The 50,124-nt window shown below is 54.9% G+C and carries 45 protein-coding genes and 2 pseudogenes; 19 read left to right on the plus strand and 28 right to left on the minus strand.

Annotated elements, in window-relative coordinates:
* The 4 genes from ERD80_RS08820 to ERD80_RS08835 all read right to left on the minus strand — a co-directional run.
* Positions 1–777: MFS transporter (locus ERD80_RS08820; protein WP_136546588.1), on the minus strand; the 777-nt coding region annotated here is incomplete at its 3' end.
* Between the two features lie 43 nt (positions 778–820).
* Positions 821–1,582: an SDR family NAD(P)-dependent oxidoreductase gene (locus tag ERD80_RS08825; protein ID WP_136546590.1), complete on the minus strand. Its 762-nt coding sequence runs from the start codon at positions 1,580–1,582 to the stop codon at positions 821–823.
* Positions 1,583–1,639: 57 nt separating this feature from the next.
* Complete coding sequence (locus ERD80_RS08830) at positions 1,640–2,455, minus strand: SDR family oxidoreductase (RefSeq protein ID WP_136546592.1); 816 nt, start codon at positions 2,453–2,455, stop codon at positions 1,640–1,642.
* A 151-nt stretch (positions 2,456–2,606) separates the two neighbouring features.
* The gene (locus tag ERD80_RS08835; protein ID WP_136546594.1) at positions 2,607–3,545 is read right to left on the minus strand and encodes a GlxA family transcriptional regulator; all 939 of its coding nucleotides are present in this window, start codon (positions 3,543–3,545) and stop codon (positions 2,607–2,609) included.
* Positions 3,546–3,796: 251 nt separating this feature from the next.
* Here ERD80_RS08835 and ERD80_RS08840 point away from each other — a divergent pair, with 251 nt between their 5' ends.
* A complete protein-coding gene (locus ERD80_RS08840) occupies positions 3,797–4,204 on the plus strand; it encodes a Rid family hydrolase (RefSeq protein ID WP_136546596.1) in 408 nt (135 codons plus the stop codon).
* Between the two features lie 55 nt (positions 4,205–4,259).
* On the opposite strand, the gene ERD80_RS08845 is transcribed toward ERD80_RS08840, so the two are convergent.
* From ERD80_RS08845 to ERD80_RS08870, 6 genes are all read right to left on the minus strand, one after another.
* On the minus strand, positions 4,260–5,900 hold the full coding sequence (locus ERD80_RS08845) for an FGGY-family carbohydrate kinase (protein ID WP_058776185.1): 1,641 nt from the start codon (positions 5,898–5,900) through the stop codon (positions 4,260–4,262).
* A 28-nt stretch (positions 5,901–5,928) separates the two neighbouring features.
* On the minus strand, positions 5,929–6,882 hold the full coding sequence (locus ERD80_RS08850) for an ABC transporter permease (protein WP_058781969.1): 954 nt from the start codon (positions 6,880–6,882) through the stop codon (positions 5,929–5,931).
* Position 6,883: 1 nt separating this feature from the next.
* Positions 6,884–7,873 (minus strand): ABC transporter permease, encoded by a 990-nt coding sequence (locus ERD80_RS08855; protein WP_136546598.1) that lies wholly within the window; start codon positions 7,871–7,873, stop codon positions 6,884–6,886.
* On the minus strand, positions 7,866–9,386 hold the full coding sequence (locus tag ERD80_RS08860) for a sugar ABC transporter ATP-binding protein (RefSeq protein WP_088517486.1): 1,521 nt from the start codon (positions 9,384–9,386) through the stop codon (positions 7,866–7,868). The genes ERD80_RS08855 and ERD80_RS08860 overlap by 8 nt, the downstream gene beginning before the upstream one ends.
* Positions 9,387–9,639: 253 nt before the next feature.
* Positions 9,640–10,626 carry an autoinducer 2 ABC transporter substrate-binding protein gene (locus ERD80_RS08865; RefSeq protein ID WP_136546600.1) on the minus strand — a complete coding sequence of 329 codons (987 nt, stop codon included), beginning with the start codon at positions 10,624–10,626 and terminating at the stop codon, positions 9,640–9,642.
* Positions 10,627–11,099: 473 nt separating this feature from the next.
* Positions 11,100–12,434 (minus strand): PLP-dependent aminotransferase family protein, encoded by a 1,335-nt coding sequence (locus ERD80_RS08870; protein WP_136546603.1) that lies wholly within the window; start codon positions 12,432–12,434, stop codon positions 11,100–11,102.
* Positions 12,435–12,540: 106 nt separating this feature from the next.
* On the opposite strand from ERD80_RS08870, the gene ERD80_RS08875 reads away from it, so the two are divergent.
* The 7 genes from ERD80_RS08875 (at position 12,541) to ERD80_RS08905 (ending at position 17,139) form a co-directional block, all read left to right on the plus strand.
* On the plus strand, positions 12,541–13,431 hold the full coding sequence (locus ERD80_RS08875) for a DMT family transporter (RefSeq protein WP_248295845.1): 891 nt from the start codon (positions 12,541–12,543) through the stop codon (positions 13,429–13,431).
* Positions 13,432–13,585: 154 nt separating this feature from the next.
* Complete coding sequence (locus ERD80_RS08880) at positions 13,586–13,996, plus strand: ASCH domain-containing protein (RefSeq protein WP_058770436.1); 411 nt, start codon at positions 13,586–13,588, stop codon at positions 13,994–13,996.
* Positions 13,997–14,507: 511 nt separating this feature from the next.
* Complete coding sequence (locus tag ERD80_RS08885; RefSeq protein WP_072209520.1) at positions 14,508–14,945, plus strand: VOC family protein; 438 nt, start codon at positions 14,508–14,510, stop codon at positions 14,943–14,945.
* 188 nt (positions 14,946–15,133) lie between these two features.
* Positions 15,134–15,754 (plus strand): LysE family translocator, encoded by a 621-nt coding sequence (locus tag ERD80_RS08890; protein ID WP_104093487.1) that lies wholly within the window; start codon positions 15,134–15,136, stop codon positions 15,752–15,754.
* Between the two features lie 194 nt (positions 15,755–15,948).
* Positions 15,949–16,491 (plus strand): GNAT family N-acetyltransferase, encoded by a 543-nt coding sequence (locus tag ERD80_RS08895; protein WP_104093486.1) that lies wholly within the window; start codon positions 15,949–15,951, stop codon positions 16,489–16,491.
* Positions 16,492–16,642: 151 nt separating this feature from the next.
* Positions 16,643–16,903 carry a hypothetical protein gene (locus ERD80_RS08900; RefSeq protein WP_104093485.1) on the plus strand — a complete coding sequence of 87 codons (261 nt, stop codon included), beginning with the start codon at positions 16,643–16,645 and terminating at the stop codon, positions 16,901–16,903.
* Positions 16,903–17,139, plus strand: coding sequence for a hypothetical protein (locus ERD80_RS08905; protein ID WP_072208584.1), 237 nt, complete (start codon positions 16,903–16,905; stop codon positions 17,137–17,139). Before ERD80_RS08900 ends, ERD80_RS08905 begins: the two co-directional genes overlap by 1 nt.
* Positions 17,140–17,292: 153 nt before the next feature.
* Here ERD80_RS08905 and ERD80_RS08910 read toward each other — a convergent pair whose 3' ends face one another.
* Positions 17,293–18,042 carry a DeoR/GlpR family DNA-binding transcription regulator gene (locus tag ERD80_RS08910; protein ID WP_104093484.1) on the minus strand — a complete coding sequence of 250 codons (750 nt, stop codon included), beginning with the start codon at positions 18,040–18,042 and terminating at the stop codon, positions 17,293–17,295.
* A gap of 80 nt (positions 18,043–18,122) precedes the next feature.
* Between ERD80_RS08910 and ERD80_RS08915 the strand changes: the two genes are divergently transcribed.
* The 5 genes from ERD80_RS08915 (at position 18,123) to ERD80_RS08935 (ending at position 21,285) form a co-directional block, all read left to right on the plus strand.
* Positions 18,123–18,716: an NUDIX domain-containing protein gene (locus ERD80_RS08915; RefSeq protein ID WP_021508782.1), complete on the plus strand. Its 594-nt coding sequence runs from the start codon at positions 18,123–18,125 to the stop codon at positions 18,714–18,716.
* On the plus strand, positions 18,710–19,063 hold the full coding sequence (locus ERD80_RS08920) for an NUDIX hydrolase (RefSeq protein WP_104093483.1): 354 nt from the start codon (positions 18,710–18,712) through the stop codon (positions 19,061–19,063). The genes ERD80_RS08915 and ERD80_RS08920 overlap by 7 nt, the downstream gene beginning before the upstream one ends.
* Before the next feature lie 229 nt (positions 19,064–19,292).
* Positions 19,293–19,988 (plus strand): DJ-1/PfpI family protein, encoded by a 696-nt coding sequence (locus ERD80_RS08925; RefSeq protein WP_136546607.1) that lies wholly within the window; start codon positions 19,293–19,295, stop codon positions 19,986–19,988.
* Positions 19,989–20,181: 193 nt separating this feature from the next.
* Positions 20,182–20,493 (plus strand): hypothetical protein, encoded by a 312-nt coding sequence (locus ERD80_RS08930; RefSeq protein ID WP_088517478.1) that lies wholly within the window; start codon positions 20,182–20,184, stop codon positions 20,491–20,493.
* A gap of 285 nt (positions 20,494–20,778) precedes the next feature.
* A complete protein-coding gene (locus tag ERD80_RS08935) occupies positions 20,779–21,285 on the plus strand; it encodes an anti-virulence regulator CigR family protein (protein WP_136546609.1) in 507 nt (168 codons plus the stop codon).
* Positions 21,286–21,488: 203 nt separating this feature from the next.
* On the opposite strand, the gene ERD80_RS08940 is transcribed toward ERD80_RS08935, so the two are convergent.
* Positions 21,489–22,622 (minus strand): glutathione-independent formaldehyde dehydrogenase, encoded by a 1,134-nt coding sequence (locus tag ERD80_RS08940; protein WP_104093481.1) that lies wholly within the window; start codon positions 22,620–22,622, stop codon positions 21,489–21,491.
* Between the two features lie 640 nt (positions 22,623–23,262).
* On the opposite strand from ERD80_RS08940, the gene ERD80_RS08945 reads away from it, so the two are divergent.
* Both ERD80_RS08945 and ERD80_RS08950 read left to right on the plus strand, forming a co-directional pair.
* A complete protein-coding gene (locus tag ERD80_RS08945; protein WP_136546611.1) occupies positions 23,263–23,700 on the plus strand; it encodes a VOC family protein in 438 nt (145 codons plus the stop codon).
* A 119-nt stretch (positions 23,701–23,819) separates the two neighbouring features.
* A pseudogene (locus ERD80_RS08950) lies at positions 23,820–24,270 on the plus strand (helix-turn-helix domain-containing protein); the annotation flags it as partial.
* Positions 24,271–24,332: 62 nt separating this feature from the next.
* Here the strand turns inward: ERD80_RS08950 and ERD80_RS08955 are convergent.
* The 4 genes from ERD80_RS08955 to ERD80_RS08970 all read right to left on the minus strand — a co-directional run bounded on the left by ERD80_RS08955 (position 24,333) and on the right by ERD80_RS08970 (position 26,314).
* A complete protein-coding gene (locus ERD80_RS08955) occupies positions 24,333–24,728 on the minus strand; it encodes a VOC family protein (RefSeq protein WP_136546613.1) in 396 nt (131 codons plus the stop codon).
* Between the two features lie 18 nt (positions 24,729–24,746).
* Positions 24,747–25,073, minus strand: coding sequence for a saccharopine dehydrogenase NADP-binding domain-containing protein (locus ERD80_RS08960; RefSeq protein WP_240656226.1), 327 nt, complete (start codon positions 25,071–25,073; stop codon positions 24,747–24,749).
* An 82-nt stretch (positions 25,074–25,155) separates the two neighbouring features.
* Positions 25,156–25,557 carry a VOC family protein gene (locus ERD80_RS08965; protein ID WP_136546615.1) on the minus strand — a complete coding sequence of 134 codons (402 nt, stop codon included), beginning with the start codon at positions 25,555–25,557 and terminating at the stop codon, positions 25,156–25,158.
* 13 nt (positions 25,558–25,570) lie between these two features.
* Positions 25,571–26,314 (minus strand): SDR family oxidoreductase, encoded by a 744-nt coding sequence (locus ERD80_RS08970; protein ID WP_127835055.1) that lies wholly within the window; start codon positions 26,312–26,314, stop codon positions 25,571–25,573.
* A gap of 138 nt (positions 26,315–26,452) precedes the next feature.
* Here ERD80_RS08970 and ERD80_RS08975 point away from each other — a divergent pair, with 138 nt between their 5' ends.
* Positions 26,453–27,340 carry an AraC family transcriptional regulator gene (locus tag ERD80_RS08975; protein ID WP_136546617.1) on the plus strand — a complete coding sequence of 296 codons (888 nt, stop codon included), beginning with the start codon at positions 26,453–26,455 and terminating at the stop codon, positions 27,338–27,340.
* A gap of 460 nt (positions 27,341–27,800) precedes the next feature.
* On the opposite strand, the gene ERD80_RS08985 is transcribed toward ERD80_RS08975, so the two are convergent.
* From ERD80_RS08985 to ssuD, 8 genes and pseudogenes are all read right to left on the minus strand, one after another.
* The gene (locus tag ERD80_RS08985; RefSeq protein WP_125311067.1) at positions 27,801–29,015 is read right to left on the minus strand and encodes an acyl-CoA dehydrogenase family protein; all 1,215 of its coding nucleotides are present in this window, start codon (positions 29,013–29,015) and stop codon (positions 27,801–27,803) included.
* A gap of 3 nt (positions 29,016–29,018) precedes the next feature.
* Positions 29,019–30,445: pseudogene (locus ERD80_RS08990) on the minus strand (MFS transporter).
* Between the two features lie 174 nt (positions 30,446–30,619).
* A complete protein-coding gene (locus tag ERD80_RS08995; protein ID WP_058770426.1) occupies positions 30,620–31,495 on the minus strand; it encodes a MetQ/NlpA family ABC transporter substrate-binding protein in 876 nt (291 codons plus the stop codon).
* Positions 31,492–32,190, minus strand: coding sequence for a methionine ABC transporter permease (locus tag ERD80_RS09000; RefSeq protein WP_136546619.1), 699 nt, complete (start codon positions 32,188–32,190; stop codon positions 31,492–31,494). Before ERD80_RS09000 ends, ERD80_RS08995 begins: the two co-directional genes overlap by 4 nt.
* Positions 32,187–33,206: a methionine ABC transporter ATP-binding protein gene (locus tag ERD80_RS09005; RefSeq protein WP_136546621.1), complete on the minus strand. Its 1,020-nt coding sequence runs from the start codon at positions 33,204–33,206 to the stop codon at positions 32,187–32,189. Before ERD80_RS09005 ends, ERD80_RS09000 begins: the two co-directional genes overlap by 4 nt.
* Positions 33,203–34,597: an LLM class flavin-dependent oxidoreductase gene (locus ERD80_RS09010; RefSeq protein WP_136546623.1), complete on the minus strand. Its 1,395-nt coding sequence runs from the start codon at positions 34,595–34,597 to the stop codon at positions 33,203–33,205. The genes ERD80_RS09005 and ERD80_RS09010 overlap by 4 nt, the downstream gene beginning before the upstream one ends.
* Before the next feature lie 74 nt (positions 34,598–34,671).
* The gene (locus tag ERD80_RS09015) at positions 34,672–36,078 is read right to left on the minus strand and encodes an FAD/NAD(P)-binding protein (protein ID WP_136546625.1); all 1,407 of its coding nucleotides are present in this window, start codon (positions 36,076–36,078) and stop codon (positions 34,672–34,674) included.
* 14 nt (positions 36,079–36,092) lie between these two features.
* Positions 36,093–37,268 carry an FMNH2-dependent alkanesulfonate monooxygenase gene (ssuD, locus tag ERD80_RS09020; RefSeq protein WP_104093471.1) on the minus strand — a complete coding sequence of 392 codons (1,176 nt, stop codon included), beginning with the start codon at positions 37,266–37,268 and terminating at the stop codon, positions 36,093–36,095.
* Positions 37,269–37,540: 272 nt separating this feature from the next.
* On the opposite strand from ssuD, the gene ERD80_RS09025 reads away from it, so the two are divergent.
* Positions 37,541–39,472, plus strand: a complete 1,932-nt coding sequence (locus tag ERD80_RS09025; RefSeq protein ID WP_136546627.1) for an aliphatic sulfonate ABC transporter substrate-binding protein — start codon at positions 37,541–37,543, stop codon at positions 39,470–39,472.
* A gap of 505 nt (positions 39,473–39,977) precedes the next feature.
* On the opposite strand, the gene ERD80_RS09030 is transcribed toward ERD80_RS09025, so the two are convergent.
* The 3 genes from ERD80_RS09030 to ERD80_RS09040 form a co-directional block, all read right to left on the minus strand.
* A complete protein-coding gene (locus ERD80_RS09030) occupies positions 39,978–40,949 on the minus strand; it encodes a ParB family protein (RefSeq protein ID WP_021508799.1) in 972 nt (323 codons plus the stop codon).
* 7 nt (positions 40,950–40,956) lie between these two features.
* The gene (locus ERD80_RS09035) at positions 40,957–42,156 is read right to left on the minus strand and encodes an AAA family ATPase (protein WP_058776156.1); all 1,200 of its coding nucleotides are present in this window, start codon (positions 42,154–42,156) and stop codon (positions 40,957–40,959) included.
* Between the two features lie 1,837 nt (positions 42,157–43,993).
* Positions 43,994–44,923, minus strand: a complete 930-nt coding sequence (locus ERD80_RS09040) for a RepB family plasmid replication initiator protein (RefSeq protein WP_021508802.1) — start codon at positions 44,921–44,923, stop codon at positions 43,994–43,996.
* Positions 44,924–45,403: 480 nt separating this feature from the next.
* Here ERD80_RS09040 and ERD80_RS09045 point away from each other — a divergent pair, with 480 nt between their 5' ends.
* Together ERD80_RS09045 and ERD80_RS09050 are read left to right on the plus strand one after the other, a co-directional pair.
* Positions 45,404–46,780 (plus strand): aldehyde dehydrogenase family protein, encoded by a 1,377-nt coding sequence (locus ERD80_RS09045; RefSeq protein WP_136546629.1) that lies wholly within the window; start codon positions 45,404–45,406, stop codon positions 46,778–46,780.
* Positions 46,781–46,833: 53 nt separating this feature from the next.
* On the plus strand, positions 46,834–47,418 hold the full coding sequence (locus tag ERD80_RS09050; protein WP_021508804.1) for an NTP transferase domain-containing protein: 585 nt from the start codon (positions 46,834–46,836) through the stop codon (positions 47,416–47,418).
* Between the two features lie 21 nt (positions 47,419–47,439).
* Here ERD80_RS09050 and ERD80_RS09055 read toward each other — a convergent pair.
* A partial coding sequence (locus ERD80_RS09055) for a molybdopterin cofactor-binding domain-containing protein (RefSeq protein WP_136546631.1) occupies positions 47,440–50,124 on the minus strand: 2,685 nt, incomplete at its 5' end.

The following is a 50,124-nucleotide window of genomic DNA, read 5'->3' on the forward strand; positions in this document are numbered from 1 at the left end:
GCCCAGCACGCCGGCAACGCCCAGCACGGCCAGCGCTGCCGAGACCGCATGCGTGCCGCCAGTGTAGGTGTCGCGAATGAGCGGCGCGATAAAAGCGTAGAAGCTGTAAACGCCGGAAGTAATAAAAAACACCACCAGGAAAGCCGTCAGGTATTTGCCATCGGCCAGCACGCCGGCCATCTCACGCAGGTGGATGCGCGTCCCGGCATTGTCATCCGGCACCGTCAGCATAATGTTCAGTCCGCTCAGCAGGCTTAGCACGCCGACCAGCCCAAACAGCGCTTTCGCGCCCCACAGGCTGGCTACCCAGGCAGCGAGGGGAATGCCGGCCAGGCTGGCCATCGATACGCCGAGCAGCACCATGCCGATGGCCCGGCCGCGCTGCTGTTCCTGAACCAGCTCAGAGCCCAGCGCCACCAGCACCGGACCGATGAACCCAGCGCCTGCGCCCATCAGGATGCGCGAGGCGAGCAGTGCGCTGTAGCCCGGCGACAGCACAAACGCGAAGGCGCCCAGGCCAAACAGGGCGATGCCGGTGAGCACCAGCTGGCGACGGCGCAGGTGACCAAACAGCACCTGCACCAGCGGAGCCGCCAGCGCGAAGGTCAGTCCGAAAATACTCAGTAAGCGCGCACTCTGCGCATCAGTCAGCTGCCAGGCAGCGGATATGGCGGGCAGACTGCCAGCCACAGACAGCGCACCGGTAGCCTGTACGAAGTAGGCAATGCTCAGCGCACGCAGCGCGCGGCGCTGAGTCGGGGTGATGACGGCGTTCATTATTCATCTCCGCATAAAATCAGGGGCCGAGCCCCTGAGATAGTTACTGAACAGGGATCGGGTTTTCCGCCACCGACTGGTTGAACTGATTCACCAGCGTATGCTCGTTCGCCCCCGGGTTATCGCGCACCGGCAGCACGCGGTCGACGATGGCTTCAATCGTGTTCGTGCCGAGCTTTTCAAACGTCTCGCTGATGAACGCATCCAGCGGCATGGCGCGCGGGTCGCCGCTTTTGTAAATCAGATCGGTATCTACCCACGGCGGTGAAATTTCGATGACCTGCACGCCGGTATCACGCAGCAGGAAGCGCTGCGACAGGGTATAGGAGTGAATCGCGGCCTTGGTGGCTGAGTAAAGCGCGTTGGTCGCCAGCGGCAGGAAGGCCAGCACCGAGCTGTTGTTAATCAGCACCGCGTCCGGCTGCTGCTTCAGGTGTTCGATAAACGCTGCACTGACGCGCACCGGGCCCAGAATGTTGGTGTTGAGCAGCGTCACCGCCTGCGCGTCATCCAGTTCGCCCGCCGCATTATCAAACGGCATGATGCCAGCATTATTGATGACCACGTTCAGGGCCGGATAGCGTTCCAGCACGCGCTGTGCGGCGGCCTGAATGCTGTCGGCGCGCGTGACGTCCAGCACCACATAGTCCATGCCCGGACTGGCGGCGGTGACTTCCTGCAGCAGCGCCTCGCGGCGTCCGGAGATGATCACCTGGTTGCCCAGCTGATGAAATTTTTCTGCCATGGCGCGGCCGATGCCAGAAGTGCCGCCCGTGATGAAGATGGTGTTATCGGTCAGTTTCATGATCTGATTCCTTAATGGGACAGTTATTGGGATTGCGATTCTGAATAAGGGGGGCGTTCAGTGCACAGAGACGGGCCGATAGCGTTCAGCCGGCGCGTCGCTGCCGAGGTGCGGCATCATGGCCTGACGCGCCTGCTCATAGCGGGTCCAGAGCGCTTCGTCCTGCAGGGACGGAATGGTAATGAGCTCGCCGCGGGCGAAGCCGGTGAGCGCCGCATCAACCATCTCCTGCGCGCTCATGACGATGTTCGGGTCAAGCTGGTCAACCGGCAGACCGCCGTTATCCCAGAACGGCGTCGCGGTAGCGCCAGGCAGTACGGCCTGCACCTGAATCCCCTTACCGGCCAGTTCATGGTGCAGCGACTGACTGAACGCCAGCACGTAAGCCTTGCTGCCGCCGTAGACACCGTTCAGCAGCTCAGGCGCAATGCTGACGATCGAGGCGATGTTGATGATGGCGCCGCGTCCGCGCGCCACCATGCCCGGCACCACTGCATAGGTCAGGCGCGTCAGCGCGATAACGTTGAGGTTGATCATGGCGTTCATCTGCGCCACGTCGCTTTCCAGCAAAGAGGTATGCGTTCCGATACCGGCGTTATTTACCAGCAGCGTGATGCTCGCGTCCCGACGCAGCTTCTCCTCCAGCGCGCTCAGCTGGGCGGCATCGGCCAGGTCCGCCGTGACAACTTCCACGCTGCGGCCGCTGTCGGTGGTGATGTGTTCAGCCAGCTGGTTCAGGCGGTTATGATTGCGAGCCACGATGATCAGGTCATAGCCCATGCGAGCCAGGCGGCCGGCGTACAGTGCGCCCATGCCGGTTGAGGCGCCAGTGACAACGGCGGTGCCGCGGTCGGTGTGTGTTTGCTGCGTCATGATGTTCACCTTGTCAGTTATCGGGTTGGTGAATTCATAGTACGCAGTCACGCACCGGCGCGGCTGACGAGAAAGGTCGTGATTTCGGACAACATGATGGTCAGTATTCCGGCCATCGTGATCAGAAGGCGTTCAGGCGTGACAGCGCGCGTCAGGCTTTACCGGTACGCAGCGACTGCGGCGGGATGCCGTAACCGCGAATGAACACTTCCCGCATATGTCGACGATCGCGGAAGCCGGATTCACGGGCTATTACCTCCATCGGTAGCCTGCTCTGCTCGATCAGCAAGCGGGCGTTTTCCAGTCGTAATCCCTCAATGGCTTTGGCCGGCGACTTGCCCGTCTCAGAACGGAACAGGCGGCTGAGCTGCCGCGCGCTGAGGTGAACCGCATCCGCAAGGTCTTCGATGGTCAGCGCTTTGTTGAGATTGTTGCGCGCATATTCCAGCGCCGACTGCAGCCGGTCGCTGCGCGGAGAGAGCATCAGCATCTCAGAGTGCTGCGTCTGTCCGCCGGAGCGGCGGTGATGCATGACCAGCAGGTGTGCCACGCTGCGCGCCACTTCGGTACCGAGATCTTTCTCCACCATTCCCAGCGCCATATCCAGTCCGGCGGTGAGTCCCGCCGAGGTCCAGATGTGATCGTCAATAATAAAGATGCGGTCTTCTTCTATCCGCGTCGTCGGGTGCAGCAGTTGCAGACTCTGGGCATGTACCCAGTGCGTAGTGGCGCGGCGCTCCGATAACAGACCGGCCTGACCCAGCACGAACGCGCCGGTGCAGATCCCGGCCACCCGCCGGGCACGGGGAGCCTGCGCCTGCAGAAAATCAACGATACCCGGTGTGGCCGGCAGCTCCAGCGGCGCCATCACGCCCGCGACCAGCCAGGTATCCATTTCCAGGTCGGCATGAATCGGCTGGCTGTCGACGCCGAAGCCGGCAGAGGACTGCACCGTGCCACCGTGCTCTGAATAAACCGTGCAGTGATAAAACGGTTCGCCGCTGACCTGATTGGCAAACTCAAAAATGCTCAGCGTGGATAATCCCAGAACCTGAAAATCATCGGAAATCAGTAAACCTACCCGGTGCATCGTCGTCTCCTTCAGTCGTCCGGCACCGTCTGCCACACTGTGTCCGGCCTGATCTTAAGCAGGGTGAGCGATGACAATAACCCGATTTCGTTCAGCGGTATCACCTGCGGAAAAATAAAAAAGGCGATGACACCGACCTGCTGCGGATCTTCTGCGCCGTTTTATGTTAAGAGTACCCGATCGGGCAGTTCGCCAGGCATAGGGTTTTAGACAGGCGGCCATTGCCCAGGTCATCAACCAGAGAAAAAACCATGAAAAAATCGATCGTTCCTGAAGAATTTCAGCACTATTACCATGACTGGCACTTCTCTCCCGTTATCGAAGCCGATGGCACCCTGTATCTTTCCGGTGTAACGGCAGCGCGGAAAGACAAACCGATAAGTACCCACCCTGAAGAACAATTCCATGATGCGTTTTATAAGCTGGGTGTGTATTTAAACGCTGCCGGACTGGACTATGAACATATACTGGAAATGACCACCTTTCATGTCGATCTTAAAAAACACATCGGGGTATTTTCCAAGGTCAAAGATGTGTATATCAAAGCCCCCTACCCGGCATGGTCTGCCATCGGCGTGTCAGAGTTCATTCCGGAAAACGCCCTGGTGGAAATGCGGATTGTGGCGAAAAGGGTGCTTCAGGCGGATGGGCAAAAATAACCGCAACCGCCGCTTTCGTCACAGGGCTGTGATTACAGCCCTGCTTCTCCCGCGTTTATTCAGTTTTCCCCTGCATCAGCTGCCGGTATTTCATGCTGTCATGGTACATCTCATGAAAAACGCGGTACTTACGGTCGTAATACTCTTTGATTTTGTTGGTCTGCGGCGTGATGGTCTTACCGATGCGGCTCATGGCGGCCATCGCTTCGGGCAAAGAGTCGTACGCGCCCGCCGCCACGGTGCCCATCATCGCGCTGCCGAGCAACATGGCTTCACTCTCTTCCGGCAACAGCATCGCACAGCCCGTCGCGTTGGAGTGCTCCTGCACAAAGATTGGATTTTTAGTGCCGCCCCCGCTGGCCATAATGGTATCAATGCAGTAACCACTCTGGTTCATGGTCTCGATAATGTGGCGAGTGCCAAGCGCCAGCGCCTGAATGGTGGCGAGATAATGCAGCGCCATGTCTTCCGGTGTGCGTGACAGTTTCAGGCCAGTCAGCGTGCCGGTCAGGGTCGGATTGGCACGCGGTGAGCGGTTGCCATGGAAATAAGGCAGCATATGAATGTCTTTGGTCAGGAAGGCAATATTCTCGGGTTCACCCGCCATCTTGCGCAGAATGCCGTTCAGCACTTCATAGATGGTTTTGCCGCTGTCTTTACCCTGCTTAAGCAGATCCTGATAACACGGATGCGACTGAATCACATGGTCAATCAGCGCGCCGGTGGTGGATTGTCCGCCTTCGTTCAGCCAGTAATCCGGCAAAATCGCCGAATAGTACGGCCCCCAGATGCCGCCGATATAGCGCGCGCTGCGCGACATCGCCATATGGGCCGTGGACGTGCCGCCAATCAGCGCGATGCGGTTGTCAAAATCCGCTGATTCGCCGGATGCGCCGCTGGCACCGAGAATACCGAGGCTGCCGGCGTGCGCATCAATAATCGAAACGCTGACCGCCGTGCCCGCCATTAACCCCATCTCTGCGGCGGCGCGCTGCGTCAGGCCATGCCCCAGCGGCTCACCCATGGTTTTCACTTCGCTGCCGATCTTTGCCGCGTTGTTTTCCAGTAAATCCTCCAGGCCAATCTGGCGGAAATAGCTCGGATCCCAGCGGTCTTCATGGCCGATATAGGTCCATTTGCAGACGGTTGAGCACAGCGATCGCGTAGTATCCTGAGTGGCACGCCAGGTGAGGAAATCCGGCAGGTCGAAAAGATGCCCGACGTTACTCCAGGTGGTCGGCATGTGCTGTTTCAGCCACAGCAGTTTGGGGGTCTGCATTTCCGGCGAGATAATCCCGCCGACAAACTCCAGTACGCGATGGCCAGTGGCATTGATGCGTTCTGCCTGCGTGATAGCGCGATGATCCATCCAGACAATAATGTTCTGCTCGCTGCGCCCGGTCGGACTCACGGTCAGCGGTTTGCCTTCTTTATCCAGCACCACCAGCGAACAGGTGGCGTCAAAACCGATGCCTTTGACCTGAATCGGGTTGATATCCGCCTGACTGACCACGTCTTTAATCGCGTTACACACGGACTGCCAGATCTCATCAGAGGATTGCTCAACAAAATCAGCTTTCGGGCGGTAGAGCGTGATCTCCCGGCTGGCCTGGCCGAGCATACGGCCAGTCATATCGAAGACGCCCGCGCGGGCGCTGCCGGTTCCTACGTCGACGCCAATAAAATAACTCGCCATGTTCTTTCCTTTCTTGAAAAGCTTTCGCTTATGATTTTCTGTTTTGCAGAGCGATAAACAGGATCAGGACACAACCCCACAGCGCCATGGTCAGGTAACTACTGACGCCCATCAGATTCAGGCCGCTTTCCAGCATTTGCAGCACGATGAGCGCCAGCACCAGCCCAATCACCCGGCCAAAACCGCCGTCAGGGTTAATGCCGCCAAGCACCGAGGCCAGAATGGTCACCAGCAAATAGGAGTCGCCGTAGCCAGCCTGTGCCGAGTTAAATTTGGACATCATCAGCAGTGCCGCGCCCCACCCCAGCAGAGCTGAAAGCACGTACACCGCGATGGTGACTTTATGCGTGTTGACCCCACTGAACCGCGTCGCCTGCTCGCTGGAACCCATCAGATACAGGCTGCGGCCGAGCGTAGTGTGTTCCAGAAACACCCACAGCAGCAGCGCCACCAGCAGGAATAACACCAGGGCGACCGGAATACCCAGCAGACTGCCGTTGCTGAGGTACTGAATCACCGGCGGGAAACCGGAAATGACCGCGCCGTTGGTCAGCAGAATATTCAGTCCGGCGATCAGCGTCATGGTGCCGAGGGTCGCCAGAATCGGTGAAACCCCGATAAAGGCGATCAGCGCGCCATTGAGCACCCCAATCACCAGCGCCACCGCCAGACCCGCAAGCAGCGCCAGCGCGACATATTCCGGCTGGTTCGGATGCGCCACCAGAATCGCCGCCATCACCAGCGAACACGCGTTGGCACCGGCAATGATCGAAAGGTTGATCCCGCCGGTCAGCATGGTAATGCCCATCCCCAGCGCCAGCATGCCCAGAATCGGTAACTGCGAGGAGATCGACTGGAAATTGCCGACGCTGTAAAAGCTGCCACCCAGCGTAAAGGAGAACAGCACGGCAACGGCCACAATGATCAGCAACTGCAAACGGATGATGCGGTCGCCGGGGAAGAATCGGTTTAAGGTGGTCATGTCACATCCCCTTCGCCAGTTTGCGTTTTTCGTTCCACGCGGTGCTGCTAATGCTGACCAGAATGATCGCGCCGCTGAACACCTGATGCCAGTAAGATGAAATGCTCAGCAGGGTCATGCCATTTTGCAGGAAGGCCAGCAGCATCACGCCCAGAATGGTGCCGGTTAGCGAGCCGCGCCCGCCGCTCATGCTGGTGCCGCCTAATACCACAGCCGCCAGCACCGTCAGTTCATAACCGAGCAGGGAATTAGGTGCCACCGACTGGGTAATTTGCGCCTGTACCACGGCAGCAATACCCGCCAGCAATCCCATAAAACCGTAAACGTAAAAATGCAGTCGCAGGATGTTCAGACCAAGACGCGATGCGGCGTCACGGTTGCTGCCCATGGCGTAAATCTGGCGGCCCACGCGGGTGCGATTCATCAGGACGCCGGTAACGATGATCACCCCCAGCAGGCAAAGCAGCGGCAGGGTCAGGCCATAGTCGTAACCGTCGGCGGCGGTGAACGAGAACCAGCTGATCCCGTTCATAAACCAGTCGGGGAAACCGTACAACCAGGTGCCGTTAGTCAGATACACCAGCAAACCGTAAAACAGGTTCAGTGTCGCGATGGTGATAATGATGGCCGGCACGCGTAGCCAGTACACCAGAAAACCATTGACCAGGCCGAGCAACAACCCAATCCCCATCGACATGGCAAACGCCAGCGGAAAGCTGCCGCCGTGATGAATGATATAGCTCGCCATCACGTACTGACCGATGGAGGTGACAGCGGGAAAGGAGATGTCGATGCCGCCGGCAATCAGCACCACAAACAGTCCACAGGCCAGAATGCCCAGAATGGCATAGCTGGTGGCGACGTCTGTCAGGTTACCCAGCGTCATAAATTCACTGCTGCTGGCGCTCAGACCCACCACCAGCAGCAGCACCAGTAATCCCAGCCAGAATTCGTGCTGGGTAAACAGTTTCGATAGCGATTTGTTACCCATTAATCACCTCCGCAATCTGCGCTTCGCTGCTCTGGTGCGGCGCGAACTCCGCTACCAGTTCGCCTTTGCGCATCACCAGCACGCGATGGCTGTTGTAATACGCTTCCGGGATTTCATCGCAAATCATCAGCACCGCCATGCCGGATTCCGCCAGATCGCGGGCAATGCGGTAAATGCCTTCTTTATTGGCAATATCCACCCCTACCGTTGGTGAATCGAGGATCAGGATATGGGGCCGCGTCGCCACCCATTTGGCGATGGCGATACGTTGCGCATTGCCGCCGGAGAGCGTTTTAACCGGTAAACTGCTGTCCGGGACTTTTATATTCAGGTCACGGATCAGGTCCTTAACTACCGCCGCGGCTTTGCGGTGATCCATCAATCCGGCGCCGGTATGCAGCTTGTCGAAAATCGATACCAGCGTGTTGTCATAAATGGATTGATCCATGATAAGCCCCTGTGTCAGTCGGTCTTCCGACACATAAGCGATGCCGTGACGAATGGCGTCGCGGTTAGAGTGGAATTTCACCACCTTGCCGTTAATGCGGATCTCTCCGCTGTCCGGCTGGCTCATGCCAAACAGGCTCAGACAGAGTTCCGTGCGGCCCGAACCGAGCAGGCCGATAATCGACGTGATTTCTCCCTGCCGCAGCGACAGCGAAATATTGTGATACTGCCCTTTGCGGCTCAGCTGGCTAATTTCCAGCAGTGGCGTTACATCGGCCGGCGCCCGGTGCGGCAGATGGCTATAGGTGAAACGCTGCCCGGTCATCAGGAACGCCAGTTCATGGCTGTCGAGTTCACTGGCCGGATAGGTGCCGACCAGTTTGCCGTCGCGCATCACGCTGATACGATCGGCCACTTCCATCACTTCATCGAGACGGTGACTAACGAACACCACGCAGATACCGGCGGCTTTGAGTTCATTCACCACCCGCAGCAGACCATTAACCTCGCTGCGGGTCAGTGACGCCGTCGGTTCATCCATAATCACCAGACTGGCATCAGCAGCGATGGCACGGCATATTGCCACTAACTGGCGGTCAGCGATCGACAGCTTTTCAACTTTACGATCCGGATCCAGAGCAACGCCGACCCGTTGCATCGCCGCCAGCGCTTTTTTGCGCATTGACTCGCGATGTACCCAGAAATCACCGCCCGGTAAATAGCGGTGAATAACGATATTTTCGGCGACTGACAGATTGGGAAATAACGACAAATCCTGATAAATAACCTGAATGCCGTAATAAGAAGACAGCTGTGGCGTCAGGGTATGAAAGAGTTTTCCGTCCAGCGTGATGGCCGCGCCTTTTTCCGGTTGATAAACCCCGGAAATGACTTTAATTATGGTGCTTTTGCCGCAGCCATTCTGCCCGGCCAGACAATGCACTTCACCTTTATTCAGCGTCAGGCTGACATTATCCAGTGCTAATACGCCGGGGAACTTTTTACTGATTTTTTCGAGGCTGATAAAGGCCTCAGCATTGGCGGGGGACGTGCTGAGCGTATTCATCATAGATCCTTAAGCCTGCCCATCCTATTTCCAGTCGGGTATTGGCGATGCTCGCTTATCCGAATCATTTATATCTCATCGAATTTCACTGACTTTCGCCGCGCCTGACGCGAATTATTCAGGGTATATGTTTTCAATCTCTGAGTAGAAGTTCAGATACAGCACAACATACAACGCCGTATCTGTTTCTATTTGCCTGGTGTGGCGCTGGAGATAATCTATCTCCGTTAAATTAAGGTGTTAAACATTCTGATCAGAAGCCAAGTGATTTCGCATTCTCTGGCGTTACTTCGAGAATTTTATTAAAGCGAATCACTTTCTTATCCATATCGACGTCGGCTTTGCCCAGACCTTCAATGCTCAGGTCTTTAGTGACTTCTTTACCCTGCAGCAGCTGATCGGCGACCGAAACCAGGGCGTAACCGGCATCTTTTGGATCCCACAGCAGGACTTTTTTGATGTCACCGCGCATCAGATATGGCGCAGCCTGAGCCGGCATAGCGATACCGACAACCGCGATCTTGTTTTTCGCGCGCTTCTGCTGAACCGCCTGACCGGCCCCGATCGGACCGAGCGAGCCGAAACCGATAATCCCTTTCAGATCAGGATAGGTTTTCATCAAATCCAGCGTGGTGGAATATGACTTATCAATATTTTCAGCCACCGGCAGGCGTGACGTGACTTCATGCATGTCCGGGTATTTTTCTTTCTGATATTTGATCGCCGCATTGGCCCACGCATTATGTAATGGCACGGTCAAAGAGCCGACATAAATGGCATAACCGCCTTTGCCACCCATATCTTTTGCCAGCTCGTCCATATTGGCTTGCGCATATTTCTGGCTGTCGATGGTTTCAACATCCCACTGACCAATTTGCTGGTCCGGCGATTCATGGGTTAATACCACGATGCCCTGGTCGCGCGCTTTTTTCAGTACCGGCTCCAGTACTTTGGCATCGTTTGGCACCACAATGATGGCGTCAACTTTTTTGGCAATCAGATCTTCAATCACCTTGACCTGCTGCGCCGGATCGGGCGTCGAGGCGCCAACCTGATAGGCGTTGACATCCAGTTTCTGCGCGGCTTCTTTTACGCCGACTTCCATGCGGGTGAACCACGGAATACCGGTAACTTTGGCCACCACCGCGATATCGTAAGGTTTGGCAGCGAATGAGGGTGTTGTGAATAACATGCACGCTGAAACCACACATGCACTGACTAATGCGAGGTTAAATTTCATTTTGGTACCTTTCTGATGAGGTTCTGATATAGGGAACAGGCGGTTGCTATTTAATTCACGCTCAGAGATTAACTTACCCGTACATAGGTTTTCGCGCAGATGTGATGGAAATGTGAGCAAAGCCCATAAATGTTAAATTATATAATTTTACATGTTAAATAAATGTTAATGGATAGAGGGTTCTGGCACGATTTTGAGCTTTATAATAGCTTTCACTGCCATTTTGAAACATTAAAACATCTAATCATTAACAATAATGTTACATACAAAACACCACGCTAAGGGTTTTACGACTGAAAAGTCACCGCGGTGTCTTTTAAATTGCACGGATTGTGAACAGCGTCACGGGAGCTGGCGCAGAGGTTTTGCACTGCCCGTGCAGATGCTCGGGCACGATGAAACCACATCCGCACCAGAGGCAGATCGGGCATGCACGCAGCTATGATTCCTTATGAGCGAGGAGCGGACAGCGCTCAAAGATCACTCTCATACTCGATAGCCTCTTTAATTTTCGCCAGGGCCTCGCTCAACTGACTCATCGTGACTGAGCCAAGCGCCAGACGAATAGCATGCGGCACACAGTTTGAGGTGCTAAAGGGTTCTGCTGTGGCAACAGAGATATGTTGCTGCATCAATCGGTGAACAAGCCTGTCAGCTCTCACTTCCTGAGGCAGTGATAGCCAGATAAAGTAAGAGTTGTCATGGCTTACCCATTCACAGTTCACAAGTATTTTGCGCGCCAGCGCCTGCCGGTGACGCGCGTCCCGTCTTTTCAGCGCCTCAAAGCGTTTAAGTGTGCCATCTTTAATCCAGTCGCAGACAATCGAAACCATGAGGGAGGGAGTATTCCAGGTCGTTGCCCTGATGGCTCGCTCCAGGATGATTCGCATTTCAGTGGGACACACTACGGCACCGACGCGCAGGCCAGTGGCAACACTTTTAGCAAAACCGGTAACATAAACGGTTCTTTCAGGCGCATAAGTGGCAAGCGGCGGCGGTGGACGACGGACAAGAAATGCATAGGCCGCGTCTTCGATGATAAGCAGATCGAACGTTCTGGCAATACGGGCCAGCTCCCTGCGCTGGGCATCATTCATAACCCAGCCAAGCGGGTTATGCAGTGTTGGCATGGTATACACCGCGCGCAGGCGCCGGCGTTGGCAGATTTGCCTGAATGCCGTCAGGTCCGGTCCACTGGCATCAGCGGGTATCGCCACCAGCTCCAGATGATAGAGGCTGGCCAGGGCTTTGAAGCCAGGATAGGTCAGAGCATCTACAGCCACCACATCCCCGGGTTTCAGCAGCCCCATAACAGCAACGCTAAGACCGTGCTGCGCGCCATTTACAATCAAAACCTCATCAGCAGACGCGGTCATGCCGGAGGCATTGAGCCATAACGCGATTGTCTCCCTGTCGCTTTGCCTGCCAGCGTGCGGCTGGTAACGCAACAGTGAAGCCAGATCGCCAGATGTGGCCAGCTGTCGCATTGCCTGGCGTAACCGTTCCGCCTGGTCCGGTAGCGTAGGATAGTTGAAGTTCAGATCGAGCACGTCAGACGCCACTGCGTGCTGATCCAGACCCAGCCCGGCGGGCAACGAAATTTCCCTGACAAATGTTCCTCTTCCGGTTTCTCCGCTCACCAGCCCCATGGCTTCCAGCTCAGCGTAAACGCGGGTAGCCGTTGCCAGTGACACGTGCTTTTCAGCCGACAGCGCTCTGTGGGTAGGCAGGCGGGCGCCCGGCAGGAGCGCGCCTGTTCGTATCGCGGAAGCGAATTCATCCACGATGACTTTGTATCGAGCTTTCATGAATTGTATCTATGACAATTATTTGATTGTCCTGAATTCTGGTACTTAGCATGGGGGCTGTCAACGTTATCTGTTAAATCATTTATCGAACTTAATGAGGTCTGTTGTGACAGTTACCAGGGTAAAAAATACACATTCTGGCCTGAAATCAGGTTGGCTGAACGGGCTGACCGGCGTGATCATCTTCAGTGGCTCTTTGCCCGCAACACGCATAGCAGTGCGGGAAATGGATCCCTTTTTTCTGACTTTTTCACGCGCTTCAATTGCCGGTGTACTGGCCATTATGCTGATTCTCTTTTTAAGTCAGGCTCGTCCTCAGCGGCATCAGCTGATTTCTCTGGTTGTCGTTGCTGCAGGTGTAGTGGTTGGTTTTCCTCTTCTGACAGCCATGGCGCTGCAGCACGTTACCTCGGCTCACTCTATTGTCTTCCTCGGTCTGCTACCCATGGCGACGGCTATTTTCGGCGTTGTCAGAGGAGGCGAAAGGCCCAGGCTGGCTTTCTGGATTTTTTCAGTCGCCGGCAGCCTGCTGGTGATGGGATTTGCCCTACTCCAGAAAGGTTCTGTATCAGTAACCGGCGATCTTCTGATGCTGGCTTCCGTGATTGTGTGTGGCCTCGGCTATGCCGAAGGTGCAAAGCTTTCGCGTGAATTGGGAGGATGGCAGGTTATCTGCTGGGCACTGATTATGTCCCTGCCGCTGATGCTTGTTGCCACCCTGGAGACCTTGCCGGAGAACATGGGCGAAATAAGCCTGCAGGCGTGGCTTTCACTGGGATATGTATCGCTGTTCAGTATGCTGATTGGTTTCATTTTCTGGTACAGGGGACTGGCTGCGGGCGGCATCGCCGCTGTGGGACAATTACAGTTGCTGCAGCCATTCTTTGGTCTCGGACTTTCAGCAACGTTACTGTCTGAAACGGTAAGCCCGATGATGGTTCTCATAACGCTCGGCGTAATCCTTTGTGTCATTGGCTCGCGCAGGTTTGCACATTAAGCCTCAGCCTCCTGTCGTTTGGATTTATGTAAAGTGTCCGCGTTGAGCAAAAAGTGAACCACAATATGCGACGATCAGCCTGATTCTCAATACCGGAACAGTTCATGCTATAAACGATTTAACTTTTCATTCACCGACGATTGAGGGAATTTTCATGTTTGCGGTTGAGGAAATAAAAGTGAAGTATCCTGGCGCAGATGCCTGGCAAATGGGTGACAGCGCAGAACTGGCCAGCAAGCTGGCGGAACTGGTAAAAAAAGGCATCAAAACAGCTTCCTGCGGATCGTTTACCGCTTACCAGCAGGAGGAGTCTGCTCCGAAGATTGGGAGCTATAACATTATTCTTGATGGTCAGAATACCCCGGTCTGTGTGATCAGATTGATTTCACTGCGGCTGGTGCGTTTTTGTGATGTTACAGAAGCGTTTGCCCGCAAAGAAGGTGAAGGCGATTTAAGTCTTGAATTCTGGCAGAAAGAACACCAGCGCTTTTTTAGCCGTGATGGTCATTTTTCAGAAGATATGGAGTTGATTGCTGAAGAATTTGAAGTGGTAGAAGTGCTGTAAGATCAGGCAAAAGGTCAGCATTTTATCGGCGGCCATCAATAATAATGTCCGCTTTTAGCCTACAGAGGACTTAGCACAAGTCCATTTCTGCTATGAGCGCGAAGCGGTCATCAGCTATTTATCGACAAAAAATGCAGGCTTATAGCATAATGCTTATCAATTGAGAGTAAACAGCAGGCACTTTTTTGTAGCGGCGCAATTTATTGCGCGAAGCATTGATGGGCACGGTGCTGCTATTAGTAGGCGCGATTAATCGCGCCGCTACGAAATGTGCGGTAAGTGAATTTGGGACTTAACTGAACGGCATTAAGGCTTATAGCATGGTTGCTTATTTATCAACGGGAGCTGGTTTCTGTACATCTGTTGCTGTGTATGAATCGTAAATACATAGTTTAAACCGAATTGCATAGTGCTTGTTCCTGTACAAATCCCATCGCATTTATTGTGTAGCAATAAAGCTTTCTTTTCATATAGTTGGATGGTCAACTTTCGAAACTCAGCAGGTAATCGAATGATCTTAAGTGTTAATCACGTTGGTTTTTCAGTTAAAAACATTGAAGACTCCGTATTCTTCTGGACTCATATCCTTGGAGGTGAATTATTACGCGAAGGAAAAATGTCTGGACCCATAATCGATGAAGTCACAGGTGCAAGGGGAGCTGATGTACGGATGGCTTTGCTTGAACTGGCTGGTATCAAAATTGAATTACTACAATATAATAATATTGAGCAGCCAGCAGAACCTTCAGCACCTTATATCCCAGGCTACGCTCACCTTGCTTTTACAGTTGAAGATCTTGATACACTGTTGAGTAAAGCATCGGACTATGGCTGGAAGACGCCGGGTAAACCTCAGACAGTGTTGTCAGGACCGATGAAGGGAACCAGAGTAATATATTTACAAAGCCCTGATGGTCAGACGCTAGAGTTGATGGAGCACAGTCAATGAAGTCCACATGGCATAGCCCGTTATCTGCTTATTGAAACAGTGATGTTTGCAAAGTCCGCTTCTGGCACAAAGCGGACAGACGCGGAGCATGGTCCGCTATGAGCGAAAAGCGGACACTTAAAACTGATATTTGTTAGATTGATTACAGGGAACTAAATGATTAACATCTGCTCTTTCGGACAAAGAAAATGACTGTTAACGATTCTCTCTTCGCATTCTCTCTCGCAGCATTGTTACTTACCCTGACCCCCGGCCTTGATACGGCACTTATTTTGCGCACTGCTTGTGCAGAGGGCGGCAAAAAGGCTTTTCACGCTGCGCTTGGCATTGATGCTGGCTGTTTTTTATGGGGGGCGTTGGTCGCATTAGGCCTTGGTGCACTTCTGGTGGTTTCAGAAATGGCTTATACGGTGCTTAAAGTTTGTGGCGCGGTCTACCTGAGCTGGCTGGGTTTACAACTGCTGATACGTCCCCGATCATCTTTCAGTGATGGCGATGATGACAATGGTTTTCAGGGGAACTGGTTTATCAGAGGAATGTTGGGAAATGTGCTAAACCCTAAAATGGGCATTTTCTATGTCTCCTTTTTGCCGCAGTTCATACCTGCCGGTCACTCTCCTTTGATATGGACTTTTATCCTGGTCAGCATCCACGTGGCGATTGGGACTATATGGTCAGTCACACTCATTTTAAGCACGCATTTTGCGTCAGCTATTTTGAAGAAAAATCGCGTTGTCCAGATGATGGACAGAGCAACAGGGGGCTTATTTTTATGCTTCGCGGCTAAACTTGCTATGAGCACAAGATAGCTGGCAGGACTGGCTGAAAACGTCCGCTTCTGGCACAAAGCGGACGTCAGCAACCGCATCATACGGTCCCTACAGAGAAACCGGGTAGACAGCTTTTGATATCAGTGCTGAAAGGTTTCAAAGAAATGCTTCTCAGCCTATGTCTCACATATTAATGTGTTTAAACAAATCACTTACATGGAATGAAGAGAGTAATGTACTGGGAGTCAGAAAGGCTGCTTTACAGACCAGTAGTAATGTCCGATCTGGATGCGCTGTTTGGCATTTACGGTGACATCAGAACTCACGCGTTTAACCCGAGGGGTCCTCATCGGGACATTGAGCATAGTCGTAATGTTATCCTGCAGCGAACCGCAGATCGTGAGCGTTATGGGTTTGACGACTGGGCTGTTTCTGAAAAGGCGGATCCAGAAAGGATCATTGGCTTTGGAGGTGTATTTGTCAGTCAGTTCAATGGCCGACAAACGAATAATTTGGGCTACCGGTTTGAACCAGAATCATGGGGGAAAGGTTATGCAACCGAGCTTGCCTGTCGCGCTTTAATATATGCATTCGACGAGCTAAAACTTCCTGAAATTGTCGGAGTTACACGCGAAAATCATATCGCCTCTCGCCGCGTTCTTGAAAAAGCAGGTCTGTTGTTTAACCAAAGGATAGACAATCCTGAGGACCCACCGGCTAACCTGATGTTCACTCTGACTCTCGAGCAATGGAAAAGGTTAAAACGACAGCCTTGATGCATGGTTACATCTTTTGACTACATAATGTTAAGTCCACTATGAGCTAAGAACGTACATCGATTTTTGAGAAGGATAACTGTTATGATAAATTCTGACGTAAAGACATTCAATTGATAGAAATCGGTGAAGGTAATAAAAGGGAGGTGTAATGTTCGTCCCGGATTTTATTAATGAAGTTCATGGAGAGTTTATACTTGTAGCCAGCCACAGCCTGGCATCTCCGGAATCAATAAAACTCAGTATTGCGTATAATATTGCCAGAATATCCTATGGACTATCGCAACTTCCATCGCACATTCAAACTTGTCGGGTCGTCTATGATATCAGAGGACAATCGATCTCCGACCTGGTCCTGGCCCAGATTAAAGAAGCATTCGAGCAGGTAGCAATTGTGGAGTTTAAATTCTGATGGGACTTCAGTTAATTGTAAAAGCTGATCTTAAGAAGATAGAAAAATCTTTGGGCTCACTGACATCAGGTTGTGAAATATTCGCTATTGCTGAAGGCCTTTTCGGCATTTCAATTCCAGAGCGAACTCTCTCATCCGTAGGTGAAGATGTCGTTCTACACAAACTTGAACAACTCAAGCGTTTTGACCTTTGGCAGGGGGCCTGGCAAGAGCCAAAACGGCGTTGGCTCTGGTGAGTTTCAGCTTTGAGCGATCTGCGGATATTACTGACAACGCGGTGTATCAATCTTTTGGGGCAGGTCACGGACATTCACAGCTTTGCCATGCAGGTCATGCACAATCACGAACCGATCTGTTTCGCAGATGCGTCAAAAAGGCAGCGTAGAACACTACAACAGCGAGACATGCTTCTGCTTTAAAGCCATGCGCAGCTCTTTATCAGGTTCGCCATCGACAATCAGCGCACTGGCCAGATCCAGATCCCCAATCGCGAAGGCGGAGGCGGAATTGAGTTTCTCTTTTGACACCATGACAACGGTCTCGGCGGCTCTCCCCGCCAGCGCGCGCTTTATGCCGGCCTCTTCATAGTTGCCGGTCGTGAGGCCGGCGGTTTTATGCACGCCGGTAACGCCCATGAAAAACAGATCAGCATTAATACGCGCAGCCGCCTCATGGACAGCCGATCCCACCGCGACCACCGAGTGGCGATAGAGCAGCCCGCCCAGGGTTATCACTTCTACCCGCGGAAAATCCACCAGCGCAACCGCAATACCGGGGCTGTGGGTGATCGCCGTGAAAGCCAGGTCTGCTGGCAGCAACTGCACCAGTTCTGCGGTGGTGGTTCCGCCGTCAATAATCACTACCTGACCGGGTTGAATCAGCTTCACCGCCTTTTGCGCCACACACTGCTTGGAACTCATTTGCACGTTTTTGCGTTTTTCGAAGGATGCCAGCGCGGCTGACACCGGCAGCGCGCCGCCGTGCACGCGCTGTAACAGTCCTTCAGCGGCCAGCTCGCGCAAATCGCGGCGTATTGAGTCCTCGGATATGCCGAAACGCTGACTGAGCTCACCTGACATCACCTGATTTTCAGCCGCCAGAATCTTCAGAATCTGTTGTTTTCGCTGGCTTGATAGCATAATTACCCGCTCACGTTTTTTCTTGAATTTGCACGATCATGCATGATAGCGTCTGTTTTGTCATCTTCAGGAGGCAAGCTATGCAGCAGAAAATACGCAATATCCGTGAGCAGCTGTTGTCCGACAACTGGTACACCCTGAAAAAATACACCTTTGAATTGCAGCGCCGTGACGGCTCGTGGCAGAAGCAGCAACGTGAAGCGTATGACCGCGGTAATGGTGCCGTCGTGCTTCTCTATAATCGCCAAAAGCGCAGCGTGGTGCTGACCCGCCAGTTTCGCTTGCCGGTTTTCATTAATGGTCACCAAGGTTTTTTGATTGAAGCGGCTGCCGGGCTGCTCGATAACGCTTCGCCGGAAACCCGCATTGTCGCGGAGGCAGAAGAAGAAACCGGTTACCGGGTGCAGCATATTGAAAAAGTCATGGAAGCCTTTATGAGTCCGGGTTCGGTTACCGAGAAACTCTATTTCTTTATCGCCGAATATGCTGATGACGATCGCCAGAGCAAAGGCGGTGGCCTTGCCGATGAGGGCGAGGATATTGAAGTACTGGAATGGCCTTTGACTCAGGCCCTGAGCGCAATTCGCAGCGGGGAGATTATGGATGCGAAAACCATCATGTTACTGCAATACGTTGCCATGAATGTCCATTTTGAGGAGCCAATACCATGCTGATCCTGATTGCCGGCCCTGTGCGCAGCGGCACCGAAGGAGACCCGGCCTTAATTCACGCCAATATACAAAAATTAGATGAAGCCGCTCTGCAGGTTTATCACAGAGGGCATACGCCGGTGATTGGAGAATGGCTGGCATTACCTCTTGCCGCCGCCGCAGGTTCAAAGGCAATCGGTGATGAAATCAGTGAGGCTTATCTTTATCCGGTTGCACATCGGCTTATTCAACATTGCGACGCGATCTTACGTATGCCGGGCGCGTCGCACGGCGCCGATAACGATATACGGATTGGCAGAGAACGCGGGTTAAAAATTTATACTGACATAGATGAGATTCCGATCGGGTGATTATGCTTTCACTGGATGGCGACGATGCCAGCGCGGCCATTCAGGCTTATGGACATTTGGCTTGTCGCCGTCATTCAAACACGAGTATTTTTCGCGAATAAAACAAACTCATTGATGCTGGGGAAATATGCCACTATTGCTGATGGCGGTTTCTCTGCATCGTCTGTTGCAGTGATTCATAACTTACCGCAGCGATGTCGGCTGCTGGCACACAATGAAGGCATTATTTATGAGTGATTCTGCATCTACATCCATCGGTCTGCTGCTGTTCCCTGCGCTTACGCAGCTTGACCTGACCGGTCCGTTTGAAGTCTTTGCGCGGGCACCAGACACGAAAGTGCATCTCATCTGGAAAAATCTGGACCTTGTGGTGTCAGACCGGGGGATGGCGATTCAGCCAACCACCACGTTCGACGCGTGTCCCGCGCTGGATATAATATGTATTCCCGGCGGGCCGGGGCAGATAAACCTGATGGAGGATGAAGAAGTCCTGTCGTTTATCCGGGCTAAAAGTAAACAGGCGAAGCTGGTAACGTCAGTATGCACCGGATCGCTTGTGCTGGGCGCGGCCGGGCTTCTTGAGGGATATAAAGCGACGACGCACTGGGCTTCGCTGGATCAGCTGGCGCTATTGGGCGCAGAGCCAGTAAATGAGCGTGTTGTACGCGACCGCAACCGTATAACGGGCGCCGGTGTGACTTCAGGTATCGATTTTGCCCTCAGCGTCGTATCAGAGATGTTCGGACCGGATATCGCGCAAAACATTCAGCTGCATATGGAATATGACCCTGCCCCGCCCTTTGACTGTGGCTCGCCCCGCTCCGCATCTGAAGAACAGCTGAAAAAAGCTCAGCAACAGGTTGCGCCATTTATTGAAAAGCGGCGGCAGGCGACGCTGAAAGCCGCAGCCAGACTACAGAAATAACGGGCCGGCACGGAGCGGACTTCCCCACCGACGAATGCCTCGATGAGCGAAAAACGGACATACAGGTAAGAGTAAATAGGCTTCGGTCGTCATAAATTTATTTTGTATTAAACAACTCGTCCTTCAGAAATTACACCGTTAAGTGGATTGCGATGATAGGGTTACCTCCTTGCCACATTAAGAGGAAAGGCGAATGATTGTAAGAACCTGGCACGGTTGTGTTCCGCTTAAACACGCTGAAGATTTTGCGAAACACCTTGAGAAGACAGGTGTGGAACATTCACGAAGCATTGCCGGGAATATAGGCGCTTATGTGCGCAGAGAAACACAGGGTGACTGGGAGCATTTCTTTCTGGCAACTTACTGGAAGGATCTGCAGTCAGTAAAGACTTTCGCGGGAGAAAACTATCACGTGGCAGTGACGTATCCGGATGACGAACAATTTGAGTTACTTTCAGATCCATACGTTTTTCAGCACACCGTGGAAACCGTTTTACCGCTATAGCCCCCTTTTCAGGGCGACTTAACGGTTGTCCTGATTCGTCTCTAAGTTGATTCGAAGCGTCAATGTCCGCTTTGCGCGACGAGCGGACATTTCTCTCAATAGTCACGAGCCGGCAGGTACCCCCCTGGATTCAGAGGCTAAGCAGTGGAATGCCCGCGTTCAGAGTGAGTCCCAGACATGTCCGGCTTATTACATTACTGATATTTCAGAAATGAGGTGATGGTTAAGATTGCCGCCTCGTTCTATATTTCAATCAGGCAACACATACTATTAAGGACATCAGTCATGCTCACGCAACGCACGCTCAAAACAACCTTTGCTCTGTTGATTGGTTTCGCCGTTTTTGTTGCACCGGCTTATGCAAACCCTGGCAATGGCAATGGCAATGGCAATGGCAATGGCAATGGCAATGGCAATGGCAATCACGGTAATAATGGCGCGCACGGAAATAAAGAGCAGGGTTACGCATCGTCGAAAAACGAACATGGACATCGCAAGAACGCCCGGCACCCCGATCATGTTCAATCTGATATCAGCTTCTCACAGGCACGAGCGCTCGCCGTCAACTATGGTTTGGTAGGCTATCAATCTCTGCCACCGGGAATCGCTAAGAAAGTGGCGCGTGGGAAAGCATTGCCACCGGGTATTGCTAAGAAAAATTTGCCAGCATCCATGATAAATGCGCTGCCTTACTACCCCGGCTACGAGTGGCGCGCGGTTGGAGATGATTTAGTGCTTATTGCGTTGAGCACAGCAGTTGTGACCGCCGTGATTAACGGTGTGTTCAACTAACCCCAGTATGCAGATATCTGACGTCTTGCAGCTCAGTTCATGGCGCTTAACAGCGGGACTGCTTAAGCGCTTTATCGGGTTTGCGCTGATGTTTCATAAGCGTGGTAATGCCAGATATAGTCAGCCACAGACAGGCAGGCAGTTTTCGTTCTCCCTCTTCCCACCGCCTGAATGTGTCTTAGCTCTTGTGAGTTACCTGGCTTTCAGGGTTTCAGAATGACTTTTGTCCAGCCATTATCACGATCATCAAAATGCTTATAGCCTTCGGCAGCGTCCGCCAGAGCGAGACGATGTGAGATGATCTGCGCTGGATTGGCTCTGCCCTGATGGATAAGCCTTGCGAGCTGGCGGTTGTATGCTTTGACATTACACTGACCGGTCTTGATTGACTGACCTTTAAACCAGAAATTCCCAAAATCGAAAGGCACTTTACCCTCTTTGGCCAGGTCGGTCGCGCCTCCGGGATCCTGCGGAACAAAAACGCCGACCGCACCGATGCCGCCCGTGGCCTTAGTTGACGCGACAAGGCTGTTAAGCGTGGCAGAGTTATCCTCGTGGCCATGTTTATTGCAACATTGATACCCCACACACTCGCAACCGCAATCCGTGCCGCGCCCGTCGGTTAACTCGAGAATTTTATTGACTGCCTCATCGCCCACACCATTGATCGCTACTGCACCCAGTTGTTCGGCCAGCGCCAGTCTGTCCGGATGGGTATCAACCACAAACACCTGCGATGCGCCTTTGATCATGGCCGAGTGAGCCGCCATCAAGCCGACCGGGCCTGCGCCGTAAATCGCCACACTCTCTCCGGGGCGCAGTCCTGCCAGTTCAGTGGCATGCCAGCCGGTGGGGAAGATGTCGGAAAGTAAAACGTAGTCCTCCTCTTTTTCAACCGCATCCGGCGGCAGCACCAGACAGTTAAAGTCAGCATAGGGAACACGCAGTAACTCCGCCTGTCCGCCATCCCATTCGCCCATTTCAGCAAAGCCATAGGCGGCACCGGCCGTACCCGGATTTGCCGTCAGGCAATAGCCGGTTAACCCTTTCTCGCAATTTTCACAGAATCCGCAGCCGACATTAAAGGGCAGGCAGACATAATCGCCAACTTTAACCCGCTCAACCGCGCTGCCGATTTCAATGACCTGCCCCAGATTTTCATGGCCAAAGATGCGACCCTGTTCGAAGCTGGTTCGTCCTTCGTACATATGCAGATCCGAACCGCAGATATTGGTGGTGGTAATACGGACAAGCACATCGGTAGGGCGAACGATTTTGGGATCCGGAACCTCTTTGACTGAAACGTCAAAAGGTCCGTTATAGACAACTGCTTTCATGATGTTCTCCTCACGTACATGATCAGTTATGAAGGCTGCGGCTGCGTGACGCTTTGCGGTCGCCTCCCTCTCAGTGATGCTGCTTTTTCAATCAAACGGCTTGGTTGAATGTGTAAGTGTAGAACAGCTCATGAGGTCGTCTGGCGGTATTAATATTATGTAACTCTATGAATTGTAAGCACCGTTTCGCTAAACGCCCTTTATCTCCGCCTTCTTCCAGGCCCCTGGCGCACCACACCGCTACGCTGACTTAGCCTTGCACTGAATCCCGTAACAGCTATTGTCCTCAACCTCTGCCCGGCTATCCTCTGCTTTTTATCCAGCGACCGGTGCGGCGTTGTCCGGACTGACGTTTATCCTGAAGGAAAAGCGCACCTTGCTGAGTGCCGCGGCTTTCATCATTATTTTTCTGCATTTCATCCTGAATGCAGTATTTGCCGTGCGCTTATCGTCATTGATTTTTCCTGAACCCCGACAGCTACTGTACATCTGCTGCTGTGTATAAATCGTAAATGCATTATTCAAAACCGAATTCAACAATGCCTTTTCCTGAAAAGCCCCAGCGCATTTATCGTGTAGCAATAAAGCAGGATTTTTATATAGTTGGATGATCAATTTTCAAAACTCAGCAGGTAATCGCATGATCTTAAGTGCTAATCACGTTGGTTTTTCAGTTAAAAACATTGATGAATCATTATTCTTCTGGACTCATATCCTTGGAGGTGAGTTATTACGCGAAGGAAAAATGTCTGGACCAATAATCGATGAAGTCACAGGCGCAAGGGGAGCAGATGTGCGAATGGCTTTGCTTGAACTGGCTGATATTAAAATTGAATTACTACAATACAATAACATTGAGCAGCCAGCAGAACCTTCAGTACCCTATATCCCAGGCTATGCTCACCTTGCTTTTATAGTTGAGGATCTTGATTCGCTCCTGAGCAAAGCATCGGACTATGGCTGGAAAACACCGGGTAAACCTCAGACAGTGTTGTCGGGACCCATGCAGGGAACCAGAGTAATATATTTACAAAGCCCTGATGGTCAGACGCTTGAATTGATGGAGCTCAGTCAATGAAGCCCATATGCTATGACCTGTTATCCTCTGATTAAATTAGTGACGTTCTCAACGTCCGCTTCTGGCTGTGAGTTCAACGATTCGATGCAACGCTATCCTTAACCAAGAGGGACGTTGTCATGAAACGAAGAACACGGGTTAACTACACGCCAGAGCAGAAGGCGACTTTGCTGGACAGATATAAGTAAGGTCATTTCCTGGATGATATCGCCAGATTGTTCAATAGATATTATTCTTCTATTATGCCTACTCCCCACCAGACAGGTGGCTACCGTCCTCCCTTGCGAAAGCGCCACCAATTAGCGCTTTCGCTTGATGAAAGAGAAAAGATATCCAGAGGACTGATAGCAAAGCTCCCTACCCGGGACATCGCTGTCAAATTATCAAGAGCACCCTCAACGATTACCCGCGGGATCAAGATGCACGGTGGTGCAAAATAATACCGTGCAGCAAAATCCGATGCAACTGCATGGGGAAATGCGCTGAGACTAAAACCTTGCAAGCTAATTGAAAGCTCCGCACTGTGTAAAATCATTGCAGAGAAAATGTATCAGGAATCCAGATAAAATTTACGATTTTAATTCACGCTGAAATTAAACGTCTGCATAAGATAATACGCATGTCTGATTATCTTACGTGATTCGCTGACAGACGACTTCCAGATTGTTGCCATCAGGATCAAAAACATACGCAGCATAGTACTGTGAATGATATTGTTTACGCACTCCCGGAGCTCCGTTATCTTTTCCACCCGCCTTGATAGCCCGTTTCCAGAATTCATCCACTATGCTGCGTTCGTCAGCAGAAAAAGCCAGATGCAACGGCGCACCGGTTTCCTGATTATCATGTAGCCACAGCCGGGGATAAGCTTGCGGCCCAAGTCCATAACGAAAACCGCCGGTACGTGTTTTGTCAGGCTCCTGAGTAACAACCAGTCTGAAGCCTAATGGCTCAAGTGCCTGCTGATAGAAGTGCAGCGAAAATGACGCATTTTTCACTGGAATTTCGATATGGTCGATGACAGACATAAAAGCTCCCGTTTCGTGTCAGAGTTCAGACTCAGTAATGCAGTAAAAACCTGCCATAGGCGGCGTAAAGACTGGGCGGATTGCTGCACTGATTAACGGCCTCACGGTATACATAAACGGACCGGCACAGTTTATAAGTACATCAATATCATTCAGAGCATTATCAATAGTCTCAGGAGCATCCAGACTGAAAACCCGGAAAGCGACCTTCAGTTCTGATGCCATCGCGGCCAGTTTTTCGCGATCGCGCCCGGCGATTATTATTGTCAGACCAGCTTCCTGCGCGTGACGTGCAATCATCGCCCAGGCATAGCCTGACGCACCGCGCATCATGATTTTCATCATTAAGATATTGCATCTTTAAAGAGAAATCAGATTGGGCATAGCCAGGATTACATCCCCAATCTTACTTTGCCACATCATGTTTTCAGCGCCCGTGCTGCCAGCTTTTATAGACAAACTCAAGAGTGTATCCATCCGGGTCTCTAACCTGAGCAGCGTAATAGCGCGGATCATAATGCAATTGCGCGCCCGGCGAGTGAATCTCCATGGCACCCGCGGCGATGGCCTCGGCATAAGCCTGGTTAACCATAATTTCGGAATCTGCCACAAACCCGACATGCACGGCCTGAGGAGAAGGCGAGCCCGATCTAAGCCAGAAAAATACGCGTCCATTGGCACCAAATCCCCTGAGGTCAGGATGGCCTGAGGGGCCATTGCTGCCGTCATAATCGTGACGGTTGGTGATACCAAGAAGGGGCAGAACACGCTCATAAAAAACGATTGAACGCTCAGTATCGCTTACAGTGATGAAGATATGATCCAGCATAAAAGCTCCGCAATCAGATGTTATAACCACCCGCGACTTCTATCGTCTGGGCATTAATCCAGCCATAGTCGGCAGACAGTAAACCGGCGATAACACGAGCAACTTCGTCGGGCTCGCCAATTCGGCCAAGGGCTGTTTGTCCGGCCAGCAATGCTGCGAATTCATCACTTAAACCGCCACCCAGCTCAGTACGGATTGGACCGGGCGAAACGGCATTGACCCGGATCTTCCTCTCACCAAACTCTTTCGCCATATAGCGCGTCAATACCTCAAGGCCACCTTTAAATGTTGCATACGGCGCTACGCCTGCGGTTGCCACGCGGGTAGTGGCGCTGGTGATATTAACAATCGAGGCATTCGGCCGTAAAAGTAGTAGCAGCGTCTGGGTAAGGAAGAAAGGCCCCTTCAAATGAACGTTCATCAAGCTGTCGAACTGCGCTTCAGTGACTGTCTCAATGGGGTTATAAAGGCCATATCCTGCATTGTTGACCAGCCCGTGAAGTCCCCTGGCACCCCAGCGTGATTCCATTGCATCCTCGAGAACCGAACGAAACTGACTAAAGCTGCTGGTATCTTCTACGTTTAACTGCAACGCTAATGCATGCCCTCCGGCGGCCTGAATATGCTTAACCACCTGGCTGGCGGCGTCCTGCTTGCTGCTCCAGGTCAGGATAACGCCAAAACCACGACGCGCACACTCAGCCGCCGTGCTGGCCCCAATGCCGCGGCTTCCGCCAGTAATCAGCACATATTTCATAAAAAACTCCTGACATAAATGGATGACGCATATAAGGTTACGCACTGCGTCGAACGCTGGCTCCTGTAATCCTCTCTGACATTTGCCTAATCCTGCTTTAATCTTGTTGCCCATCCCTTGCCGTGTTATTTAATAAAGATGGAAAAAAAATTAGCTGAACTGCGCCTGTTGGCTTCAAAAGCCGGGAATAAAATCACTGAAACCGCTATACCGCGTGTCGCAATGGTTCAGGGAGAAATTCCTGAACATCGTCTTGCTGCTGTCTATGAGCCGATGATTAATCTGATACTTACGGGTTCCAAGAGCATGACGGTGGGCGATCAAACCTGGCAATACAATCCTGCCACTTACTTTGTGATGTCGGTGGATCTGCCCGCCGTCGGCAAGGTCTTTGCCGATGAGCGAACCGGAGCGCCCTATCTTGCGGTGAGCCTGACGCCAAAGCCTGAGATTATTGCTGAATTACTGAATGACATGCCGGATTCGGGGAAAGCGCATCTTTATAGCGCGGGATTTTCTGTCGCCCCGGTTACTTTCGAATTACTTGATGTCTGGTTGAGAATGCTGCGACTGCTCAACAAGCCAGAGGAGATTTCTGCTTTAGCTCCTGCGTATGAAAGAGAGATTTTATTTCGGGTCCTTCAGGGGCCGCAGGGCTGGATGCTGCGTGATATTGCCACGCCAGAGTCGCATCTCGCCAGAATCTATAAAGTGATTTACTGGCTGAAACAAAACTATATGCAAGCCGTGCGGGTGGAAGAGCTGGCCGCCATGGCGGCATTAAGCGTTTCAGCCTTTCATCGTCATTTTCGGGCTATCACTGCGCTCAGCCCAGTCCAGTACCAAAAACGTGTTCGCCTGATGCAGGCACGGTTAAAGTTAGCCACAACTGGCGACAGCATCACGGCCATAGCACATGCTGTTGGCTACCAAAGCCATTCGCAATTCAGTCGGGAATATGAACGCCATTTCGGCCTTTCGCCTTCATCAGATCAGAAAAATATAATACTGCTCAGAAACATATAGACCTGCCGGTGTCTGGAAAATTTTATGAAATGAAAAGCACCAGACCTCTACAGCACTCTGAGTACAAGTCAACTCAATTGGCGGCAACGTTCACTCCTGGCACAAAGCGGCCCTACCCCCTGCGAACTCCGCTATCTGCATCACGCTGACATCAAAGCTAAACAAAGCATCAGGTGCTGCTAACCACCTGCATTTCCTTAACGTCCCTGATGAGGTGTGTAAGAGCCGATTACGTGCCCGTAATGCAGCAGGCACCCACGATTTTGCCGCTTCAGATGAACAGTTTGAAATCATAAGCCGTTATTTCTCAGCACCAGCGGCTGATGAAGGTTTCAATATTATTGAATACCGCTCATAAGCCGCCGGGTTGCGGCTTATGAGGTGCTAATTCCATGATGCAGCTGGATTCTGCGCCATTAAACGGCGCCCGATAACAGCGCCGTTTGCTCATCAAGGCTGGTTACCCCTCTCCCCTGCCGATTTGCCAGATGCCGGTTGGCGGGGTGCCGTTGACTTTCCAGTCACCGATGTCGCGCGCTTTGTAGATCACCGGGTTATGCGACGAGACGGTGCGCGCATTGCGCCAGTGACGATCCAGCGCTTTGCTGACGCGCGTATCCGACGCGCCAAGCGCATTAAACAATTCAGTGGCAGCACGCGGCACCAGCTCGCTGGCGATCACCTGCGCCTGTCCGGCCTCGGCTTCCGCCAGGTTGTTGATGGCGGCGATGGCCGCTTCATCGGCACTGACGTGCGCTTCATACGCTGATTGCAGTGAATGGGTTGCGCGAATCACCGTGGCTTCGACGGCAAATGCCAGACTGGTGATCTCGCCTACCACCTGCAGCACCTGCGCATCCTGCCGCGAGGCAGCTCCGTTGCCGTGACTGTAAACGCGGTTGCGTGCGGCAACGGCTGCCGCGCCGTCCCGCGCCACCGCGCGCGCAATGCCCGCCAGCGTTGCCAGCAACACGTGCTGGTAATACGCGGTCTGATAACGGAAGCGCGTGGCAAAATCATATACGTGCTGCGTCTCCACATGCGCGTGCTCGAAGCGCGTCGTGCCGCTGCCAGTCAGGCGCTGGCCAAATCCGTCCCAGTCATCTTCACGCGTGACGCCCGGCTGATGCGTATTCACCAGCGCGATCACGTCACCCTGATTGTCATCGCGACGCGCGTAAACATCTATCCAGTCGGCGAACAGCGCACCGGTGCTGTAAAACTTCTCGCCATTCAGCGTCCAGCCATTGGCGGCAGGCGTGACGCGGGTGATCACGTCGCCCAGCCTGACGTTGCCAATCTCCGTCCAGCCGCTGCCCACCAACTCGCCATCTACAAAACGGCGAAACCACGCATCGCGCTCCACATTGTCCGGCTGGTTGAGCCGGTCCTCGACAAACGCAAAGTGCGCGCGCAGCGCCTGCGGCAGGTTGGAATCCGCTTCCGCCAGCTCAATTAACAGCTGAAACAGCTGCGGCAGCGAGGCGCCCCAGCCACCTTTTTGCTGTGGAATACGCACCGTGCCAAAGCCGGCCTCCTTCAGCCACTGCAGTGGTTCATAAGGCAAGGTACGCGTACGCTCGCGTTCCGCTGCGCCCGCCGCGATGCGGGCAAACAGCGGTCGGAAGTGCGCCGCCAGCGTGTCATAGTCAGTACCGGTAGAGAGAATGCTCATGTTTTACTCCTGAGGGGAAAGATCGTCGATGTCGTGGCGGGTCGGTTCGTGACGCACCGCCAGCAGGAAAAAGATCGGAATGATGGCGGCCAGCGATACCACCCAGAACATTTTGGTGCCGAGCGCCGCCTGCAGAATCGGCAGAATGAACAGCGCCAGCGCACTGCCGATGCCCGACAGCGCACGACTAAAGCCGACACCGGTCGCGCGAATCGAGGTAGGATACGAGAGCGCCGGATAGACCATCAGCTGCGCGCCCGGGCCAAAGCCTTCAGCGAACAGCCACAGCCCGAGCATCAGCACCGCGAATACGATGCCCACTAGCGCCTGCGGGTGGCCAATCAACGTCAGCGCTACCAGCGCCAAAAACTGCAGCGCAAAGCCAGCGATCGCCACGTGGCGTGACGGATATTTCCACGCATCCCCAGCAGCCCGCCGGTAAAGGCAAACAGCGCGTTCAGCCCCAGCGAAGCTGAGATAGTCTCGAACACACCGGCACCAAGAAATTGCGCCAGTATCGACGGCAGGAAGAAGGCGATGGCGGTGTACTCAAACGAAATACAGATATTCATTACGCCGGCAACGATGGTGCGTTCACGCCACGGCTTCTGGAACAGTACGCGAAAACTCACCTTCGGCGCCGCCGCCGCGGGTGGCGTTTCTGGTTCTGCTTCGTGTGCATGAATACCGTACGAATCACGCAGGATACGCACCGCCGAGGTCAGATCGCCCTGATTCGCGGCCCACAACGGTGATTCATTCATGAACTTACTGCGCACCGCGATGATCAACAGCGCAGGTACCGCGCCAAACAGCAGCGAGGCGCGCCACAGCCAGTCGAGATGATCTTTAGGCAGCAGAAAATAGAGGCCAAAAATCAGCAGGAAACACACCGTGGAAGCCGCATACCACATCGGGCACCAGGCCGCGAGCCGTGCGGCTTTGTTGCCTTTGCCGGCAAATTTAGAAAATTCCGCCAGATAAGACATCGCCACCGGCAGATCGATGCCTACGCCAATGCCCATCAGGAAGCGCGCGCCAATCAGCACCCAGACGTTGGGTGCTAAGCCCGCCGCAATCGCCGATACGACAAAAAACAGCATGTCGGCCATGAACACCGAATAGCGGCCGTACTTATCCGTCAGCCAGCCACCAATCAGGTTGCCGACGATGGTGCCGACCATGATGGATGAAGTGACCAGCCCGGTGGTGAACGGCGATAGCTGGAACTCGCGCACCACGTCATCGATGCCGTACGACAGTGTGGTCAGGTCGTAGGCGTCGAGGAACACGCCACCCAACGCGAGAAACACAATCATGCGCGCATAGTTGTTTTTGCTACTGCGGGTGTTGATCAGCCTTGCCACATCACTGACCGAACGTACCGGTTGCGAAGCCGGCAAGGTGTTTTCTAAAGGAAGAGTACTCATAACGCCTCACGTCTGTTTTTGTTGTGCAGGTGAGGTGGTTATAAGCGCTTTATGCAGGGAACCAAAGCAACAATATTTGCTATTAATTACAATATAATCAATAAGATAACAAAGACACCAACACTAAAACCCGGACGCGCAATGCGGGTCCGGGTAGCGTATTCGGCAGTAAAGTTATTCAGCAGAAACCGGCACCAGTACGCCTTTGACCAGCGGGTCATCGGTGGTTTTTAGCCACTGCTGCACGCGCGGATCGGCAAAAGCCTGCCTGAGTTTGACGATGTTCTCCTGCTCCAGGTAAGGCGTACCAATCACCAGCTGCGAGGCAAAGGTGCGCGGCGCGGGCGGGAACAGAATACCTTTGTCACGCGGGACTTTACCGGCGTCAAACTGCGACACATAACCAATCGCCGCATCGACCGAATTGAGCGCCCGCGGCATGGTCAGCAGATCCAGCTCTTTGAACACGAAACCGTGCGGATTACCGACAATGTTTTTCAGTTTGGCGGTGCGCGGTTCTACCGTTGGATCGAGGGTGATCAATCCCTGACGCGCCAGCAGCCAGAGCGCCTGGCCCTGATTCGCCCCATCGTCGGGCACCACAATGGTTGCGCCCTGCGGCAGATCCGCCACCGAGTGGTAGCGATCGGAGTAAATACCAAAGGCCCACTGGAACAGAGGCAGGCTGGAAGTGAGCTGGAAGCCGTTAGCATCGACCACCTGCTTCAGCCACCACTGATGCTGATAGACCGTCGCAGCATACTGCCCTTCTGCTACCGCACGGTCCGCCTGCACCGGATCCTGCACACCGACCGCCTCCAGCTTCAGGCCGTAGTCCGGCGCGATATGCTCACCCACATAGTCAATCAGCTTCTGTTCCCCGGCCATTGCCGGCTCATAATGCACTTTCAGCGTGGTGCCAAACACCACCGCCTGCGGCTGCTGGCTGCGCCACAACCAGCCAGCGACGGCCAGCAAAATGACCACTATAATCAGCAGCAGCCACGGCCAGCGGCGTGTTTTACGTAACTCAAATTCTTGTGTTGTCATAACGATGTCCCCTGAGGATGGCGTAAGGCCGCAACCAGCCGGTCGCCGAAAAATTGAATGGTATGAATCAGTGCAATTAACACCACGATGGTGGCGATCATGATGTGGTTATCGAACCGCTGATAGCCATACACCACCGCCAGGTAGCCAATGCCGCCAGCGCCAATGGTGCCGGCGATGGCCGAGTACTCAATCATGGAGATCAGGTTGAGCGTGATGGCTGCGACAATCGCCGGCAGCGCTTCACTCAGCTGGGCGGAGCGGATGATCTGCCAGCGCGAACCGCCGCACACCAGCCCCACGGCAGTAACTTCACCAGGCAGCTCACGTAATGCGTTGTCGACCAGGCGGCCAAAGAAAGGAATACCGGCGGCGATCATCGGTACCACCGCCGCCGGAATGCCGATGGTGGTGCCGGTGAGCCAGAAGGTAAACGGAATGATGGCCGCCATCAGCACCAGAAACGGTAACGAGCGCCCCATATTGACGATCCAGCTCAGCACCCGATGCACACCGCGCTGCGGAAACAGTCCGCGCGGCGAGGTGTTAAACAGCACCACGCCGACCACGCCACCGAGGCTCACCACAAACAGCATCACGATGCCGACCATCAGCGCGGTTTCACCCAGCGCCGGCAGCATCAGTGCCGGAATTTCAGGCCAGGGCGTGTCCTGGCTTATTACGGATACGCTCATACCGCCTCCCGTAATGGCGGCACGCTGACAGCAACGCTGGCCGCCAGGCCATACTGCTCCAGCTGCGTCAGCAACCGTGCCAGCGGCACCTGCTCCTGCTGAAAATGAATGCCCACCTGCAACCGTCCGGCCTGGATGCCATTGACCCGCTCGACATGCGCACCCAGCAGATCCACCTTTAAAGCGAACTGCTGGCTGATGCGCGAAATCCAGTCGCTGGCCACCGCGACATCGGTACGGTAGCTAAGCTGCAGCACCAGTCCGGCATCACTGACTTGTGCCGTCAGCGGCAGCAGCCGCTGGCCGAGCGCGCTGTCCGGCTGTGCCAGCAGCGCACTGACGGTGCCATACTGCACTATCTCTCCATCGCAAATCTCGGCAACCGCATCCGCCGCCTGACGTACGGCATCCATTTCATGGGTGATTAGCACGATTGCCAGCCGGTAGTCGTCACGCAGTTTTTTCAGCAGCTCAAGGATGGTGACCGTCGCTTCCGGATCGAGGCCGGAGGTGGCTTCGTCGGCCAGCAATACAGACGGACGCAGCGCCAGCGCGCGGGCAATACCGATGCGCTGCCGCTGCCCACCGGAGAGCTGGGCGGGAAAGGCGCTGGCTTTGTGGCTCAGTCCGACACTCTCCAGCAGCTCGCCGACGCGGGCGCGGATATCGCGCTCGACCACACCGAGATAGCGCAGCGGCAGCGCGATATTTTCCCAGGCACTTTTACGCTGCAGCAGCGCGGAAGACTGAAATACCGTGCCGATGGCGCGACGCGCGCGGCGCAGCGCTTCGCCATCCAGCCGGGATAAATCGCTGCCGTTAACCCGGATGCTGCCGCCGCTCGGCTGCTCCAGCAGGCTGATGCATTTCGCCAGCGTAGATTTTCCGGCACCGCTCGGTCCGACCACCGCGGTGATGCTGGCTTCCGGCACCTGCAGCGTGATGTTTTTCAGCACGTCGGTGACGCGACCGTCCGGCGCACGGTAGTGCTTACTCAGGCGCTCGATTTCGATCATATGACCTCCTGCTGCTGCGCGCTGCGTACGCGATAGCCAGCACCCGGATGCGGCGCACTGAGCTGCGGCCCGGCGGCAAAAAGCTTTTCGCGTAGCGTGCCCGCGGCGTAATCCTGTTTGTAAACGCCGCGTTTTTGCAGCTCCGGAATCAGCAGCTCGACCACATCCTCAAAGGTTTCATGGGTCAGCGCATACGCCAGGTTGAAACCATCCACGTCGGTCTCCTCTACCCAGCTCTGCAGTTCATCCGCCACCGTTGCCGCACTGCCCACCAGCAGCGGGCCAAAACCGCCGATGCCCACCCAGTCGGCCAGCGCTTTCACCGTCCATTGACGATCGGGATCGGCAGTAGAGAAAGTTTCAACCGCTGACTGAATGGCGTTGGTGTGCAGGTATTTCAGCACCTGGTCCGGCTGATATTGTCCAAAGTCGATGCCGGTCCAGCCAGAAACCAGCGCCAGCGCGCCTTCGTAGCTGACCCAGTTTTTATACTCCTGCCACTTCGCCTGCGCCGCCCGATCGGTTTCACCGACAATCACCGTCTGCAGGTTGAAGATCAAAATACTGCGCGGATCGCGACCGGCTTCGGCTGCACTACGCCGGATGTCGGCCACGGTTTTCTTTAACAGCACTTTGGACGGCGCGGCGACAAACACACATTCTGCGTGCTCAGCGGCAAACTGTTTGCCGCGGCTCGATGCACCGGCCTGATACAGCACTGGCGTGCGTTGCGGCGAGGGTTCACACAGATGGATGCCCGGTACGTTAAAGAACGTACCATGATGGTTAATCGGATGGATTTTGCCGGGATCGCTGAAAATACGACGCTGACGATCGCGCAGCACCGCATCCTGCTCCCAGCTGCCTTCCAGCAGTTTATAGACCACCTGCAGGTACTCATCGGCATAGTCATAGCGGCTGTCATGATCGGTTTGCGCTTTATGACCAATGTTGCGCGCGCCGCTCTCCAGATAGGAGGTAACGATGTTCCAGCCAATGCGGCCTTTGGTCAGATGGTCCAGCGTCGACAAACGGCGCGCGAACGGATAAGGATGCTCAAACGACAGCGAGGCGGTTAAGCCGAAACCGAGGTGCTCTGTGACCAGCGCCATCGGCGTAATCAACGCCAGCGGATCGTTCACCGGCACCTGAGTGGCCTGGCGTATCGCCGCGTCACCGTTGCCGTTCAGCACATCATAAATGCCGAGCACATCGGCTATGAACAGGCCGTCAAACTTGCCGCGCTCCAGCAGGCGCGCCAAATCAACCCAGTATTCCAGATCCTTATACTGCCAGGAGCGGTCACGGGGATGGGCCCAGAGTCCGGGCGACTGGTGACCGACACAGTTCATATCAAAAGCATTCAGGCGTATTTCTCGTTGCGATGGCATAGCAATCTCCATAGCGAGGCCGTGATCGTGCAGCGACCCGGCGTTCGTCAGTTAATTTTCAGGATGTTGAGTATTCAGGAGGCGGAAGGGGGACATCGCTCAGCGTGAGCGACAGGCAATACTTTAAGAATTTCATCCGCTACGGCGGCCGCGTGATCGGCCACCTGCGGCAATCCCATCAGCTCGCCAAATCGGGCGCGCGCCGCCGGACCCACGACAAACAGGCGTGCGTTGGGCTGGCCGTGCCGGTTGAGGGTGCGCGAGTGATCATCCACATCAATGCCGAAGCCGAGCGCATCGGCGCGGATCAGGCCCTGCTCACTGAGCGATTGCAGCAGCGGCTGGCTGGTCGTCAGCGCTTCATGTCCCGGTCCGGTCGTGACAATCAGTTTATCCAGCACATGGTTTTGCCGGGTGCCATCGCGCTGACGCAGGGTGATTTCCAGCTGCTGCGGGTGAGCGTGAATCGCCACGAGGCGAGCGGCCAATACCTGCAGACTACCTTGCTGCTGTCGCCGGGCGATGACGGCGGCGACCTGTGGGGCAATGCGATAGCGATGCACATCCCACCATGAACGCAGATGACGTGCAAAGCGCTGCTGTTCATGTAGCGGAAGTGACTGCCAGATGGCTTGCCCCTGCACACGCACCTCATCAAGTACACGCTGCCACGGCAGCTGCTGCGCGGCAGCGCGAGCGACTTCATCACGAATATGCCGCAGCCAGCGACGCGCGCTGGGCTGAGATTGCGCGCCCAGTGTCCACTCCGGCCATTCGCCGCTGAGATTGGCGCGTGACAGTTGTCCGCGCCGTGAGAACGCCAGCAGCGGCCCCTGATGCTGACGCGTCGCCAGCGAAGCCACCACATCAGCCATGCTCAGGCCGGTGCCGACAATCGCCACCGATGCGTCAGGCTCAACGTTATCCAGCACGCCTGGCTGCCACGGGTTGGCAATCAGCGCCGGATGGTCGGCAAACGGCTGTAGCATGCGTGGCAGCGACGGCGGTGGATGGCTGATCGCCAGCGCCAGGATGTCGCCAGTCAGGGTTTCACCGTTACTCAACAGCAATTGTTGCCCTTCCCACGCCAGCGCACGCGCCTGAACATTCCGCAGAGTGACATGCGGATGCGCCTCAGCGGCGGCAGCAAACTGCCGCGCCAGATAGCGGCCAAACAGCGCGCGCTGCGGATACACCGCGCCATCGGCGCAGTGTGCTGCTGAATCCAGTGAACATTCCGGTTGCTGACGATACCAGCGTTCAAAGGCGCCCTGCTCTTCTCCGCTGAGCTGCATACGCGCAGCCGGCACGTTGATGCGGTGTGCCGGTTCCGGCGTGGAATAGGCAACACCGGCGCCGAGGCTGGCGCGCGGTTCGACCACTGTAATCAGTAGCGGCGCGAGCGACGTGCGGGCGAGGTGAATCGCCAACGCTGTGCCGCTGAAGCCCCCGCCGACAATAATGATGTGCGCTGTTGCCATCGCCTTCTCCTGCATCAGCTGGCGCTCGTCTGTTTCGCCGATGGGCGCTTATCGCCGCCGATGGTTTCACCAAACGGGCCAGTGTTAATGGTACGGACGCGCTGCTGCTGACCGTGGGCCAGCGGTAACAACGGCAGCAGCAATTCAGCCACGCGATGGGCCTCTTCCAGATGCGGATAACCCGAAAGAATGAAGTTAGTCACGCCGAGCGCCTGGTATTCCCGAATGCGTTCAGCGACCTGCTGCGGGCTGCCCACCAGTGCAGTGCCGGCACCGCCGCGCACCAGTCCGACGCCTGCCCACAGATTCGGCGCAATGTAGAGATTATCGCGCGAACCGTTGTGCAGCGCACTCATGCGCGCCTGACCGGCGGAATCCATGCGGGCAAAAATCTTCTGCGCCTGAGCGATGGTGTCGTCATCCAGATGGGCAATCAGTTTATCCGCCGCCGCTCGGGCTTCTTCTTCGGTTTCACGCACAATCACATGCAGGCGGATACCGTATTCGAGTTTCCGGCCGCGTGACTTAGCGCGCTCACGTACGACCGCCAGTTTTTCTGCTACCTGCGCCGGTGGCTCGCCCCAGGTGAGATAGGTGTCAATCTGCTGCGCCGCCACGTCGATCGCTGCCTCTGATGAGCCGCCAAAGTAGAGCGGTGGACCGTTTTCCTGCACCGGTGGAAACAGCACCTCAGCGCCTTCAACCTGAATATGCTCGCCCTGATAATCCACTTTTTCGCCGCGCATCAGACGGCTATACACATCCAGAAACTCGCGAGTCACTTCATAACGTTCACTGTGGTTGAGGAAGATGCCGTCGCCTTTGTTCTCTACCGGATCGCCGCCGGTGACCACGTTAATCAGTAGACGGCCTTCCGACAGACGATCCAGCGTGGTGGCCATGCGCGCTGCCAGTGTGGGTGGCTGCAACCCTGGCCGTACGGCGACCAGATAGCGCAGCCGGCGCGTCATGGGTGCCAGCGCTGAAGCCACCAGCCAGGAATCCTCACAGCTTTTCCCTGTCGGAATGAGGACGCCGTAGAAGCCCAGATTGTCGGCGGCCAGCGCGACCTGCTGTAAATAGGCTAAATCAACCGGGCGTCCGCCTTCTGTGGTACCCAGGTAACGGCCATCGCCGTGCGTCGGCAGGAACCAGAAGACATTTATGCTCTCGTGCGCAGAATCGGCCATTATGCTTATCCTATATAACTTTATGAGAAAACGTTCATTCTTAACTTTCTATTTGGTTATATAGGCGTAAGCGAAAAGCATGCCAGGTTTTAACGAAACAGAGATTGTGCATTTTCAGTCAGTTAGGTCATCAGAGCGCGTAATGTCTGTTGCAATTGCAACGCAACGCCAACAGCATTTGCTGCATATGCAACTGCTTATGCTTTTTTCCTGCTGTTCATTGCCACTTGCCGGGTTTAGCGTGATGGCAGACCTTTACAGGAGCCACCCTCATGCTGACACCTTACAATCAACCGGATTCACCTCGCCTGGTCGACCCGGCATCGCTGGCTTTCCAGTCGCTGCTGGATAAATTCGCACCCACCGACGCCACGGTACTGATTGTGGGCGAAACCGGCACCGGCAAAGAAGTGGTCGCCCGTTATCTGCATCACCACAGTCCACGCCGGCATGCCCCGTTTCTGGCCGTCAACTGCGGCGCCCTGACGGAAAGCCTGGCAGAAGCTGAATTGTTTGGACATGAGAAAGGTGCCTTCACCGGCGCGACTCAGGCGCACCCTGGCTGGTTTGAAGCGGCGCAGGGCGGCACGCTGCTGCTGGATGAGATCGGCGAACTGAGCCTGCCGCTGCAGGTTAAACTGCTGCGCGTCCTTCAGGAGCGTGAGATCACACGCGTGGGTTCACGCAAGGCCATTAAAATAGACGTGCGCGTTATCGCCGCAACCCATGTCGATCTGGCGCAGGCAATTCGCGAACGGCGTTTTCGTGAAGATCTGTTTTATCGCCTGAACATCGCCGTTGTTCCCCTGCCACCGCTGCGCCAGCGTCGCGAGGACATCCCGCTGCTGGCACAGCATTTCCTCTCCCTGTACGCACGCCGCCTTGGCCGTCCGGCGCGTCGCCTGTCGCCTGACGCGCTGGAAGCGCTGCGCGATTACAGCTGGCCCGGCAATATTCGTGAGCTGGAGAATACGCTGCACAATGCAGTGCTGCTCAGTCGCGATGAGACATTGACACCGACGCAGCTGCGGCTGGCAGGTTACAGTGAACGCGCATACAGCGAAACGGACGATTCGACGCTGGATAGTTTTCTGCGCCAGCAGATTACACGCGAACCGCAACAGCTGTTTGATCGGGTGATTCAGAGTCTGATCAGTAACGCACTGGAAATAGCGGACAACAATCAGACGCAGGCCGCCACGCTGCTGGGCATTAGCCGGCACACGCTGCGCACGCATCTGGCACAGATGGGCGTCATAAAAGGGCGGCGTAAGTCTGCCGTCATAGCCTTCGCGCACGCCAGCGGGGCCGCGCGCCCTGAACGCGAGTTGCGCATCGGCTTTCAGAAATTTGGCAATCTTGGCGTGTTGAAAGCGCGCCAGACGCTGGAACATTGCTTCAACCAGCAGGGTATCAGCGTGGTGTGGAGCGAGTTTCCTGCCGGTCCGCAACTGTTGTATGCGCTGCAGAATAATGAGATTGATTTCGGTACCACCGGTGAAGTGCCACCTATCTTCGCTCAGGCCAGCGGTAACGCCGTGACTTATATCGCCTGGGAGCCACCCGCACCGGGCAGCGTCGGGATTGTGGTGCCACGCGACAGTACTATCCACAGCCTGGCAGATTTGCGGGGTAAGCGTATCTCGGTCAATAAAGGATCGAATGTTCACTGGCTGCTGTTGCAGCTGCTGGAGGAAGCCGGCATCGGTCTGGATGAAATTAAAGTGGTGTACACGCCGCCGAAATATCCGCTCACAGCCAGCGATTATCTGGCCGTTGATGCCTGGATGATGTGGGATCCGCTGCTGAGTGCCGCAGAAAGCAACGCCGATTTGCGCGTGCTGGAGAAGGGCGAAGGCCGGGTGCGCAACCACCAGTTTTATCTGGCGCGCCATGATTATGTGCAGCAGCATGACGATATCGTGCAGCAGCTGGTAACGAGCCTGCAGCAAACCGGGACCTTTATCGATAATCATCGCCATGAAGCCGCCACTATGCTGGCGCAGGAACTGGGGCTGGAGTTCGCAGCCGTGGAACGTGCCTTATCCCGTCGCAGCCACCAGACCCGGGCCATGGTTTTCCACGTCATCAAAGAACAGCAAACTATCGCTGACCGCTTTTATGCGCTCGGTTTGATTCATAAACCGGTGCGCGTGCGTGATGCAGTGTGGCAGTCGCCCAGCCAGACGGCGCTTATGGCATAGCGGCTATAGTGAAAGTTATCCACGTTTTCTGTGGATAACACATTGAATATCGTCTGGCTAAATCCCCGTTTTCTCACGACAGCATGAAGATTTGCTGTGAAATTCGGGCGATTTCAGCCTGAAATCCTGCAGATAAAAACCCTATTTTCAAACGGTTAGGGGTGAAATCGCCATGGCGAATGTCACCTGATTCCGGCAAATCTCGTTAAGGATTCTCCCTGCTGGTTTCACTGTTGCTTTAGCATCCAGCAAAGCTGGCCATCATCAAAGCTTCAACCGGCGATGGCGCGGTTTCACCGTATTACATTGCTGAGCTGGCGATTTCAGCCTGAAATTCCGGCTAAGGTTGATTTGATTTCATGCACTTAGCGCTGAAATCATGCTGGCGAAGGATGAAATTTTGGGGGGGAAATCAGGTGGGTGAGGTAACAATCTGTAGCGGCACGGTACAGGATGTACGGGATTGTGCTGCTACAGATTGCTTATCATCAGAGGTGAAGCGCTATTACTGATTGAGATACTTATTCAGCGTCTCGGTGATAACGCGATCCAGCTCTTCCTGTAACTCTCTGGACTGACGGTTAAACTCGTAGCTAAACATGCGTCCGCGCGTTTTTTTGCGGGCGTAACGGTCTTTATCCGCGAAGGTCCACAGCGGTGTCGCCACCACTTTATCTTTAGCCGGCGCCTGCACCAGTGTCTGGCTGCCGTTACGGACCAGCCGCAGGATGCCATTCTTGACTTCATCTTCCGCCAGGCCTTCACGCGCACAGACGCTGTCCACATCCATACCGATGGTTTCAATCAGAGCGTCTACCGTCTGACCGGTTTCCTGCAGTTTTTCGTAGGCCTGCAACAGCGTTTTGTAGTCAGGATAGGTCAACTCTGAATGGTTCGGGAACAGGGTGACCAGCTCCAGCGGCACACTGGCAGCCTGCAGCGCGCGGGTCACTTTTGCCTGTGACAGCCCTTCACTTTGCGCAATCTCTTTTTGCGACAGGCCGCTGTCTTTCAGTGACATCAAACGCATGCCGACTTCACGCAGATTATGCTCACGCGCGGTCTGGATATCCTGCGCCAGACGACGGGCTTCTTCGGCAGAGATGGCAACGTCGGTAACCAGCACATCCAGCCCGGTTTTACAGTGCAGCGCGGCCGCCCGACGACGCGAACCATCGAGGATTTCAATCCGATCGCCACGCTTCACGCCGATGGCCGGGAAGAACTGCTGCAGTTTAATGGTACGGATGATATCGCGCAGTGACTCTGGCGTGAGACCGGACTGGTCACGGCCGTTGGTTTCCATCACCACGTACGTACGTTCTTCTATCTCTTTAGCCGTGATGTGTTCCAGCGTGAACAGGGCGCGTTTACCGGTGGAAAGGATAAACGTCTGGGAGTGACCATCCTCGCTGGGTTCATTTTGTAACGGGCTCTGGCTGAAGGTGCGGCCAATAGTGATTCTTTTTGCGCTCATAATAACCTCAGTTCAGGCGGATAAATTCAATACGATCAAAGACGGCTTTGGCAAAGTCTTCTGCCGCTGAACGCGCGTTTTTCAGGGCTTCGCTGCTGCCAACATAGGTAGATGGGTTAGCGGAGATAACCGTATCGAACGATTCACCGCAGCGTTCAAAGCCATCCAGCCGAGGCAGCGCCGCATCCAGCATATCGCCGCCAAATATCTCTTTCGCCAGGCTGTGACACATCTTGTGGTCCGCTTTATTCGACAGCTTGGACATAAAGCCAATGTTGCCCTGCAACCTGCAGGTGGCTCCCGACTCTTCGATGATGTCGATAAGCTCGGGCAGGCGCGTCAGATACTTCAGCGTGGAGTGGAAATCAACCTGTGCCGGCGGCACCGGCGTCATCAGCAAATCGGAAGCGGCAATGGCGTTTTTCAGGAAGGCATCCAGATGTGGGCCGCTGTCAATAAAGATGAAGTCGTAATCTTTTTTCAGCTTAGCCACCACGTTTTCATACAGCACCGCATGCACGTTTTGCTGCGGAAGATGCTCCGCACACAGCTCTTCCCAGCGTGAAGCAATGAAAGCGTCATCGATTGAGGCGGGCAGTACGTCAACGCCAGGAATAATCGACGGCACAATAAATTCACTTTTCAGCTCTTCGCGGCTGACGTTTTGCAGCATCGCCTGAGCTGCTGTGGCCTCAACCAAACCGACCGAACGTTCATGATTCAGGAACATGGTGGCCGAAGACTGCGGATCGAGATCGATAACCAGGATACGTAAATCTTCAAACAGCAGGTGCGGATGCGCGCGCAGCGCGTGCGCCAGCGATACCGTTGAAACGGTTTTAGACACGCCGCCTTTCAGGTTACCGACAAACAGCGTAAACGCTTCAGGATGGCGATCGCGGTATTTCGGGACGCCGCGATGATGGTAGATGTCGATAATATTTTGGATCGACATCGCGTACTTGGTGGAACTGCCGGCCGCACGCTTATCAAACGGATAGCCGTTTTCTTCCATCTCGTTAACCGCGTAATCGACACTGGCGCGCGTCAGCTTGGGCAACTTGGCTAACGCCGCTTTGGCATAGACCTGGTAAAAAGTATTCTCGTGTAACTCTTCTTTTTGCGCCTGAATCTGCTCCGTCAGGCTCATCAGCATTCTTTCTGAGCGTTGAGCGACTTTCAGAACCTGCTTCTCATCGTTAGCCATACTTGCTCCACACATGTAGGATTTATGACTTTATACCGAAATCCTGCACATGAGGCAAATCTATCTCATCTGTTCATCATCGGCTCGCGTTGTAAAAAGACCTTTTGCAATAGGGGGTTAAACCAGACGTTCACTGCAGTCAGTAGTGCGCGTTGATTGTTTACCCATCAATTGATGAAAATGTGCTCGGCGTAAGGGCGGCACTCTGCCACTGTTCACTGTAATCAGTAACTGGCATGTCTGGCTGAGGCGGTTAATCACGGTGAAATACTGCGCGCCGTTACCTGACAGAGCAGTCCGCACGTTCACTGTAATCAGCGGGTGGCGAAAAGGAATGAACTGCGTTCACTGTACTCAGCGTAACATTCACTGCAATCAGTAACCCTGCCGTAAGATTTACTGTAATCAGTAATTCTTAGCGCAGGGACAGCGCCACCGGCGCCAGGATGAGCCAGTGCGCAAAAGTAAATGTTCACTGTAGTCAGTGGTTCCGCGCATCATCCGCTCAACAAATGGTCAGGATTCACTTTAGTCAGCACAAGCCCACTACATTCCTCCCTCACTTACTGCCTGCAATGCACGGTGTGAGGGGGGCCTGCCGGCCAGTGAGAAGGGGAGAAGCTGCACACGATGAGAATTAAGCGGTTTGCGATTGTGGGCTGGCGAGCATCGCCTGCAGGATGATTGGGTAGCGTCGCGGCGAGCGCCGTGCAGTGCCATGTTAAGGGCCGCCTTACTGGCGGCAATATGCCAGCGCATCGATTGATGCAGGTATGAGATTCACTGTAATCAGTAAACTGCGACGTCGATGCCAGCGACATTCACTGTAGTCAGTAAACTATGAATACCTTTTCGTCAATGTTCACTGTAATCAGTAATGTGACCGCGAGCAGATATTCATAACCTGATCGCTGCGGCGCATTCACTATAGTAAGTAAAAGGAAAAGCGTGTTTAAGCCTGAATTGCTGACCTGCCTCACTGAGCATTCACTGTAATCAGTAAACCCGATCATCTTTATCGCGCCAGGTTGAGAGATGGTCGCGCAGCACTGGGAAGGGCACTCAGCTACCAACATTCACTGTAATCAGTAGCCGACCTGGCGCGCGCTGCGCTTTGAGGCAGCAAGACCTGACAAACACGTTCACTGTAATCAGTAAATGCCCGCTTAGCCTCAGCCCGATAACGTTCACTGTAGTCAGTAGCTGGCTTTCCCTTCCATGCAGGCCAGTGCCTGCGGTGAGGGCAGGGGAGTGTGGAGAACGTTCACTGCAATCAGTAACGCAGAGAGCCGTTTCGTCATGAAATGACGTTCACTATAGTCGGTAAACCGTCCCACGATTCACTGTAATCAGTGATAGTGACCAACCCTGTCACTTTTACTGGTTACTTTTACAGCATAATTACTGAATACAGTGAATGTATTACTGTATATCGCTTATTACGTTTAATTTTCAGTCAGATACGATAAAGCCTTCACTGTAATCAGTGAGCTCGTGTGCTTACGTGTTCACTGTGGTCAGCAGAATCGCCCGGCAGACCAGACATTCACTGTAATCAGCCAGACTGGCTCTTAAGGCACAGACCAGATGTCTGTCAACCCACCTGGTAAGTACCCACTATCAATAAAAGCGCTGTTCCGCATAGAAAGGAAGGTTGGAGGGTTTTTACGGAAAAGGCGATACCTGCAGCGACCACTGATTACAGTGAATGCTACCGATTACAGTGAACAGATTAGGTTGTGCTTATTACAGTGAATGAGGGGAAAGCAGAAGTGTCACTTTTAGGCTCAGTGACACTGCGGGAAGAGGGCTGACTGATTACAGTGAATGGGTGAAGTCAGTCTTCGAAATCGAGGTCTTCCAGCGAATCGATACTTTCCAGATTGCTGATGCCATCGAGTTTCGGCGTGCGACTGTGGATGATGAAAAACACCGAACGGCCGCGTTTCACTTCGGAATAGTCGAGGTAGCCAATCTCTTTCAGCTGCTCCATGGCGCGCCGCACCACATGGTTTTGCGTGGTGGTTTTTGAGCCGAGATTAAGACGCATGCGTAAGCGCGCCAGGGAGATAGGCGCCGGATTAGTGGGCAGGCTTTCCAGGTAAGTATACAGCGCCTGCGCCGACTCCTTACGCTTGAGGCGCGAGATAGCACGCAGCTGCAGCAGCACCTTGTGGTCGAAGTTATACAGCTCAAACAGCTTAGGATCGGCCTGAATACGCACCAGATCTTTCTCACGATCGTAGTAAGCCGACTGCACCAGGTGCGTGTGGTAGGCTTTACCATTCCCCTCAAACGACAGGGTATTGGTCGCGATGCGTCGCAGGGAGGCGTCAAGACGCTTACGCAGCGCCGCGGACGAGTTGGCCGAGGGAATACCGCACATTTTGACGAAGTCGATAAACGGCAGCGTGACGGTGTCGCCCTTCGACGGATAACGCGAAAAAGACTGAATGATACCGGCCCAGGTTTTGAAATCATTATCCATATCCAGCCGTGCGCCGGTGATGGTAATCTTTTCATAGCCTTCCGCTTTCACCAGCGACAGGTTTTTGAGCTCTTTGGTGGCATCGGTTGAAGCCATCGCGCCGGATTTCCCGCGCGCCGTTGACTTCAGGGTAGGAACAAACAGACCCAGGCGCATCAGTGCGACCGGTTGCACGGTGTTATTTTTATTGGGATGAAGCTGAATAACTTCACCACTGTTTTTCGTCACCGACAGAAAAGGTTCAAGTAACGCCTTGTTTTCACTCTCTTTATCTGCCATAGCCTGAGATCTTCATTCTGTGGATGAAAAGGATCGGTATCTGATTACAGTGAACATTAACACTGTTTATAGTGAACATTCTACTGTCTATAGTGAATAAAGTACTGACTATAGTGGATACTTTACTGATTATAGTGAACATGATCACCTTCTCAGCCCTTGTCGGGTGCGGCCTGCCGCGATCGGGGATCTCTTAGGATCTCTTTTAGATCTCTTTATGATCTTTCTTTAAGATCTAATCACTGTATAAGTGGATAACCCGTTGAGGCGACTGATGCTGATAAGCGTAACCTGCAGAATATTCGCTTACGTCTTTAAATCACCCTGTGAGGGTGGAAAGTGAAAATCTTCAGGCCTACGCTGCCTCTCAATTCATTTCAGGTGAACAACTTGCTCTCATCTATTCATTTTTCATCACCTGATGGCTGGCGTAAGGTAGACCTCACTCTGATCAACCCGATTATCTGACGAAGGCATCCTATGACTGATCACGTTATTTCACGTAATCCCACCAGCGGCGAAATCATTGCCACTTATCCCCTGCAGAGTGCAGCCGAGCTGGAAACGGCTTTACAGCAAAGCGCCAGCGCCTTTGCGCAGTGGCGTAACACAGAGATGGCACAGCGCGTGAAGGTACTGCGTCAGCTGGGTGAGCAGCTGCGCCAGCGTCAGGATCAACTGGCTACGCTCGCCACGCTGGAAATGGGTAAACCCATTGCGCAGGCGCGTGCCGAAGTCCTGAAATGCGCCAGCCTGTGTGACTGGTATGCTGAACACGGACCGGCAATGCTGGCCGATCAGCCCACGCTGGTGGAAAACCAGCAGGCCTGGCAATCGTTTCGTCCACTCGGTGTGATCCTGGCGGTGATGCCGTGGAATTTTCCTTACTGGCAGGTCCTGCGCGGCGCGGTCAGCATGCTGCTGGCGGGCAACACCTACCTGCTGAAACACGCTCCAAGCGTCATGGGCTGCGCCTGGCTGATGCAGGAACTGTTTGCTGCGACCGATTTGCCGCGCGGCGCATTCAATGTAATCAACGTAGATAACGACGGTGTCTCTGCTGCCATAAAAGATCCGCGCGTCGCGGCCATCGCCGTAACCGGAAGCGTGCGCGCGGGTGGGGCTATCGCCGCTCAGGCCGGTGCGGTACTGAAAAAAACCGTGCTGGAGTTAGGCGGCGCCGATCCTTTTATCGTGCTGGCGGATGCCGATCTGGATGCGGCAGTGGCCTCAGCGGTCACAGGACGCTACCAGAACAGCGGGCAGGTGTGTATGGCAGCCAAACGCTTCATCATTGAAGAGAGCATCGCAGAAGCGTTTGAGGCGCGTTTCAGCGCAGCCGTGCAGGCACTGAAAGTGGGCGATCCGCTGCAGGAAGAGACTTATATCGGCCCGATGGCACGCTACGATCTGCGTGATGAACTGGATCATCAGGTGCAGGAAACCCTGCAACAGGGTGCACGTCTGGTGCTGGGCGGCCACAAGATCGAGGGCGTCGGCAACTATTATGCGCCAACCATTCTTGCCGACGTCACGCCCGCGATGACCGCTTTTCGTCAGGAGATCTTCGGGCCGGTGGCGGCGATCACCGTCGCGCGCGATGCGCAACATGCACTGCAGCTGGCGAATGACAGCGAGTTTGGCCTGAGCGCCACCGTGTGGAGCGGCAATGAAGCGCTGGCGCAGGAACTGGCAGAGCAGCTGGAAACCGGCGCGGTGTTTATCAACGGCAACGGCGCCTCAGATCCGCGCGTCGCGATCGGTGGCGTGAAAAAGAGTGGTTATGGCCGCGAACTCTCCAGCTTCGGCGTGCACGAGTTCTGTAACATCCAGACGATGTGGAAAAACCGTCGCTAACCCGGCCGGGGCGCGCCATACTGTGCGCCCCAACTTCCGGAAGCCATCCTTGTATGCAGACGCCAGGCATCCTCATTCTTGCTGCCGGTCTCGGCAGCCGCTTTCGTCAGGCCGGCGGTACCGGGCACAAACTGCTGGCACCGTATCCTGACGATAATGGCGTGCCTCAGCCGCTGCTGAAGCTGACGCTGCAGCAGGCGCAGCGCAGCGGTTTGCCGCTTCTCCTTATTATCCGGCCGGAAGATCGCGCCATTCAACAGCTGGCACAGCAGTGCGGCGTCGCGACCTGCACTATTGCCAGCGCCGGCAGCGGTGAAAGCATTGCCGCTGGCGTGCGGGCCACCGCCCACTGGCATGGTTGGCTGATCGTACCGGGTGATATGGCGTGGGTGAGGGCGGAGGATCATCAATGCGTGGCGCAGGCGCTGCGCAACGGCGCGCCGCAGGTACGGCTCAGCTGGCAAAACCAGCCGGGCCACCCGGTGGGATTTGCCGCGCACTATGGCGCGGCGCTCGCTCAACTGCAGGGCGACAGCGGTGCCCGCGCGCTGCTCGATCCGGCCATTCTCATCACTCTGCCGGCCCATCAGGGCACGATCCGCGACGCGGATCTGCCACGATCCGATGCAAGCCGCTGACCGGCAGCACGCCTGACTGGGTCAGTGGCTGCCGGGATTAGCGCGTACCTGCGCCACTTTTTCGCTCAGATTCTGCCACGCCGGTTGGTCAGGTGCGTAGCGCTGGCGCAGCCAGGCGGCAATATCCGCAACCTGCTTATCCGACAAACTGGCGGCAAAGCCGGGCATATAACCGAGCGCATCGGTTGCCGGTTTGTCGATACCGTGCAATACCACCTGTAACAGATTATCCGGCGTCGCGCTGGTTATGCTGCTGCTGTTGGCCATCGATGGGCTGACGCCAAACAACTGCGGTCCGCCCTCGCTGGCGCTGTGGCAGGCCTGACAGGCACCTTTAAACAGCCGTTCCCCCGTAGCAGTGTTCCATGCCGGTTTTGCCACTGGCGCAGCGACAGGGCGCGCTGCCTGACCATTAATGTCTGCCAGATAGCTGGCCATGGCGCGCACATCGGCTTCCGGCAGGGTGGCGAGATGGCTTACCACCGGTGCCATCGGTCCGGCGGCAACGCCGTGCTGCGCATCGTAACCACTACGCAGGTAGTTATACAGCGACTGCGCGGTCCACGGCTGCGGGGCTTTATTCAGCTGATTGAGAGCGGGCGCTTCCCAGCCGTCCACCCAGCCACCGGCGAGGAAATTGTCCCCGCGTTTTTCCGCGCCCAGCAGATTACGCGGCGAGTGGCAGGCACCGCAGTGTCCGGCTCCGTTCACCAGATAGGCACCGCGATTCCATTCGGCGCCTTTGCGGGGGTCAGGCTGGTATTCGCCGCGCCCGAGGTAGAGCGCGTTCCAGCCCGCCATCAGGAAGCGCAGGTTATAGGGAAAGCGCATCTGGTTCTCTGGCGGTGCCTGATGTACCGCCGGCTGCGACATCAGCCAGGCGTACAGCGCCTGCATATCGCCTTCGCTCAGCTGGCGAAAGCTGGTGTAGGGAAACGCCGGATAGAGATGATGGCCGTCGCGGCTGATGCCCTGGCGCATGGCGCGATCGAAGGCGTTAAATGACCAGCTGCCGATGCCGGTCTGTTTATCCGGCGTGATGTTGGTGGTGTACAGCGTGCCAAACGGTGTCTCCATCTTCAGGCCGCCAGCATTGGTCGCGCCGCCTTCCGTGGTATGGCATACCGCGCAGTCACCGGCGGCGGCCACCTGACGGCCGCGTTCCAGCATCTCCGCCGACCAGCTTCCGGCGGCCGGGGGTGTCACGGGCGCAATCGGTGCGCGCCACGGCAGCGCGTTGATCGCCACGCCAGCGGCGAGACCGAGCAATCCTGTTACGCCACCCAGCGCCCATTTTCGGCTACGGCGGCGGGCGGTGCTGACCGGCGCGGCCAGCTGTGGCTCCGGCTGTGGATCGGGGCCGTTCAGCGCCTGACGCAGTTTGTCAGCGGTAATGGGCAATTCGCGAAAACGGATACCGGTGGCATCAAACACCGCGTTAGCGATGGCCGCGGCGCTGGGCACCGACGCGGATTCCCCCGCGCCGAGCGGCGGTTCGTGCGGGCGCGGCACCATCATTACGTCGATATCCGGCACTTCCGGAAACGTCAGGATCGGGTAGCTGCCCCATTCCTGGCTGGCGATCAGGTTGCTTTCAATCGTCACCTGTTCTTTGAGCACCCGGCTGGTGGACTGAATGACATTGCCGTGAATCTGATGCTTTACCCCTTCCGGGTTGATCATCATGCCGGCATCATGGCCCACGGTGATACGCGTAACGGCGATCTCGCCGCTCTGCTTATCAATCGCGACATCCGCGACCCAGGCAGCCCAGGCGGCGCCGAAGCCGGGAAATTTGCTGTGAATATAGCGTGCGTAGGCAAAACCGCGTCCGCGCAAAATGCCGGGTTCGCTGGCGGTCTGCTGAATGGCGGTGCGCGGCGTCCAGTCTGCGCGCGCAGCGGTGGCGCGCATTAGCTCGGCGGCGCGATCGTCCTGAATGTAGCGCAGCCGGTACTCCACCGGATCTACGCCTGCCGCGTGGGCCAGCTCATCCATATAGGATTCATGGGCAAAGGTGTTGGGCAGGGCTGAAACGCCGCGCATCCACGAGGCGCGCACAATCGGCGCCATGTCCTCAATGGTGACGCGCAGATGGGGAAAATCGTAAGGTGGAATGGAGGTGCGATCGCCCATTTCATACGCCAGCGCCACCGGATCGACGCGGCCGGTCAGCAGCAGCGCAAGGGTGGGTGCGCCGTTGGACGGATAAGACGTAGTGAAATCATACACCTGCGGATTGCCCTGCGCGTCCAGCCCGCCATCCACCTCCATCAGCTGTGCAGTGCCTTTCGGCTCCCAGACGTGTTCCTGGGCGCGCGTCAGCTGTACCCGCACAGGCTGGCCTACTGCGCGTGACAGTAGCGCCGCATCGGCGGCCACGTCATCGGCGCAGTTGCGACCGTAGCAACCGGCAGCTTCCATGCGGTTCACTTCAATCGTCTCTTCCGGCCTCTCCAGCAGCCATGCCAGATCGGCGCGCAGCAGGTGCGGGTTCTGCGTGCCGCTCCACACCTGCAGCGAATCGGGCTGATAGTCGGCCACCGCGCAGGAAGGGCCAATCGACGCATGCAGCTGATAGGGCCAGACATAGCTGCGGGTAAAACGCTGCGCGACATTCGCCAGCGCGGCATCCACTTCACCGCTGTCATGCACCACGCGCGAAGTGCGGGGATTATCACGAATAGCCTGTTCGATATCGCGCAG

The organism is Pantoea sp. R102 (assembly GCF_004916815.1).
GTDB lineage: Bacteria > Pseudomonadota > Gammaproteobacteria > Enterobacterales > Enterobacteriaceae > Pantoea > Pantoea dispersa.

What these genes read in the sequence shown, in the direction of transcription:
- ERD80_RS08825 (WP_136546590.1), bottom strand. Translation starts at nt 1,582, where the DNA reads ATGAAACTGACCGATAACACCATCTTCATCACGGGCGGCACTTCTGGC.
- ERD80_RS08830 (WP_136546592.1), bottom strand. Translation starts at nt 2,455, where the DNA reads ATGACGCAGCAAACACACACCGACCGCGGCACCGCCGTTGTCACTGGC.
- ERD80_RS08835 (WP_136546594.1), bottom strand. Translation starts at nt 3,545, where the DNA reads ATGCACCGGGTAGGTTTACTGATTTCCGATGATTTTCAGGTTCTGGGA.
- ERD80_RS08840 (WP_136546596.1), top strand. Translation starts at nt 3,797, where the DNA reads ATGAAAAAATCGATCGTTCCTGAAGAATTTCAGCACTATTACCATGAC.
- ERD80_RS08845 (WP_058776185.1), bottom strand. Translation starts at nt 5,900, where the DNA reads ATGGCGAGTTATTTTATTGGCGTCGACGTAGGAACCGGCAGCGCCCGC.
- ERD80_RS08850 (WP_058781969.1), bottom strand. Translation starts at nt 6,882, where the DNA reads ATGACCACCTTAAACCGATTCTTCCCCGGCGACCGCATCATCCGTTTG.
- ERD80_RS08855 (WP_136546598.1), bottom strand. Translation starts at nt 7,873, where the DNA reads ATGGGTAACAAATCGCTATCGAAACTGTTTACCCAGCACGAATTCTGG.
- ERD80_RS08860 (WP_088517486.1), bottom strand. Translation starts at nt 9,386, where the DNA reads ATGAATACGCTCAGCACGTCCCCCGCCAATGCTGAGGCCTTTATCAGC.
- ERD80_RS08865 (WP_136546600.1), bottom strand. Translation starts at nt 10,626, where the DNA reads ATGAAATTTAACCTCGCATTAGTCAGTGCATGTGTGGTTTCAGCGTGC.
- ERD80_RS08870 (WP_136546603.1), bottom strand. Translation starts at nt 12,434, where the DNA reads ATGAAAGCTCGATACAAAGTCATCGTGGATGAATTCGCTTCCGCGATA.
- ERD80_RS08880 (WP_058770436.1), top strand. Translation starts at nt 13,586, where the DNA reads ATGTTTGCGGTTGAGGAAATAAAAGTGAAGTATCCTGGCGCAGATGCC.
- ERD80_RS08885 (WP_072209520.1), top strand. Translation starts at nt 14,508, where the DNA reads ATGATCTTAAGTGTTAATCACGTTGGTTTTTCAGTTAAAAACATTGAA.
- ERD80_RS08890 (WP_104093487.1), top strand. Translation starts at nt 15,134, where the DNA reads ATGACTGTTAACGATTCTCTCTTCGCATTCTCTCTCGCAGCATTGTTA.
- ERD80_RS08895 (WP_104093486.1), top strand. Translation starts at nt 15,949, where the DNA reads ATGTACTGGGAGTCAGAAAGGCTGCTTTACAGACCAGTAGTAATGTCC.
- ERD80_RS08900 (WP_104093485.1), top strand. Translation starts at nt 16,643, where the DNA reads ATGTTCGTCCCGGATTTTATTAATGAAGTTCATGGAGAGTTTATACTT.
- ERD80_RS08905 (WP_072208584.1), top strand. Translation starts at nt 16,903, where the DNA reads ATGGGACTTCAGTTAATTGTAAAAGCTGATCTTAAGAAGATAGAAAAA.
- ERD80_RS08910 (WP_104093484.1), bottom strand. Translation starts at nt 18,042, where the DNA reads ATGCTATCAAGCCAGCGAAAACAACAGATTCTGAAGATTCTGGCGGCT.
- ERD80_RS08915 (WP_021508782.1), top strand. Translation starts at nt 18,123, where the DNA reads ATGCAGCAGAAAATACGCAATATCCGTGAGCAGCTGTTGTCCGACAAC.
- ERD80_RS08920 (WP_104093483.1), top strand. Translation starts at nt 18,710, where the DNA reads ATGCTGATCCTGATTGCCGGCCCTGTGCGCAGCGGCACCGAAGGAGAC.
- ERD80_RS08925 (WP_136546607.1), top strand. Translation starts at nt 19,293, where the DNA reads ATGAGTGATTCTGCATCTACATCCATCGGTCTGCTGCTGTTCCCTGCG.
- ERD80_RS08930 (WP_088517478.1), top strand. Translation starts at nt 20,182, where the DNA reads ATGATTGTAAGAACCTGGCACGGTTGTGTTCCGCTTAAACACGCTGAA.
- ERD80_RS08935 (WP_136546609.1), top strand. Translation starts at nt 20,779, where the DNA reads ATGCTCACGCAACGCACGCTCAAAACAACCTTTGCTCTGTTGATTGGT.
- ERD80_RS08940 (WP_104093481.1), bottom strand. Translation starts at nt 22,622, where the DNA reads ATGAAAGCAGTTGTCTATAACGGACCTTTTGACGTTTCAGTCAAAGAG.
- ERD80_RS08945 (WP_136546611.1), top strand. Translation starts at nt 23,263, where the DNA reads ATGATCTTAAGTGCTAATCACGTTGGTTTTTCAGTTAAAAACATTGAT.
- ERD80_RS08955 (WP_136546613.1), bottom strand. Translation starts at nt 24,728, where the DNA reads ATGTCTGTCATCGACCATATCGAAATTCCAGTGAAAAATGCGTCATTT.
- ERD80_RS08960 (WP_240656226.1), bottom strand. Translation starts at nt 25,073, where the DNA reads ATGATGAAAATCATGATGCGCGGTGCGTCAGGCTATGCCTGGGCGATG.
- ERD80_RS08965 (WP_136546615.1), bottom strand. Translation starts at nt 25,557, where the DNA reads ATGCTGGATCATATCTTCATCACTGTAAGCGATACTGAGCGTTCAATC.
- ERD80_RS08970 (WP_127835055.1), bottom strand. Translation starts at nt 26,314, where the DNA reads ATGAAATATGTGCTGATTACTGGCGGAAGCCGCGGCATTGGGGCCAGC.
- ERD80_RS08975 (WP_136546617.1), top strand. Translation starts at nt 26,453, where the DNA reads ATGGAAAAAAAATTAGCTGAACTGCGCCTGTTGGCTTCAAAAGCCGGG.
- ERD80_RS08985 (WP_125311067.1), bottom strand. Translation starts at nt 29,015, where the DNA reads ATGAGCATTCTCTCTACCGGTACTGACTATGACACGCTGGCGGCGCAC.
- ERD80_RS08995 (WP_058770426.1), bottom strand. Translation starts at nt 31,495, where the DNA reads ATGACAACACAAGAATTTGAGTTACGTAAAACACGCCGCTGGCCGTGG.
- ERD80_RS09000 (WP_136546619.1), bottom strand. Translation starts at nt 32,190, where the DNA reads ATGAGCGTATCCGTAATAAGCCAGGACACGCCCTGGCCTGAAATTCCG.
- ERD80_RS09005 (WP_136546621.1), bottom strand. Translation starts at nt 33,206, where the DNA reads ATGATCGAAATCGAGCGCCTGAGTAAGCACTACCGTGCGCCGGACGGT.
- ERD80_RS09010 (WP_136546623.1), bottom strand. Translation starts at nt 34,597, where the DNA reads ATGCCATCGCAACGAGAAATACGCCTGAATGCTTTTGATATGAACTGT.
- ERD80_RS09015 (WP_136546625.1), bottom strand. Translation starts at nt 36,078, where the DNA reads ATGGCAACAGCGCACATCATTATTGTCGGCGGGGGCTTCAGCGGCACA.
- ssuD (WP_104093471.1), bottom strand. Translation starts at nt 37,268, where the DNA reads ATGGCCGATTCTGCGCACGAGAGCATAAATGTCTTCTGGTTCCTGCCG.
- ERD80_RS09025 (WP_136546627.1), top strand. Translation starts at nt 37,541, where the DNA reads ATGCTGACACCTTACAATCAACCGGATTCACCTCGCCTGGTCGACCCG.
- ERD80_RS09030 (WP_021508799.1), bottom strand. Translation starts at nt 40,949, where the DNA reads ATGAGCGCAAAAAGAATCACTATTGGCCGCACCTTCAGCCAGAGCCCG.
- ERD80_RS09035 (WP_058776156.1), bottom strand. Translation starts at nt 42,156, where the DNA reads ATGGCTAACGATGAGAAGCAGGTTCTGAAAGTCGCTCAACGCTCAGAA.
- ERD80_RS09040 (WP_021508802.1), bottom strand. Translation starts at nt 44,923, where the DNA reads ATGGCAGATAAAGAGAGTGAAAACAAGGCGTTACTTGAACCTTTTCTG.
- ERD80_RS09045 (WP_136546629.1), top strand. Translation starts at nt 45,404, where the DNA reads ATGACTGATCACGTTATTTCACGTAATCCCACCAGCGGCGAAATCATT.
- ERD80_RS09050 (WP_021508804.1), top strand. Translation starts at nt 46,834, where the DNA reads ATGCAGACGCCAGGCATCCTCATTCTTGCTGCCGGTCTCGGCAGCCGC.